The sequence below is a fragment of the Phyllobacterium bourgognense genome (assembly GCF_003337575.1).
Classification (GTDB): Bacteria; Pseudomonadota; Alphaproteobacteria; order Rhizobiales; family Rhizobiaceae; genus Phyllobacterium; species Phyllobacterium bourgognense.
The window spans coordinates 113,486-171,156 of the sequence record NZ_QPJM01000005.1; the positions used below are offsets into that span (position 1 = coordinate 113,486).

Annotated in this window: 54 protein-coding genes (2 of these 54 running past the window's edge); 37 read left to right on the plus strand and 17 right to left on the minus strand. The window is 56.4% G+C overall.

The features are described from left to right. Positions 1 to 2,158 carry the 3' portion of a GcvT family protein gene (locus C7476_RS11195; RefSeq protein WP_114430012.1) on the plus strand. 290 nt of this gene lie to the left of the window's left edge, so 2,158 of the gene's 2,448 nt are visible here — the last part of the coding sequence; its start codon lies beyond the left edge, outside the window; the stop codon is at positions 2,156 to 2,158. Further along, on the plus strand, positions 2,155 to 4,599 hold the full coding sequence (locus C7476_RS11200) for a GcvT family protein (protein WP_114430013.1): 2,445 nt from the start codon (positions 2,155 to 2,157) through the stop codon (positions 4,597 to 4,599). Before C7476_RS11195 ends, C7476_RS11200 begins: the two co-directional genes overlap by 4 nt. 31 nt (positions 4,600 to 4,630) lie before the next feature. On the opposite strand, the gene rocD is transcribed toward C7476_RS11200, so the two are convergent. Together rocD and rocF are read right to left on the minus strand one after the other, a co-directional pair. Then, positions 4,631 to 5,839, minus strand: a complete 1,209-nt coding sequence (gene rocD / locus C7476_RS11205) for an ornithine--oxo-acid transaminase (protein ID WP_114430191.1) — start codon at positions 5,837 to 5,839, stop codon at positions 4,631 to 4,633. Between the two features lie 20 nt (positions 5,840 to 5,859). Further along, entirely contained in the window at positions 5,860 to 6,849 is a 990-nt protein-coding gene (rocF, locus tag C7476_RS11210; protein ID WP_114430014.1) for an arginase, read from the minus strand. A gap of 169 nt (positions 6,850 to 7,018) precedes the next feature. On the opposite strand from rocF, the gene C7476_RS11215 reads away from it, so the two are divergent. The 6 genes from C7476_RS11215 to C7476_RS11240 all read left to right on the plus strand — a co-directional run bounded on the left by C7476_RS11215 (position 7,019) and on the right by C7476_RS11240 (position 13,403). After that, positions 7,019 to 7,441, plus strand: a complete 423-nt coding sequence (locus tag C7476_RS11215; RefSeq protein WP_112529348.1) for an Lrp/AsnC family transcriptional regulator — start codon at positions 7,019 to 7,021, stop codon at positions 7,439 to 7,441. Between the two features lie 167 nt (positions 7,442 to 7,608). After that, positions 7,609 to 9,012, plus strand: a complete 1,404-nt coding sequence (gene pabB / locus C7476_RS11220) for an aminodeoxychorismate synthase component I (RefSeq protein ID WP_114430015.1) — start codon at positions 7,609 to 7,611, stop codon at positions 9,010 to 9,012. Further along, positions 9,009 to 9,590 carry an anthranilate synthase component II gene (locus tag C7476_RS11225; RefSeq protein ID WP_114430016.1) on the plus strand — a complete coding sequence of 194 codons (582 nt, stop codon included), beginning with the start codon at positions 9,009 to 9,011 and terminating at the stop codon, positions 9,588 to 9,590. Before pabB ends, C7476_RS11225 begins: the two co-directional genes overlap by 4 nt. A gap of 261 nt (positions 9,591 to 9,851) precedes the next feature. Continuing rightward, the gene (locus C7476_RS11230; RefSeq protein WP_114430017.1) at positions 9,852 to 11,297 is read left to right on the plus strand and encodes an aldehyde dehydrogenase family protein; all 1,446 of its coding nucleotides are present in this window, start codon (positions 9,852 to 9,854) and stop codon (positions 11,295 to 11,297) included. Between the two features lie 194 nt (positions 11,298 to 11,491). Then, complete coding sequence (mgtE, locus tag C7476_RS11235) at positions 11,492 to 12,901, plus strand: magnesium transporter (protein ID WP_114430018.1); 1,410 nt, start codon at positions 11,492 to 11,494, stop codon at positions 12,899 to 12,901. A 115-nt stretch (positions 12,902 to 13,016) separates the two neighbouring features. Continuing rightward, complete coding sequence (locus C7476_RS11240) at positions 13,017 to 13,403, plus strand: MerR family transcriptional regulator (RefSeq protein ID WP_112529338.1); 387 nt, start codon at positions 13,017 to 13,019, stop codon at positions 13,401 to 13,403. A gap of 3 nt (positions 13,404 to 13,406) precedes the next feature. Here C7476_RS11240 and C7476_RS11245 read toward each other — a convergent pair whose 3' ends face one another. Further along, positions 13,407 to 14,378: a heparan-alpha-glucosaminide N-acetyltransferase gene (locus C7476_RS11245; RefSeq protein WP_114430019.1), complete on the minus strand. Its 972-nt coding sequence runs from the start codon at positions 14,376 to 14,378 to the stop codon at positions 13,407 to 13,409. Positions 14,379 to 14,592: 214 nt separating this feature from the next. On the opposite strand from C7476_RS11245, the gene C7476_RS11250 reads away from it, so the two are divergent. Next, positions 14,593 to 15,792: an MFS transporter gene (locus tag C7476_RS11250; RefSeq protein WP_114430020.1), complete on the plus strand. Its 1,200-nt coding sequence runs from the start codon at positions 14,593 to 14,595 to the stop codon at positions 15,790 to 15,792. Here the strand turns inward: C7476_RS11250 and C7476_RS11255 are convergent. Next, positions 15,787 to 16,506 (minus strand): DUF599 domain-containing protein, encoded by a 720-nt coding sequence (locus tag C7476_RS11255; RefSeq protein WP_114430021.1) that lies wholly within the window; start codon positions 16,504 to 16,506, stop codon positions 15,787 to 15,789. The genes C7476_RS11250 and C7476_RS11255 overlap by 6 nt on opposite strands. 217 nt (positions 16,507 to 16,723) lie before the next feature. Between C7476_RS11255 and C7476_RS11260 the strand changes: the two genes are divergently transcribed. Further along, positions 16,724 to 18,124, plus strand: coding sequence for an L-serine ammonia-lyase (locus C7476_RS11260; RefSeq protein ID WP_114430022.1), 1,401 nt, complete (start codon positions 16,724 to 16,726; stop codon positions 18,122 to 18,124). A gap of 207 nt (positions 18,125 to 18,331) precedes the next feature. Beyond that, positions 18,332 to 18,769 (plus strand): DUF1489 family protein, encoded by a 438-nt coding sequence (locus C7476_RS11265; protein WP_114430023.1) that lies wholly within the window; start codon positions 18,332 to 18,334, stop codon positions 18,767 to 18,769. Here C7476_RS11265 and C7476_RS11270 read toward each other — a convergent pair. Together C7476_RS11270 and C7476_RS11275 are read right to left on the minus strand one after the other, a co-directional pair. Next, positions 18,766 to 19,035 carry a hypothetical protein gene (locus tag C7476_RS11270; protein ID WP_114430024.1) on the minus strand — a complete coding sequence of 90 codons (270 nt, stop codon included), beginning with the start codon at positions 19,033 to 19,035 and terminating at the stop codon, positions 18,766 to 18,768. The two genes, C7476_RS11265 and C7476_RS11270, sit on opposite strands and share 4 nt — an antisense overlap. A gap of 50 nt (positions 19,036 to 19,085) precedes the next feature. Beyond that, positions 19,086 to 20,459 carry a D-alanyl-D-alanine carboxypeptidase gene (locus tag C7476_RS11275; protein WP_114430192.1) on the minus strand — a complete coding sequence of 458 codons (1,374 nt, stop codon included), beginning with the start codon at positions 20,457 to 20,459 and terminating at the stop codon, positions 19,086 to 19,088. A 246-nt stretch (positions 20,460 to 20,705) separates the two neighbouring features. Here C7476_RS11275 and C7476_RS11280 point away from each other — a divergent pair, with 246 nt between their 5' ends. From C7476_RS11280 to C7476_RS11300, 5 genes are all read left to right on the plus strand, one after another. Continuing rightward, the gene (locus C7476_RS11280) at positions 20,706 to 21,038 is read left to right on the plus strand and encodes a phasin family protein (protein ID WP_114430025.1); all 333 of its coding nucleotides are present in this window, start codon (positions 20,706 to 20,708) and stop codon (positions 21,036 to 21,038) included. A gap of 195 nt (positions 21,039 to 21,233) precedes the next feature. Then, positions 21,234 to 21,587 (plus strand): ATP-dependent Clp protease adapter ClpS, encoded by a 354-nt coding sequence (gene clpS / locus C7476_RS11285; protein WP_112529322.1) that lies wholly within the window; start codon positions 21,234 to 21,236, stop codon positions 21,585 to 21,587. A gap of 6 nt (positions 21,588 to 21,593) precedes the next feature. Further along, positions 21,594 to 24,062, plus strand: a complete 2,469-nt coding sequence (clpA, locus tag C7476_RS11290) for an ATP-dependent Clp protease ATP-binding subunit ClpA (protein WP_114430026.1) — start codon at positions 21,594 to 21,596, stop codon at positions 24,060 to 24,062. Positions 24,063 to 24,128: 66 nt separating this feature from the next. Beyond that, positions 24,129 to 24,884 carry an AzlC family ABC transporter permease gene (locus C7476_RS11295; RefSeq protein ID WP_114430027.1) on the plus strand — a complete coding sequence of 252 codons (756 nt, stop codon included), beginning with the start codon at positions 24,129 to 24,131 and terminating at the stop codon, positions 24,882 to 24,884. Next, positions 24,881 to 25,228, plus strand: a complete 348-nt coding sequence (locus C7476_RS11300; protein WP_114430028.1) for an AzlD domain-containing protein — start codon at positions 24,881 to 24,883, stop codon at positions 25,226 to 25,228. Before C7476_RS11295 ends, C7476_RS11300 begins: the two co-directional genes overlap by 4 nt. Here C7476_RS11300 and C7476_RS11305 read toward each other — a convergent pair. Genes C7476_RS11305 through C7476_RS11330 form a run of 6 tightly spaced genes read right to left on the minus strand, consistent with a single transcriptional unit; the run spans position 25,214 to position 28,596 of the window. After that, a complete protein-coding gene (locus C7476_RS11305) occupies positions 25,214 to 25,645 on the minus strand; it encodes an HIT family protein (RefSeq protein ID WP_114430029.1) in 432 nt (143 codons plus the stop codon). The genes C7476_RS11300 and C7476_RS11305 overlap by 15 nt on opposite strands. A gap of 11 nt (positions 25,646 to 25,656) precedes the next feature. Further along, positions 25,657 to 26,850 (minus strand): GNAT family N-acetyltransferase, encoded by a 1,194-nt coding sequence (locus tag C7476_RS11310; protein ID WP_425373971.1) that lies wholly within the window; start codon positions 26,848 to 26,850, stop codon positions 25,657 to 25,659. A gap of 24 nt (positions 26,851 to 26,874) precedes the next feature. Next, the gene (locus tag C7476_RS11315) at positions 26,875 to 27,144 is read right to left on the minus strand and encodes a type II toxin-antitoxin system RelE family toxin (RefSeq protein WP_114430031.1); all 270 of its coding nucleotides are present in this window, start codon (positions 27,142 to 27,144) and stop codon (positions 26,875 to 26,877) included. Continuing rightward, positions 27,128 to 27,355: a type II toxin-antitoxin system RelB family antitoxin gene (gene relB / locus C7476_RS11320; protein ID WP_114430032.1), complete on the minus strand. Its 228-nt coding sequence runs from the start codon at positions 27,353 to 27,355 to the stop codon at positions 27,128 to 27,130. Before relB ends, C7476_RS11315 begins: the two co-directional genes overlap by 17 nt. A 54-nt stretch (positions 27,356 to 27,409) precedes the next feature. Beyond that, entirely contained in the window at positions 27,410 to 28,129 is a 720-nt protein-coding gene (locus tag C7476_RS11325) for a glycerophosphodiester phosphodiesterase (protein WP_114430033.1), read from the minus strand. A gap of 2 nt (positions 28,130 to 28,131) precedes the next feature. Then, on the minus strand, positions 28,132 to 28,596 hold the full coding sequence (locus C7476_RS11330; RefSeq protein WP_114430034.1) for a RidA family protein: 465 nt from the start codon (positions 28,594 to 28,596) through the stop codon (positions 28,132 to 28,134). A 118-nt stretch (positions 28,597 to 28,714) separates the two neighbouring features. Here C7476_RS11330 and C7476_RS11335 point away from each other — a divergent pair, with 118 nt between their 5' ends. The 14 genes from C7476_RS11335 to lpxB all read left to right on the plus strand — a co-directional run bounded on the left by C7476_RS11335 (position 28,715) and on the right by lpxB (position 43,365). Continuing rightward, on the plus strand, positions 28,715 to 29,536 hold the full coding sequence (locus tag C7476_RS11335) for a cell envelope integrity EipB family protein (protein WP_114430035.1): 822 nt from the start codon (positions 28,715 to 28,717) through the stop codon (positions 29,534 to 29,536). A gap of 534 nt (positions 29,537 to 30,070) precedes the next feature. After that, positions 30,071 to 30,877, plus strand: a complete 807-nt coding sequence (rpsB, locus tag C7476_RS11340; RefSeq protein WP_114430036.1) for a 30S ribosomal protein S2 — start codon at positions 30,071 to 30,073, stop codon at positions 30,875 to 30,877. Between the two features lie 118 nt (positions 30,878 to 30,995). Beyond that, a complete protein-coding gene (gene tsf / locus C7476_RS11345) occupies positions 30,996 to 31,919 on the plus strand; it encodes a translation elongation factor Ts (RefSeq protein ID WP_114430037.1) in 924 nt (307 codons plus the stop codon). Between the two features lie 88 nt (positions 31,920 to 32,007). Continuing rightward, positions 32,008 to 32,730, plus strand: coding sequence for a UMP kinase (gene pyrH, locus C7476_RS11350; RefSeq protein WP_114430038.1), 723 nt, complete (start codon positions 32,008 to 32,010; stop codon positions 32,728 to 32,730). A gap of 43 nt (positions 32,731 to 32,773) precedes the next feature. Then, positions 32,774 to 33,334, plus strand: a complete 561-nt coding sequence (frr, locus tag C7476_RS11355) for a ribosome recycling factor (protein ID WP_114430039.1) — start codon at positions 32,774 to 32,776, stop codon at positions 33,332 to 33,334. A gap of 147 nt (positions 33,335 to 33,481) precedes the next feature. Beyond that, entirely contained in the window at positions 33,482 to 34,201 is a 720-nt protein-coding gene (locus tag C7476_RS11360; RefSeq protein ID WP_114430040.1) for an isoprenyl transferase, read from the plus strand. A gap of 67 nt (positions 34,202 to 34,268) precedes the next feature. After that, on the plus strand, positions 34,269 to 35,099 hold the full coding sequence (locus C7476_RS11365) for a phosphatidate cytidylyltransferase (RefSeq protein ID WP_114430041.1): 831 nt from the start codon (positions 34,269 to 34,271) through the stop codon (positions 35,097 to 35,099). 43 nt (positions 35,100 to 35,142) lie between these two features. Beyond that, the gene (gene rseP, locus C7476_RS11370) at positions 35,143 to 36,282 is read left to right on the plus strand and encodes an RIP metalloprotease RseP (RefSeq protein ID WP_114430042.1); all 1,140 of its coding nucleotides are present in this window, start codon (positions 35,143 to 35,145) and stop codon (positions 36,280 to 36,282) included. 229 nt (positions 36,283 to 36,511) lie between these two features. Further along, positions 36,512 to 38,887, plus strand: a complete 2,376-nt coding sequence (gene bamA / locus C7476_RS11375; protein WP_114430043.1) for an outer membrane protein assembly factor BamA — start codon at positions 36,512 to 36,514, stop codon at positions 38,885 to 38,887. Positions 38,888 to 38,940: 53 nt separating this feature from the next. Further along, complete coding sequence (gene lpxD, locus C7476_RS11380; protein WP_114430044.1) at positions 38,941 to 39,996, plus strand: UDP-3-O-(3-hydroxymyristoyl)glucosamine N-acyltransferase; 1,056 nt, start codon at positions 38,941 to 38,943, stop codon at positions 39,994 to 39,996. Further along, on the plus strand, positions 39,989 to 40,474 hold the full coding sequence (gene fabZ, locus C7476_RS11385; RefSeq protein WP_112529286.1) for a 3-hydroxyacyl-ACP dehydratase FabZ: 486 nt from the start codon (positions 39,989 to 39,991) through the stop codon (positions 40,472 to 40,474). Before lpxD ends, fabZ begins: the two co-directional genes overlap by 8 nt. Positions 40,475 to 40,482: 8 nt before the next feature. Then, positions 40,483 to 41,310 carry an acyl-ACP--UDP-N-acetylglucosamine O-acyltransferase gene (lpxA, locus tag C7476_RS11390; RefSeq protein WP_114430045.1) on the plus strand — a complete coding sequence of 276 codons (828 nt, stop codon included), beginning with the start codon at positions 40,483 to 40,485 and terminating at the stop codon, positions 41,308 to 41,310. After that, positions 41,294 to 42,187 (plus strand): LpxI family protein, encoded by an 894-nt coding sequence (locus tag C7476_RS11395; RefSeq protein ID WP_114430046.1) that lies wholly within the window; start codon positions 41,294 to 41,296, stop codon positions 42,185 to 42,187. Before lpxA ends, C7476_RS11395 begins: the two co-directional genes overlap by 17 nt. Beyond that, positions 42,187 to 43,365 (plus strand): lipid-A-disaccharide synthase, encoded by a 1,179-nt coding sequence (lpxB, locus tag C7476_RS11400; RefSeq protein WP_114430047.1) that lies wholly within the window; start codon positions 42,187 to 42,189, stop codon positions 43,363 to 43,365. Before C7476_RS11395 ends, lpxB begins: the two co-directional genes overlap by 1 nt. 57 nt (positions 43,366 to 43,422) lie before the next feature. Here the strand turns inward: lpxB and gltA are convergent, their stop codons facing one another. Beyond that, positions 43,423 to 44,715: a citrate synthase gene (gene gltA / locus C7476_RS11405; protein ID WP_112529278.1), complete on the minus strand. Its 1,293-nt coding sequence runs from the start codon at positions 44,713 to 44,715 to the stop codon at positions 43,423 to 43,425. A 144-nt stretch (positions 44,716 to 44,859) separates the two neighbouring features. Beyond that, entirely contained in the window at positions 44,860 to 46,287 is a 1,428-nt protein-coding gene (gltX, locus tag C7476_RS11410) for a glutamate--tRNA ligase (RefSeq protein ID WP_114430048.1), read from the minus strand. A 113-nt stretch (positions 46,288 to 46,400) separates the two neighbouring features. On the opposite strand from gltX, the gene C7476_RS11415 reads away from it, so the two are divergent. After that, complete coding sequence (locus C7476_RS11415; protein ID WP_114430049.1) at positions 46,401 to 48,878, plus strand: ComEC/Rec2 family competence protein; 2,478 nt, start codon at positions 46,401 to 46,403, stop codon at positions 48,876 to 48,878. Here C7476_RS11415 and lexA read toward each other — a convergent pair. Both lexA and C7476_RS11425 read right to left on the minus strand, forming a co-directional pair. Next, positions 48,875 to 49,594 carry a transcriptional repressor LexA gene (lexA, locus tag C7476_RS11420; RefSeq protein WP_114430193.1) on the minus strand — a complete coding sequence of 240 codons (720 nt, stop codon included), beginning with the start codon at positions 49,592 to 49,594 and terminating at the stop codon, positions 48,875 to 48,877. The genes C7476_RS11415 and lexA overlap by 4 nt on opposite strands. A gap of 117 nt (positions 49,595 to 49,711) precedes the next feature. Next, on the minus strand, positions 49,712 to 50,740 hold the full coding sequence (locus tag C7476_RS11425) for a substrate-binding domain-containing protein (RefSeq protein WP_114430050.1): 1,029 nt from the start codon (positions 50,738 to 50,740) through the stop codon (positions 49,712 to 49,714). 324 nt (positions 50,741 to 51,064) lie between these two features. Here C7476_RS11425 and C7476_RS11430 point away from each other — a divergent pair, with 324 nt between their 5' ends. From C7476_RS11430 to C7476_RS11455, 6 genes are all read left to right on the plus strand, one after another. Beyond that, positions 51,065 to 52,327, plus strand: coding sequence for an ABC transporter substrate-binding protein (locus C7476_RS11430; RefSeq protein ID WP_114430051.1), 1,263 nt, complete (start codon positions 51,065 to 51,067; stop codon positions 52,325 to 52,327). Positions 52,328 to 52,418: 91 nt separating this feature from the next. Continuing rightward, positions 52,419 to 53,369, plus strand: coding sequence for a carbohydrate ABC transporter permease (locus C7476_RS11435; protein ID WP_114430052.1), 951 nt, complete (start codon positions 52,419 to 52,421; stop codon positions 53,367 to 53,369). Continuing rightward, entirely contained in the window at positions 53,369 to 54,199 is an 831-nt protein-coding gene (locus tag C7476_RS11440; protein WP_114430053.1) for a carbohydrate ABC transporter permease, read from the plus strand. Before C7476_RS11435 ends, C7476_RS11440 begins: the two co-directional genes overlap by 1 nt. A gap of 12 nt (positions 54,200 to 54,211) precedes the next feature. Beyond that, complete coding sequence (locus tag C7476_RS11445; protein ID WP_114430054.1) at positions 54,212 to 55,219, plus strand: ABC transporter ATP-binding protein; 1,008 nt, start codon at positions 54,212 to 54,214, stop codon at positions 55,217 to 55,219. Between the two features lie 33 nt (positions 55,220 to 55,252). Continuing rightward, positions 55,253 to 56,035: a ThuA domain-containing protein gene (locus C7476_RS11450; RefSeq protein ID WP_114430055.1), complete on the plus strand. Its 783-nt coding sequence runs from the start codon at positions 55,253 to 55,255 to the stop codon at positions 56,033 to 56,035. Further along, positions 56,035 to 57,090, plus strand: a complete 1,056-nt coding sequence (locus C7476_RS11455) for a Gfo/Idh/MocA family protein (protein ID WP_114430056.1) — start codon at positions 56,035 to 56,037, stop codon at positions 57,088 to 57,090. The genes C7476_RS11450 and C7476_RS11455 overlap by 1 nt, the downstream gene beginning before the upstream one ends. Here C7476_RS11455 and C7476_RS11460 read toward each other — a convergent pair. Continuing rightward, on the minus strand, positions 57,082 to 57,671 hold the 3' end of the coding sequence (locus tag C7476_RS11460; protein ID WP_114430057.1) for a molybdopterin molybdotransferase MoeA. Its footprint extends 619 nt past the window's final position; only the last 590 of its 1,209 coding nucleotides appear in the window; its start codon lies off the right edge, out of view — the gene reads right to left on this strand; its stop codon occupies positions 57,082 to 57,084. The two genes, C7476_RS11455 and C7476_RS11460, sit on opposite strands and share 9 nt — an antisense overlap.

The following is a 57,671-nucleotide window of genomic DNA, read 5'->3' on the forward strand; positions in this document are numbered from 1 at the left end:
TACCAAGGAGCGGATGCGCGAATTCCAGCGTGTGAAGAGCATGGGCCGCTATCAGGGCATGGATATCGATGTGCTGGGGGTCGATGAGATCAATGGGCGCTATCCGTTTATTGCGACGCATGAGCTGGAAGGCGCGCTCTACGATCCCAATGATGGCGATATCGATCCGGCGCAGTTGACGCAGGCCCTGGCCAAGGGTGCGCGCGATCTGGGCGCCAAGATCATCCGGTTTTGCCCTGTGACCGGCGCGCGGCGTGACAATGACGAATGGGTCATCTCGACGCCGCAGGGCGATATTCGCTGCGAATACGTGGTCAATGCTGCAGGCTATCGCGCGCAGGAAATCGGCAAACTGTTCGGTCGCGACGTGCCGATGATGGTGATGAGCCATCAATATCTGCTGTTCGACGAAATCCCGGAGATTGCGGCCTGGTCGCGCGAACACAGCCAAAAGCTGCCGCTGCTGCGCGACGTGGATTCGTCCTATTATCTCCGGCAGGAAAAGAATGGCATGAATCTCGGGCCGTACGAGCGCAATTGCCGGGCGCATTGGGCGACTTCCGACGATCCGATGCCGGACGACTTCTCCTTCCAGCTTTTTCCAGACGATCTGGAACGGCTCGAATGGTATCTGAACGATGCCATCGCACGCGTTCCGATCCTTGGCACGGCGGGCCTGTCGAAGATCATCAACGGTCCGATCCCTTACGCACCGGACGGTAACCCGCTGATTGGCCCGATGCCCGGTGTTCCAAACGCATTTGAGGCCTGTGTTTTCACCTTTGGCATCGCGCAGGCAGGCGGTGCGGGCAAGGTCCTCGCCGAATGGGTGACGGAGGGCGCAACGGAGTGGGATATGTGGTCGTGCGATCCGCGCCGGTTCACCGCTTTCACCGATCCTGACTATTGTGTCGCCAAGGGCGTTGAAGTCTACGGGCACGAATACGCCATCCACTTTCCGCGCCACACATGGCCGGCGGGTCGCAACAAGAAGCTGTCGCCTATCCATGACCGCATCGCCAGGCTCGGTGCGCAGTTCGGTGCCTATAATGGCTGGGAGCGGGCCAACTGGTATGCGCAATCGGGCGATGACACATCCGAAGAATCCACACAGACATTTCTGCGCGACGGACCCTGGCAGCAGCGTATTCGCGAAGAATGCCATGCGGTGCGCGATGCGGTCGGAATTCTCGACTTGCCGGGTTTCTCACGCTTCAAGGTGAGCGGCGAGGGCGCGCGCGCATGGCTGGCGACGTTGATAACGGGTATCGTTCCCAAACCCGGACGTATCGGGCTTGGCTATTTCTCGGATGACAAGGGCCGCGTCGTCACTGAAATGTCGATTATGGCAATCGACGAGGATGTGTTCTTCCTGATCACCGCCGGCGTTGCAGAATGGCATGATCGCGACTGGCTGCTCAATCATTTGCCGAAAGGCAGTTCGATCAGCATCAGCAATGTAACTGAAGACTTCTCGTGCCAAATCGTGACCGGGCCGAAGGCGCGCGATCTTTTCCGCGATATCTGCGATGCCGACCTGGAAAAATCCTGGCTGTCGCACCAGACGACACAGATTGCCGGGCGCTATTGCCAATTGGTGCGGGTATCGTTTGCCGGCGAACTCGGCTGGGAAGTCCACACCAAGATAGCCGATACGGCCGCCATTTTCGATGCGGTGTGGGAGGCAGGGCAGAAATACGGGATCAAGCCGTTCGGCATGTTCGCCCTCGATTCGCTCCGTCTGGAGAAGGGTTACCGCGCGTGGAAGGGTGACCTGTCCACGGACTACACACCGCTGCAAAGCGGGCTCGAACGCTTCATCAAGTGGGAAAAGCCGGAATTTCTTGGCAAGGCAGCCCTTGAGAGTGAAAAGCAGCAGGGCGTGAAGAAACGCTTCGTGACGCTGACTGTCGATGCAGGCGATTGCGACGCGCCTTACATGTCGACGCTTTGGCACGACGGCAATATCGTCGGTGAGACGACGTCGGGCGGTTGGGGCCACCGCATCGACAAATCCATTGCGCTCGGCATGCTGAAGACAGAACTCACTGAACCCGGCACCGAAGTCGAGGTGGAAATCTTTGGCGAGCGCTTCAAGGCAACGGTCCATCCTGACCAACCGTTGTGGGATCCCAAGAACGAAAGAATTCGCGCATGAGCTCTCTACCGGCCAAGGCCCGGGCCGTCATTATTGGTGGCGGCATCTCCGGCTGTTCCGTTGCCTATCATCTGGCCAAGCTCGGCTGGACTGATATCGTTTTGCTTGAGCGCAAACAGCTCACATCTGGCACGACGTGGCATGCTGCGGGGTTGATCGGCCAATTGCGCGCCTCGCAGAACATGACGCGGCTCGCCAAATATTCCGCGGATCTCTATGTCAAGCTCGAGGCCGAAACCGAGGTCGCCACCGGCATGCGCCAGGTTGGGTCGATCACCGTCGCGCTGACCGAGGAACGCAAGCACGAGATCTACCGGCAGGCATCACTGGCAAGAGCGTTCGATGTCGATGTGCGCGAGATTTCTCCGCGCGAAGTCAAGGAGATGTATCCGCATCTTAACATCGAGGATGTGGTTGGCGCGGTGCATCTGCCCCTAGACGGGCAGTGCGACCCGGCAAATATCGCCATGGCTCTTGCCAAGGGTGCACGCCAGCGCGGTGCGAAGATCGTCGAAAACGTCAAGGTCACCGAAGTTCTCAAGAAAAATGGCCGTGTGACTGGAGTCACCTGGGCGCAGGGTGAAGAGCACGGCACGATCGAGTCCGATGTCGTGATCAATTGCGCCGGTATGTGGGCGCGCGATCTGGCGGGAACGTCGGGCGTGACTGTGCCGCTGCATGCTTGCGAGCACTTCTATCTGGTCACCGAGGCTATCGAGGGGCTCGGGCGTCTCCCGGTGCTGCGCGTTCCCGATGAATGCGCCTACTACAAGGAAGATGCCGGCAAGATGATGCTCGGCGCTTTCGAACCGATTGCCAAGCCCTGGGGCATGAACGGTATTTCCGAGGACTTCTGTTTCGATCAGTTGCAGGAAGATTTTGAGCATTTCGAGCCGATCCTTGAAATGGGCGTCAATCGTATGCCTATGCTCGGCACGGCCGGTATCCATACATTCTTCAATGGTCCCGAAAGCTTCACCCCCGACGACCGCTACTACCTCGGCGAAGCGCCGGAACTTGGCGGCTACTGGGTTGCGGCGGGGTATAATTCCATCGGTATTGTTTCCTCCGGCGGTGCCGGGATGGCGCTTGCGCAATGGATAAACGATGGCGAAGCGCCCTTCGATCTGTGGGAGGTGGATATTCGCCGGGCGCAGCCGTTCCAGAAGAACCGGCGCTACCTGAAGGAGCGGGTGTCGGAGACGCTCGGGCTGCTTTACGCCGATCATTTCCCGTACCGGCAAATGGCAACATCGCGCAATATTCGCCGCTCGCCTATCCACGAGCATCTGAGGGCCCGTGGCGCTGTCTTTGGCGAAGTTGCGGGATGGGAGCGCGCCAACTGGTTTGCCAAAGAGGGCCAGGAGCGCGAATACCGCTATTCGTGGAAGCGGCAGAACTGGTTCGACAATCAGCGCGACGAACACCTTGCCGTGCGCAACAATGTCGGTCTGTTCGATATGACCTCATTCGGCAAGATACGCATCGAGGGTCGTGATGCACTGGCGTTCCTGCAGCGGCTTTGTGCCAATCAGCTGAATGTTGAACCGGGCCGCATCGTCTATACGCAGATGCTCAACAATCGCGGCGGGATCGAGAGCGACCTGACGATCACGCGGCTGTCGGATACGGCGTTTTTCGCCGTGGTGCCCGGCGCGACGCTGCAGCGCGACCTTGCCTGGATGCGCAAGCACCTCAAGGACGAGTTCGTAGTCATCACCGATGTAACTGCCGCGGAGTCCGTGCTTTGCCTGATGGGGCCGAAATCGCGCGAACTGATCCAGAAGGTCAGCCCGAATGACTTCTCGAACGAGGCAAACCCGTTTGGTACTGCACGCGAGATCGAAATAGGCATGGGATTGGCGCGGGCGCACCGCGTGACCTATGTCGGCGAACTCGGCTGGGAGCTTTATGTCTCGACGGATCAGACAGCACATGTGTTCGAGGCAATCGAAGAAGCCGGCAGGGACGTTGGCTTGAAACTGAGCGGCCTGCACACACTGGACTCCTGCCGTATCGAAAAAGCCTTCCGGCATTTCGGCCATGACATCACCGACGAGGACCATGTGCTGGAGGCAGGGCTCGGCTTTGCGGTGAAGGTAGATAAGGGTGATTTCATCGGCCGCGATGCGGTGCTGAGGAAGAAGGACGCCGGGCTTGATCGCCGTCTGGTGCAATTCCGCCTGACCGATCCCGAGCCGCTGCTGTTTCACAACGAGGCGATTGTCCGCGACGGCAAGATCGTCGGCACAATCACATCCGGTAACTACGGGCATCATCTCGGCGGCGCGATCGGGCTTGGTTATGTGCCGAGCAAGGGCGAGAGCGCCGAACAGGTGCTGGCGTCCGACTATGAGATCGAGATAGCCGGTGTGCGGGTGAAAGCCGAGGCCTCACTGCGGCCGATGTACGATCCAAAGGCCGAGCGGGTCAGGATGTAGGACCAGCCGTGTTATCGGCCAGTTCTCAAACTCAATTCATGCTGGTGAGAACCGCATTGAACTGCTCCAGCGCCCAATCGACCTGATCGCGCTTGATAACGAGTGGCGGAGCGATGCGGATCGTATCGCCATGGGTGTCCTTGGCGAGAATGCCGCGCGCCTTGAGTTCGTAGCAGAAACGATTGGCGCCGCCGGCTTCCGGATGGAGTTCGACCGCCAGCATCAGCCCGCGCCCACGCACTTCCCGCACGATATTGCTACGAATGCCCTTGAGCTCCTGCAGGAAATAGTCGCCCTCGATGCGGGAATTCTCGATCATGTCTTCTTCGGTGAGCACCCGCAGCGCGGCACGGGCAATGGCGCAGGCAAGCGGGTTTCCGCCAAAGGTGCTGCCGTGCTGCCCGGGCTTGAGCACGCCGAGAACATCGCTGTTTGAAAGCACCGCCGAGACAGGGTAAAAACCGCCAGAGAGTGCCTTGCCGATCAGCGTTACGTCCGCTTCGATGCCCTCGTGCGCTTCGGCAAGCAAGGCGCCGGTGCGGCCAAGGCCAGTCTGGATTTCATCCAGGATAAGCGTGACGTTATTCTCGGTGCAGAGTTCGCGCACCCTGGTGAAATAGCCTTTCGGCGGAATGATCACGCCGGCTTCGCCCTGGATCGGCTCGACAAGAAAACCGACCGTGTTAGGGGTCAGTGCCGCCGCAAACGCGTCGATATCGCCGAATGGAACGACCTTGAAGCCCGGCGCGAACGGGCCGAAATTATCGCGGGCGGCAGGATCGGTGCTGAAGCCGACGATACCCATGGTGCGGCCATGGAAATTATCCGAACAGACGATGATCTCCGCGGCGTTTTCCGGAACACCCTTGACCTCGTAGCCCCATTTGCGCACGGCCTTGATGGCGGTTTCGACGGCTTCGGCGCCACTGTTCATCGGCAGGATCTTGTGCGAGCCGGTGAGGGCGGCGAGTTCTTCATAGAACAGGGCCAACTGGTCATTGCGGAAGGCGCGGGAGGTGAGCGTCAGTTTGCCTGCCTGTTCCGTCATTGCTTTCAGGATTTTGGGATGGCAATGGCCCTGGTTGACGGCCGAATAGGCTGAGAGACAGTCAAGATAGCGATTGCCGTCGATATCCCATACGTACACGCCTTCGCCGCGCTCCAGCACCACATCGAGCGGCTTGTAGTTGTGCGCCCCGAGGCGGGATTCCGTCGAAATCAGGTCAGCGGCTGTGTGCAGCAAAGTATCCTCCTATTATGTCATACGTTCAGAGCAGCAGCGCTCTGTTCAGATAATGTCGGTTTGTCGAAAATCTGCCGGCCGAACAGGCTGGCAACGAGATCGACGAGGAGCAAGGCACTCTTGCCGCGCTCATCCAGGAATGGGTTGAGCTCAACCACGTCAAGCGAACCGACGACGTCGGAATCGTGCAGCATCTCCATGACGAGATGCGCTTCGCGGTAGGTCGCGCCCCCAGGAACGGTGGTTCCGACACCCGGTGCAAAGGACGGATCAACGAAATCCACGTCAAAACTGACATGCAGGATGCCGTTGGCCTTCTGTACGCGCTCAATGATGCGGCGCAGCAGTTTGACAACGCCGAATTCATCGATCTGCCGCATGTCGATGACATCGATGCCGCGCTCACGCAGAAGCACGCGTTCGGTCTTGTCGATGGAACGAATGCCGAAGAGATGCAGGTTTTCCGGTTTGACGAAACCGTGCGGTTCATCGCCGAAGACACCTTCAAGGCCGGGCTCGCGGCAAAGAAGCGCCGCCGACATGCCGTGCATGTTGCCGGATGGCGAGGTGGCGGGCGTATTGAAGTCGGAATGCGCGTCGAGCCAAAGCACGAACAATTCGCGGTTGTGCTCTTCGCAATAGCGCGCGATGCCGCCAATCGATCCCATGGACAGGCTATGATCGCCGCCAAGAATGACCGGGAGCGTGCCGTTGGTCATTGCGTCATAGGTCTCGACGGCCAGCATGCGGGACCAGGCAGCGATTTTCTCGATGTAGTGCGCAAGACCCTGGACAGGCGGCACAACAGGCAATGTCTTCGGGAGTCGCAAGTCACCGCGATCCTCCACCGGGTGGCCAAGATCTTCGAGCATATGTATAAGGCCGGCAGTGCGCAGTGCAGCGGGACCCATCAATGCCCCAAGCCTGCCGGCGCCTTCTTCGATCGGCGCGCCGATGACGGTCAGCTTCTGCTTGTGCGTGTCCTCGAAATTGTTCTGCATGTTCATGAGCAGCTGTCACTCTCGCGTTTGAAGGGGTCCGGGATCCAACCAAGATTATCACGTTTTTCGGCGGTGATATTGGCACTTCGACGCGGTGACAAAAAGACAGCATCCTGATATGAATGCGCATATTAATGCGCATTTTGCTCAATCAAATTGGTCAGATTGATAGACGATGGATGATGTGGACCGCAAATTGCTGTCTTTGCTACGGGATGATTGCCGCATGCCGGTTTCATCCATGGCAACGATTCTCGGTATTTCGCGCGCAACGGTGCGCACCCGCATCGACAGGCTCACTACAAACGGTACGATCCAGAGTTTCACTGTCAATTTGAAGGCTGGAGCGGGCATTTATGGCGTGCGGGCGGTTGCCATGATCGAGGTAGCGGGGCAGGCCGCCGAAAAGGTTGTGCGGCGATTGCAGGGCTTTCCGGAAATCCGCGCGCTGCATACCACGAACGGACGCTGGGATATCGTTGCCGAAATCGAAGTCGAGACCCTCGAGGCTTTCGACCGGACATTGCGCGACATTCGCCATATTGACGGAATCACCTCGACGGAGACAAGTATCCTTCTGTCGACGCGCAAGAGCTAGGATATACTGATATTCACGCCAGGACGGCCTGCAAATGGCACTTTTCTGCGATACGGTGCTCATGAACCCAAAAGTTCACTGCGCTCCGGTTCTCGAAAATCACCATTTTCGGCTCGTCGTGACGCGAATCTCAATATATCCGTGCCTAACGGTTAAGGAGGAGTGGTTTGCACATTCGTGAGATTCCATGGCTGGAACCTGTCGAAGCCGCCGAGCGATTGCGGGCTCTCGGGGGACTGAGCTTTCTCGACAGTGCCATGCGCCACGACAGCCTTGGACGCTACTCCTATGTCGCGGCCGATCCGTTCGGCAAGCTCGTCGTGGAAAAGGGCGTGGCGAGCTGGAATGGCGCCGCCGTTGACCGGCATCCGCTCGAGGCGATTTCGCACTATCTCGATCTGTGTCGGCTCGATGATCAGCCCGGTCTTCCGCCGTTTCAAGGCGGCGCAATCGGCTATTTTTCCTATGAATTCGGGCGATTGCTGGAGCGCTTGCCGCAACCGGATGCGCCGGCGCAAGGCTCGATGCCAGATGCCGCATGGTATTTTTACGATGTGGTGCTGGCGTTCGATCATCTGGCCGGAAAAGCCTGGTTTTTGTCATCAGGATTGCCGGAAGTGGACGAGACTGCCCGGAAAAGGAAAAGTATCGAGCGTTCCGAATTGTTCCTGCGGCTTCTGCGAGAGGAGCCAAAACAGGAGACTTCGAAAGTCGAGCAGCAGCGGATTACGAGAGCGTCCTGGCGCTCGAATTTCGAGCGCGACGCCTATATGCAGTCCGTTGCCAGGGTGGTGGAATACATCCTCGACGGCGATATCTTCCAAGCCAACATCGCGCAGCGCTTTATCGCGGATCTGCCGGAAGGCTTTGCGAAGTGGCAGTTCTACAGAGCACTGCGCCAGCGAAATGCCGCGACTTTTGCCGCCTATCTGGATCATGGCGATATCGTTATCGCGTCAAGCTCACCGGAGCGGTTTGTCGCGGTGAAAGGCGATCAGGTCGAGACGCGGCCGATCAAGGGTACGATGCCGCGGTCGTCAGATCCCGACGAAGACAAGAATCTCGCCGACATACTTCTCAAATCAGAGAAGGACCGCGCGGAAAACCTGATGATCGTCGATTTGATGCGCAATGATCTCTCCCGCGTTTGCCGACCGCATTCCGTGCTGACACCCGTCCTTTGCGGGCTCGAGACCTATGCGAGCGTCCATCATCTGGTTTCCGCCGTCACGGGGCGGCTGATGGAAGGCAAATCCCTGATGGATCTGATCAGGGCGGCCTTCCCGGGCGGGTCAATCACAGGCGCGCCAAAGCTGCGGGCGATGGAGATCATCACTGAGATCGAGCGCGAGGCGCGGGGCGTCTATTGCGGCTCGATCGGTTTCATCGGTTTCAATGGCGATTTCGACGGTAATATCGGCATTCGCACTGTGCTGTTTCAGGGGGGACGGGCCGTGTTTCAAGCGGGAGGCGGTATTACAGCGCTATCCGATCCTGCTGCCGAATATCAGGAAACGCTGGACAAGGCGGCGCGCATCTTTGCCGTCTTCGATCAGGGTGATGCGCAATGATCCTGATCATCGACAACTACGACTCCTTCGTCTTCACCGTGGCGCGCTACTTTGCTGAACTTGGCGTCGAAACGCAGGTGGTGCGTAATGACGCAATTACGGCAGCGGAAGTCGAGCATCTCGCACCCGAAGCAATTGTCGTTTCGCCGGGGCCGTGCGGGCCGCGCGAAGCCGGGCAATCGATGGAGATTATAGAGACGTTGAGCGGACAGGTGCCGATTCTCGGCATCTGCCTCGGCCATCAATGCATCGGCGAAGTCTTTGGCGGCAAGGTCGTGCGAGCACAGGAGCCGATGCATGGGCGTGCCTCGGCGATCAATCATGGCGGGACAGGCATTTTCAAGGGGCTGCCGAGCCCGTTCCGCGCCGGCCGCTATCACTCGCTGATCGTGGAGTCTGTCAAGGACGGCAGCGATCTATCGGTGACCGCGCGATCCGATGCCGGCGAGATCATGGGGCTCACCCATATCAGCCACCCCACCTATGGCGTGCAGTTCCACCCTGAATCAGTACTGACGGAGTATGGTCACGCTATGCTGGGCAATTTCCTGCGGCTTTCGCGAGGATTTAGGCCATGACGGCCTGCAAATGGTGTTTTTCTGTGCGCCGGTGCTCATGAACCCAAAAGTTCACTGCGCTCCGGTGCTCGCAAACCACCATTTTCGGCGCGTCCTGATCTAAATCCCGACAAACTCCTCGTGCCGTATTTTTTGCCTCTTTGTTCGATATTCCTGTTGGTCGTAACGTCAATCATCCGCTACACACTCAACTGAACCACGCCGTCACTTATCCGGCGCAGTGTCAAAATAATCCATAGAGCCACAGGCAGGAGACAGATCATGCTTCGCAAGACCGATTTCTATATCGATGGAAAGTGGATAGCGCCGGTAGTGGCGAAAGAGCTTGAGGTGATCAATCCGGCCGACGAGCAGGCATTTGCCGTGATCTCGCTGGGTTCTGCAGCCGATGTCGACAAGGCGGTATCCGCTGCCCGCAAGGCTTTCACCACATGGAGCGTGACCAGCCGCGAAGAACGTCTCGCATGGCTTGAGCGACTGCTCGCCGTTTATAAATCCCGTATCGCCGATATGGCCAAGGCGATCTCGTCCGAAATGGGCGCGCCGATCACGATGGCACTGGATGAACAGGCAGCATCCGGAACCGGCCATATCAAGGCTTTCATCCGGTCACTCAAAGAGTTCGAGTTCGAGCGGCCGCTGAACGGTCACGACACGGTCCGGCTTGCCTATGAGCCGATCGGTGTCTGCGGCCTGATCACGCCGTGGAACTGGCCGATGAACCAGGTGGTTCTGAAAGTCGTTCCAGCGATTGCCGCAGGTTGCACCGTCATCCTCAAACCCTCGGAGATTGCCCCGATCTCGTCAGTGATCTTCGCAGAGATGGTCGATGCCTCGGGTCTTCCCGCCGGTGTGTTCAATTTGGTCAATGGTGATGGTCCATCGGTTGGTGCAGCCATGTCAGCTCATCCCGGCATCGACATGATGTCGTTCACGGGATCCACCCGCGCCGGTGTTGCCGTGACCAAGGCTGCGGCTGATACGGTCAAGCGTGTATCGCTGGAGCTCGGCGGCAAGTCGCCGAACATCGTGTTTGCAGATTCGGATGTAGAAGCTGCAGTCAAGCGCGGCGTCGAGCATGTGTTCAACAATACCGGCCAGTCCTGCAATGCGCCGACGCGCATGCTGGTGGAGCGCTCGGTCTATAGCAAGGCGACCGAAATCGCTGCTGAGACCGCCAAGGCTACAAAGGTCGGCGATCCATCGCAGGACGGTGACCACATGGGCCCGCTTGTATCTGAGATGCAGTTCAACAAGGTACAGGGACTGATCGAGCAGGGCATCAAGGAAGGCGCGCGGCTGATTGCTGGCGGTACCGGACGTCCCGAAGGCTTCAATCGCGGTTACTACGTCCGCCCGACGGTTTTCGCCGACGTCAACAATGACATGGTGATCGCCCGCGAAGAAATCTTCGGACCGGTGTTGGCGATGATCCCCTTCGACACGGAGGAAGAAGCGGTAGAGATCGCCAATGACACGCCATACGGTCTTGCCGCCTACATCCAGTCGGGTGATCGCGAGCGCATCAAGCGCGTGTCGAAGCAGTTGCGTGCTGGCATGGTGCGCATTAATGGTGCCGACCATGCGGCAGACGCTCCGTTTGGCGGCTACAAGCAGTCCGGCATCGGGCGGGAAGGCGGTCACTTCGGGATCGAGGATTTTCTTGAAGTAAAGGCAATCAGCGGTTGGGAAGACAACGCTGCCTGAATGTCGGTTTGAAATTCTACTGCGACGGTCATCTGACGCGATTTTCTGCGCTTCCGGTGCTCACGTACCTTAAAGTACGCTGCGCTCCGGTTCTCGAAAACCACGCCATCTGACTCACCGCAGCGACTTTCAAGACGGACACTGAGTTTTAACTGACGAGACGCCATATTTGTCAGGAAGGCAGGTGCGGATAGATGGAAACAGAAACTCACCCGGAGTCCGCACCTGAAGACGACGATGTCAACATCTATGGTGAGGACGGTGCTGTCCGCACCTCCTATCTAGCGCGTGTCGGCGCCGCCATCGCGGACCGGGATGTTCTGTTTCTAAGGTCGCATGTCGGCAAGCTGCACCAGTCCGAGCTTGGTCACGTCCTCGAGGCTCTGCAGCCAGATCAGCGCAGAGCCCTCGTCGAACTTCTGGGCGACGAATTCGATTTTGCCGCACTGACCGAGGTCGATGAGGCGGTTCGCCTTGAAATCGTCGATGCGATGCCGAACCGGCAGATCGCCGAAGGCGTTCAGGAACTCGATTCCGACGATGCTGTCTACATTCTCGAAGACCTCGAGCAGGAAGACCGCGACGAGATCCTGGCGCAGCTGCCGTTTACCGAACGGGTTCGACTGCGCCGGTCCCTTGGCTACCCGGAGGAAACCGCTGGCCGCCGCATGCAGACAGAGTTTGTCGCGGTACCGCCATTCTGGACTGTCGGCCAGACCATCGACTACATGCGCGACAATGACGATTTGCCCGAGTCGTTCTCGCAAATATTCGTTATCGACCCGATGTTCCGGCTTTTGGGCGCCATCGACCTTGATCGCATCCTGCGTACCCGGCGCGACGTCAAAATCGACGAGATCACACACGAGACGCGGCATGCGATCCCGGCGACGATGGATCAGGAAGAAGCCGCGCAAATCTTCGAGCAATACGATCTGTTGTCGGCCGCGGTGGTGGACGAAAACGACCGGCTTGTGGGTGTTCTGACCATCGAGAACATCGTGGACGTCATTCAGGAAGAGGCCGAGGAAGATATCTTGCGTCTTGGCGGCGTCGGCGATGAAGAACTGTCCGACTCCGTGCTATCCACGTCGCGCTCGCGCACGCCCTGGCTGGTGATCAACCTGTTCACCGCCTTTCTCTCGGCATCCGTAATCGGATTGTTCGATGGGACCATCCAGCAAATGGTGGCTCTGGCGGTGCTTATGCCCATCGTGGCATCCATGGGTGGCAACGCAGGCACGCAGACAATGACCGTGACTGTCCGGGCACTGGCGACACGGGACATGGATATCTACAACGCCGGCCGCATCATTCGCCGCGAGGCTTCGGTGGGGCTTATCAACGGCGTCATTTTCGCGATCATGATTGGTGTCATTGCCGGTCTCTGGTTCGCAAATGTCCATATTGGCGGTATTATTGCAGCAGCGATGATCATCAACATGCTTGCAGCCGCACTTGGTGGTATTCTGATTCCGTTGTTGCTGCATCGTTTCGGTGCTGACCCGGCCATAGCGTCGGCGGTATTCGTTACCACGGTTACCGATGTCGTCGGCTTTTCGTCGTTTCTCGGCCTGGCGACCTGGTGGTTTGGCTTCAAATAACATCCGTTTGGTGAATTATGGACTAAAGTTTACAACCGAATACAATCGTGCAATTGACTTTTACGTAATTGCGTGAGCAAAAGATTCAATCGATACAACTGGGGCTGTGTCTGCAATGCGCGAGTATTACACCATTACTGAACTGACACGGGAGTTTGGCGTGTCGACGCGTACATTGCGGTTCTACGAGGATGAGGATCTGATTCATCCGGTCAGACGTGGACGCACCAGACTGTTCCGGCCGTCCGACCGGCATTTGCTCAAGCAGATTCTTCGGGGCAAACGGCTCGGGTTCTCCATTGCCGAGATTCAAGAGATAATCCAGATGTACAAAGAGCCGCCTGGAGAAATGGGGCAGCTGCATCTGATGATGAAGCGCGTCGAGGAAAAGCGCGCAGAGCTGCGCCAGAAGCGCCGCGACATCGAGGAAACCCTGGCCGAACTCGATCAGGTCGAGGAAGGCTGTATCGAGCGCCTGGCGGAACTCGGCGTAAATACATAGCTTTTATTGCGGCATGTTCTCCTGTGTGCAGATGCCAGCGATTTCCTGCATCTGCGGATCGTTTTGATCGCGCTTTCCGGCAAACATGTCATCGAAGATGCCCTGCGCTTCGGTCTGCCCGATGACGCAATCGCAGAACTTCTCGCAAAATGCCTTGTCGTTGTCGTTCTGGCAGCTCTGCACACAGGCCTTGCCGAAGACCTCGCGTGGTGCCGGGACCGCCGGTGGGAACAGTTGCGAAAAAAGAAAAATAGAAGCGATGATCACTGGCTGGTGGATCAGGTAGAAGGCGAGGCTGTGCCTGCCGATGAAACGCAGGCCGCGATCGAGCCAGGATGGAGCGATGTTTCCGGCAAACAATTTGAGCGCATCGAAATGTTGCATCGTCTTGGCGAGCGCCATCCCTGCAAGAACGGCGCCGAACCATGGAAAGATCGGGACGTAATCATTTGATCTTATGATGATTTCCGAGAGGCCGAGCGGCCAGAATAGCGGTGCGTCGAATGCCGGCGAGACGAAATAATACGGAAGGGCGATGACCGCCGCTGCTGCCGCAGCAATAACCAGCGCAGGCAACCGCAAGAACAAAAGTCCCAGAACACTCGCCGCCGCTATTTCATGCAGGATCCCGAAAAACACGAAGCTCTGCGGGGTGACGTACATTGTGGCAAGCGTGATCGCCAGTGCGGCAGCGATGATCTGGGTGAGGCGAATGCCAAACGAGCGCCAGCGAATGCCGCGCCCATGCGCCAGCACAAGGCTGAAGCCAACAAGCGCGAGGAAAGTCGAGGCGATGACGCGGGCGTACAGTTTCCACGCGCCATGGCCGGTTGTTCCGGGTTCGAGATAGCCGAAAAATTCGAAATCCCAGCCTGTATGGTAGGTCGCCATGGCAATAAGGGCGATACCGCGCAACACGTCCAGCTTGCCGAGACGCGTCTTCGTGGGAGAGTTCAAGGTCTCGGCTTTATTCATGTGTCCAAAACTCAATAGTTGCAGCAATTGGCGCAAGCTAGGCGACATGGCTGGCAAAATCCATGGCCGTGGCGCGCGGGTACGGGAAGTTTTTCTTACCTATTCAAAGGTTTCTGTGAAACGGACATAATATGTCGCTTGATTGACTGCTATCGCTCGTCGTGGAGCCGAAACTCCCGGCGACGCTCGAATCAATGCCCCCAAAGTCATCCCAGTGATCAATCAGGTTCGCCATCCTATCTGGATTACCACGGCCAAGCGCCCAACGGCGCGGGTCTTCGCGATCCTCTTTGGCATCGAATCAATGGCACGGGCGATCATTACCAGTGTCGTGCCGATTCAGACCTACGATCTCATGCAGAGCGAGCGCGGGGTCAGCATCCTATACACCTGCATGTCATTGCTCGGGCTGATCTCGACGCTGTCGATCCCGCTGCTCATCGTTCGTATTCCCAGGCGCTGGGTCTACACGGCCGGAACCGTGTCGCTGATCCTCGGGTGCTGTGCCTTCGCGCTCGATACGCTGCCGGGGCAGGCAGCCGGGCTATTTCTGCGCACGTTCGGTTCGGGAACCTTGTCGATCACGCTCAGCCTCTACATCATGGATCACATCAAGAAGGGTGAACTGGTCCGCGCAGAGTCCGTGCGCATGGCAACGGCGACGCTTGCCTGGACCGCCGGTCCGTTTCTCGGCGTCTTCCTCTATACACAAGTCGGGATGATCGCGCCGTTCGTACTATCGATAGGTTTCTCGCTGCTGCTGCTGACGCTGTTCTGGTATTTCCGTCTGAGCGATAATCCGGCGCTGCAAAAAGGTCCGAGCCGCCCGGCCAATCCTATCGCCAATGTGCGCCGCTTCGTCGTGCAGCCGAGATTGCGGCTGGCCTGGCTGATCGCCTTTTCGCGCTCGTGCTACTGGAGCACGTTTTTCGTCTACGGGCCGATCCTCATGGTGGCGACGGGGCAGGGCAATCTTGCCGGCGGTCTTCTGGTTTCGCTCGGCAACCTGTTTCTCCTCGGCTCGATCCTCTGGGGCAAGGTTGGCATGGCCAAGGGGCTGATGCGGACGATTTCCGGTGTATTTGTATTGCTGGCCGTGGCACTCATAGGAGCGGGCCTTGCCGGCGAAAGATTTCCGATGGTGGCTGCGATCATGCTGCTTTTTGGAGCGTTTTTCTGCGTGGCTATCGACACGCTTGGCTCAACGACATTCATTCGCGCAGTCCATCCGCATGAACGGGCACAGATGACGGCGGTTTACCGGACCTATCTAGATTTTTCCGAGATCTTGCCTGCGTTTTTCTACTCGATCATCCTGACGTTTTTCCATCTCGGCTCGATCTTCATTGCGCTGGCAATGCTGATGATATTCACGGCCGTGTTCGTCTGGCGTTATCTGCCGCGCGGCCTATAGGTCAGCGCTGACGCTGTTCTGCATCAGCACGTCGCGTGCCCGGGAAAAGAACTGGCGTCTGAGCAGCACGATGGCAACCAGCGACGTGGTGATCATGAAAAGCACGGGATGCAAAAACCATCCGAGATATCCGATTGAAAAGAAGATACCGCGCAAGCCGCTGTTGAAATGCTGGCCTGCCTGAATGTTGATCCCTGCGGCGCGATTGATTCCCGCAAGCACAACCGGATCGTCTGGACCCTTGTCGCGCGCCATTGGAACGCTGCCGATCAAGATCGAACAATAGTTGAAAAGACGATATGACCAGGCGAATTTGAAGAATGCATAGGCGAAGAGAACGAGAAGCCCAAGGATTTTTGTTTCAAACAATTGCTGGGTGGTATTGCCGAGGAACGGCAGGTCGTGAAACAGCGTCAGAACGCGGCCGGAGGAGTTCAACAGACCGAAACATCCACCGATCGCCAGAATGGAGGTTGAGGCAAAAAAGCCGGTGCCCTGCTGCAGACCGATCATGATGCTCGTGTCGATCATGCGCAATTCGCGTGTCGCCATGGTCGCCATCCATTGCCGCCGCGCCTGGTTCATCTCGTAGGTCAGCGATTTTTTGCCAAGAAACCCATTTGCGGTGGTGTGGGAATACAGCGCCCAAACAATGAAGAAATAGACCAGGGCGACTATGTCGAGCCAATAGGATGTGTTCGGGGCAGCTTCCATTGGATCTCTCTTTGAGTAACAACTGACGATTCGAATGTACGTGAATTTGATAGCTTCGCAAATCTCGCGAACGAAGGGACTACAGGCTTTTTCTTTGACTTTTGCGCCGGCTGACTTATGTCGTAGAAACGCAAGGTGAAGTCGGTGTCGGGCTGCGGGAACCGGTGGCGAGCGACCATTATAGGCCGCGAATACTTCGCCCGGAAAAGGTGGTCAGATGTTTCTGTCGGTTTTCGATCTGTATAAAATCGGCATTGGTCCTTCGAGTTCCCATACGATGGGTCCGATGACCGCTGGGAGCCTGTTTCTTGAGGAACTCAAGAGCGGGCAATGGCCTCGGCCGACCGGCGTCAAGGTCGACCGGTTGCGCGTGCATCTGCATGGTTCGCTGGCTTTCACCGGCATCGGCCATGCAACCGATCGGGCTGTCATTCTCGGGTTGTGCGGCCTGTTGCCGGCCACCGTCGATCCAAACGAGATGGACGCACTGCTCGAGACCGTGAAGCAGACCAAACGCATTTCGCCCGAAGGCCATCCGTCCTATCGCTTCGATCCCGCGAGCGATCTCATCATGGATCGGCGCACACCGCTTCCCGGTCACGCCAACGGCATGGCATTTGAAGCCTATGACGTCGATGACCGGTTGCTCCTACGCCGGATTTTCTATTCGGTCGGCGGCGGTTTCGTCGTGACCGAAGAAGAGCTGGAGGCTGCGAAAACCCGCACCGCGCCGAAGCCGGAACATCCGGTGCCTTTCCCGTTCAAGAATGCCGCTCAGATGATGAGCATGGCGAAGGAAAGCGGTCTTTCCATTGCTGAAATGAAACGCAGCAACGAAGAAGTATTCATGAGCCGTGATGAGCTGAACGCGGGCCTCGACCGGATCTGGGCTGCGATGCGCTCCTGTATCGATCGCGGCCTGGAGCAGGAGGGCATCATGCCGGGTGGCCTCAAGGTCAAGCGGCGCGCACGTTACCTGCACGACCGCTTGCAGGAAGAGTGGCGGCAAAACCGCATCAATCCGTTGCTCGCCAATGACTGGCTCTCTGTCTATGCAATGGCAGTCAACGAGGAGAACGCAGCGGGCGGGCGAGTTGTGACGGCGCCAACCAATGGCGCTGCCGGCGTCGTTCCTGCGGTGCTGCGCTACTATCTGCATTTCCACGACGATGCCGATGACAACGGAATTCGCGACTTTCTGCTGACATCGGCGGCTATCGGCGGGGTGATCAAGACCAATGCGTCGATTTCCGGCGCGGAAGTCGGTTGTCAGGGCGAAGTAGGTTCCGCATCCGCCATGGCTGCCGCCGGACTTGCCGCAGTGCTTGGCGGTTCGCCAGAGCAGATCGAAAATGCCGCTGAAATCGCGCTGGAGCATCATCTCGGCATGACCTGCGATCCTGTTGCCGGTCTTGTGCAGGTGCCCTGCATCGAGCGCAATGCGCTTGGTGCGGTGAAGGCGGTTACAGCAGCTTCGCTGGCGGTGAAGGGCGACGGCACGCATTTCGTGCCGCTGGATGCCTGTATTGAAACGATGCGGCAGACCGGCGTCGATATGAACGAACGCTACAAGGAAACCAGTCTTGGCGGGTTGGCCGTTAACGTCGTCGAATGTTAAAAGACCTTTGCCAATCCACCCTGCTGGTCATCTGACGCGATTTTCTGTGCTTCCGGTGCTCACGGACCAACAAGTCCGCTGCGCTCCGATTCTCGAAAATCGCACCAGCTAACTCATCAGGCTGGATTCTCAACGGTCTTTTGCGGCGCTTGTGGAGAAGCTGCCATTATGGTTGACGCCACAACCTGAAAGCGTAAATGCTAGGGCATGGCCCTCAATCTTGTAAAACTCTGTGTCGGATGCAGTGCAATCGAAGAACTCGCCGCGTGGATCGATTTCAGGCTTGACGAGCGCAGGCGGGCAGGGTTGTCGGCCGAACAATTCCACACAACCCGCATGGTGCCAAAGCGCGTCGAGGAGCTGCTCGACGGCGGATCGCTCTATTGGGTGATCAAAGGAAATGTCCAATGCCGCCAGCAACTGACGGATATCCGGACCTTTACCGACGATGAAGGTATCTCACGCTGCCACCTCGTGCTCGACCCGCGCATCATTCCAACGGAATGGCAGCCGCGCCGGGCGTTTCAGGGCTGGCGTTATCTGACCAGCGAAGACGCGCCCTTCGATGAGGGGCACGGCAAGATCGGGCGGGCGAAACTGCCGCCAGAACTGCGTAACGAGCTTGCGGCTCTAGGCTTGCTCTAGGAGACCCGAAGTCTTACTGCCGACACACCGTTGCGGCTGTCAGCGTGCAAACGCAGTCGCACAGGCGGCATGGCGGCGCGGCGTGTGCGCGCAGCCTGACAAAGCAGCACATTCACCAGATCCATGGTCTTGAAGGCAGAATTACCCCTGCGCAGGTCAGCAATCTTCATTGCAGCCTGTTGCAGGGCCTGCATGCCGCCGAAAAATGGCTTGGTTTCTCTGGCTGTCAGATCAGCCGGGCTATGTATTTCTTTGGTACTGGACATTCGCAAAACCCTTTACGCTATACAAATCGGGGTCTTTCAGATCGCGTGCCTTACGATTGCGGAGCAATGGCGAAGCAGTTGAATTTCTGGCGTTTCAGTGCGGCACAAGCATTGTTGGCTTCCTTGGCGGAGGGGATGCCGGCAAAGCGAGCGCGGTGATAGGTTATCGAACCCTTCTGGAATTTTTCCGTATAGGGCGAGAGTGCTGCGATCGGACCGCGAACCTGCGCTGCGGCCTTGGATAGCATTGCCTTGGCTTCCTCAGAACTGCCGACAGAAGCGATCTGCACCATCCAGCCACCCGAAGGCGCAGAGGCGGTTGTCACCGGATCGACTTCGTCGACATCGCCTTCGCCGATTTCAACCTTCGGCGATGGAGCAGGGACATGCAAAATACGTTCGGCTGGCGATGGAGTTGGTGCTGGCTCTGCATAAGCCGTTACGACCTCTGCGGGCTGTTCGGCTATTGCCTGCTCACGTTGAACGGGGATTGGCGCCTCGTCGCTCGCGGGGAGTTCAACAGCCGCGACCTCGACCTTGCTGTTCTTGCGCGAAGCAATCAGATTGCCGCTGTCACGGCGCGATGCCGCCGGAAGATATTTGGCAATGAGACCAGCCATCTGGGCATCGCGTGCCGGCGTGCTGGAACCGCCCATGACGACCGCGACGAGCTTCTTCCCGTCAGTGCTGACCGACGAAACCAGGTTGAAACCGGAAGCGCGGGTATAGCCGGTCTTTATACCATCCACACCCTGGATCTTGCCGAGAAGGCGGTTGTGGCCGACGATACGACGACCACGGTAGCTGAAGCTTCGGGTGGAGAAGTAGCTGTAATATTGTGGGAAATGCTCACGAAGAGCGACGCCCAGCAATGCGAGATCGCGTGCGGACGAATGCTGGTTGGGGTCAGGCAGGCCGTTTGCATTGCGAAATTGCGTATTGCGCATGCCAAGTTGGCGGGCCTTGTTGGTCATCATCACGGCAAAGCGTGGTTCCGATCCGCCAAGGAACTCTGCGATAGCTGTGGCCGAGTCGTTTGCGGACTTGGTGATAAGCGAGAGAATCGCAGCTTCCGCACTTATCGTCTGTCCGGGCTGGAAGCCAACTTTCGTTGGTGGCTGCGCTGCTGCGTAGGCAGAGACGGGAATTGGTGTCGATTTGGAAACCTTGCCGGATGCCATAGCATCGAACAGCATATAAATCGTCATCATCTTCGTCAGGGAAGCCGGGTAGCGCTGCGCATCCGCATTGGATGAATACAGCGTCTTGCCCGTATTGGCATCGACGACGATAGCCGCTTCTTTCGAAGCTGCGACTGCCGAAGGCGACTCAGCAATGTTTATCCCGGCGCCTAACAGCAGAGCCAGAAATGCATAACCCAATTTTTGTACGTAGTTGGAACCTTGGTGGGCCTTATGATGCACAATCAACACCTGCTCGAATATGCGCGTAGAAACTTTCCTGATGACCCTGATACATCAGAACGAATTTGTGGACTTTAGTCGCACCAGCGTTACCAAACTGTTTATGGTAACCGGACCGTTCACCTTTTCCGCAATATTTGGGTTAAATTTTAGATTAATATTGCAGTGCGGTATAAATTTGACTTTTTGTGCACTGCACCCTACCTCTGGGTGGGTAGGAAATTTCAACTTTGAAAGGATCTACAAATGGCCACTCCGTTCGAAACTCTGAATGAATCGAGCAAGGAATTTGCCAATACCGCGATGAAGAGCGTTTCGGCTCTCACCCATGGGTTGCACACGATCGCCAACGAGGCGGCCGACTATTCCAAAAAATCATTCGAAGAGAGCAGCGTACTCATCGAAAAGCTGGCTACCATCAAGTCGCCTGAACAGATATTTGAAACCCACAGCGTCTTTTCGAAAAAGGCATATGAAGCCTTTGTTGCTCAGGCGACGAAATTCGGTGAGCTCTATGCCGATCTCGCCAAGGAAGCCTACAAGCCCTATGAGGCAGCCGTAGCGAAGGTGACGAAGTAAATATCATCTACTTTGCCACTACAAAAAGCCCGGCTGCCACGCGTAATCGGGCTTTTTTTATTTCTGCGGGGCAATTCGGCCTTTGCAACCGCAACTTGATATTGCAAGCTTCAGGAGAGGGCTTAAAATCAAGCCAGAGCGACCTACATAGAATGCATAAAGCGACACACTATGAGAATGCGGGTATCGGAAGAGATGAAGCGGTTTTCACCCATGATGCAGGATGAGGACAAGGGAAGCGGCAACGGCCCCGGCCGGGGAACGGCTGTCATAACCCGGACCAAACCCAAACTGAAAAAGCCGAGTCTTTATCGCGTGTTGCTTCTGAATGACGATTACACACCCATGGAATTCGTCATCCACGTCCTGGAGCGGTTTTTCCAGAAGAACAGAGAAGATGCTACACGCATCATGCTCCATGTGCATAATCATGGGGTCGGAGAATGTGGTGTCTTTACCTATGAGGTCGCGGAGTCCAAGATGACCCAAGTCATGGACTATGCGCGGCAAAACCAACATCCGCTGCAATGCGTGATGGAGAAAAAGTGAGGTTTCATGCCATCTTTCTCACCTAGTCTGGAGCGCGCCCTGCATCAGGCGCTGACAATTGCCAACGAGCATCATCACGAGTATGCGACGCTGGAGCATCTGCTTCTCGCGCTGATCGATGATCAGGATGCAAGCAGTGTCATGCGTGCGTGCAATGTCGACTTGGCTCAACTGACGCGAACTGTGACCGACTACGTCGACAACGAACTGGATAACCTTGTCACCGGTTACGATGAGGATTCGAAGCCGACTGCGGCTTTCCAGCGCGTCATCCAGCGTGCGGTCATCCACGTCCAATCCTCCAACCGCGAAGAAGTGACCGGAGCTAACGTTCTTGTCGCTATTTTTGCCGAACGCGAAAGCCATGCGGCTTTCTTCCTGCAGGAACAGCAGATGACCCGCTATGATGCGGTCAACTACATTTCCCATGGAATCTCCAAGCGCCCCGGCGCCTCGGAGCCGCGCACACCGCTCGGAGCCGAGAGCCCCAACGAAGACAGCCATGCCGCTGAGTCGGAAGAGGGCGTGACCAAGAAGAAGCAGGACGCCTTGTCGGCCTACTGCATCAACCTGAATGATCGCGCCAAAGCCGGCAAGATCGATCCGCTTATCGGCCGTGATCAGGAGATCAACCGGACGATCCAGATCCTTTGCCGCCGTTCGAAGAACAATCCGCTTTACGTCGGCGATCCCGGCGTTGGCAAGACCGCCATTGCCGAAGGTCTCGCCAAGCGCATCGTCGAAGGCAAGGTTCCAAGCGTCCTCAACGATGCGACCGTATTCTCATTGGATATGGGCACGTTGCTCGCGGGAACGCGCTATCGCGGTGATTTCGAAGAACGTCTGAAGCAGGTCATCAAGGAGCTCGAAGAGTTTCCGGGTGCGATCCTGTTCATCGACGAAATCCACACGATTATCGGTGCCGGGGCCACGTCAGGTGGTGCGATGGATGCATCCAACCTCCTGAAGCCAGCGCTTTCGACGGGTGCCATTCGTTGCATCGGTTCAACGACTTACAAGGAGTTTCGCCAGTTCTTCGAGAAGGACAGGGCACTTGTGCGCCGTTTCCAGAAGATCGATGTCAATGAACCCTCGATCCCCGATGCAATCGAGATCATGAAGGGTCTGCGGCCATATTTCGAAGACTTCCACAAGGTCAAGTACACTGTGGAAGCGATCAAGTCGGCGGTCGAACTTTCAGCGCGCTACATCAATGACCGCAAATTGCCGGACAAGGCGATCGATGTCATCGACGAGACCGGTGCCAGCCAGATGCTGTTGCCGGAGGCGAAACGCAAGAAGTCGATCGGCGTGAAGGAAATCGAAGCGACCATCGCCACGATGGCCCGCATCCCGCCGAAGACTGTTTCGAAAGACGACGAAGCCGTGCTCTCCAATCTCGAGGCGGAACTGAAGCGCGTCGTCTACGGTCAGGACCTGGCCATCGAAGCGCTGTCGTCGTCGATCAAGCTGGCACGTGCCGGCCTGCGCGAGCCGGAAAAGCCGATCGGATCCTACCTGTTCTCCGGTCCAACCGGCGTCGGCAAGACCGAAGTCGCCAAGCAATTGGCTGCCTCGCTTGGTGTGGAACTGCTGCGTTTCGACATGTCGGAATATATGGAGCGTCACACGGTATCGCGCTTGCTCGGTGCGCCTCCCGGTTACGTCGGGTTTGATCAGGGCGGCCTTCTGACCGACGGCGTCGATCAGCATCCGCATTGCGTGCTGCTGCTCGATGAAATCGAAAAGGCGCATCCGGACCTGTTCAATATCCTGTTGCAGGTCATGGATCACGGCAAGCTGACTGATCACAACGGCAAGCAGATCGATTTCCGCAATGTGATTCTGATCATGACGACCAATGCGGGCGCGTCCGATGCGGCGAGAGCGGCAATCGGCTTCGGTTCGTCGCGTCGTGAAGGCGATGACATGGAAGCGATCAACCGGCTGTTCACGCCGGAGTTCCGCAACCGTCTCGATGCGATCATTCCGTTCGGTGCGTTGCCGGTTCCGGTTATCCATCAGGTGGTGCAGAAATTCGTCATCCAGCTCGAGGCACAGCTTGCCGACCGCGGCGTGACGTTTGATCTGCAGCAGGAGGCCATCGCCTGGCTTGCCGAGAAGGGCTACGACGACCGCATGGGCGCTCGGCCGCTTGGCCGCGTCATTCAGGAGCACATCAAGAAGCCGCTGGCGGATGAGGTGCTGTTTGGCAGGCTGAAGAAGGGCGGTACCGTCCGCGTTTCGGTTGCCGAGAAGCCTGATGGTTCGAAAGGTCTGATTCTCGACTACATCGCCGACGAAGTCGTGGTGAAGCCGAAGAAGGAAATACCGGTCGAAAAGAAGCCTCTGGCAAAGAAGAAGCCGGCACCGAAGAAGCCGCTTGAAAAAGCGGGGGCCGATGTGTCGGCCACCAGGAACGTCGCTTCGCTGCCACCCAAGGCGTCTGTGCCAAAAGTGCCGCGGAAGAAATAATCAAAAAGGCCACCTTCGGGTGGCCTTTTTCTTGATGGCATCCGTTCTTCCGTTTATCGCTGAGGCATGGCTGATTCCGGATTGCCCTCCCACCATGCGGATGAGAACGTGAGAACCCGTTTTTCGTGGTTTCTGTCAGGTGCATCCCTGATCACAAGCATTCCTGCGTTGATCCTGATGACAGCGCATGTGGGCTTTGCCGGGTTTGCCAGTGAAAATGGCGTGACCTTGCTACAGGCGACGTTCATGGTCGCCATTATCTGGGCTCTTCCCGCCAATATCGTCCTGATCGGTGCAATTGCGGGCGGTTATTCACTATTCGGCGCGGCAATTGCTGTCGGCCTGTCGTCGATCCGCCTGATGCCAATGGTGGCGGCTTTCGTGCCGGAAATGCGCGGACCCAAGACGCGGAAGATTACCTTGCTGTTTCTGTCGCATTTCATTGCCGTCACCGCTTGGGTAGTCGGCATGGAGCGGCTCAAGCATGTTCCGCGCGATATGCGCACGAGTTATTTCGCCGGTCTGGGTATCACGTTGACGTTGACCAACACACTCGTGGTGGCTGTGGTCTATGTTCTCTCGACCGATTTCCCGCCCATGGTTTTCGCTGCGTTGTTCTTCTTGACGCCAATGTATTTTTTGACGTCGCTGTGGGGTTCAGCGCGCGATCGATCGGTGCATGTCGCCATGGTTTCAGGCCTACTGCTGTTCCCCGTCATGCATTCCATCGCGCCGGCCTATGATCTGCTGCTCACCGGTGTTGCCGGAGGGATTGTGACCATGGCCTATGTCCATCTGGCCAAGAGGAGCGCCGCCGGATGACCTGGCAGAGCCTGACTGATTGGTGGTGGCCCTATCTGTTCATCCTGCTCGCAGGGTGGTTACCCACAGATGTCTGGCGGTTCATTGGCGTGTTTATCGGTGGCCGGGTCCGTGAAGATTCCGAAGCTTTGATCGCAGTGCGAGCCGTCGCCACGGCGCTTGTCGCAGGAGTCATCGCCCAATTAATCCTCTATCCGAGCGGAGCGCTGGCGGAGACCTCTGTGTTTCTGCGGATAGGTGCAGCCGCAGCAGGCTTCGTTGCATATCTCGCTCTCGGAAGACGTGTAATCATCAGCGTGATCGCCGGCGAAGCCGTCCTGCTCTGCGGACTACTGTTGACCTAGAGCCTGCCTGATTTTCTCTGCGTTTTCGGCCAGGACGTTCTGATCCTCCATCTGCCCCGTATGCGGCCGCAGAGCGACGCCGTCAAAACGCGGAATGACGTGGAAATGCAGGTGGAAAACCGTCTGCCCGGCGGCTGGTTCGTTGAACTGGATGACAGTGACACCATCGGCGTCGAAAGCCGCTTTGACCGCGCGTGCGAGCTTCTGCGTGGTTTTGATGACGGCTGACAGACTGGCTTCGTCAACATCCAGGATATTGCGGAACGGCGCCTTGATTATCGCAAGGCAATGACCTTTGCCTTGCGGCATGACGTCCATGAAGGCATAGGTTTCCTCATCTTCGAAAAGCTTGTGTGACGGGATTTCCCCACGCAGGATCTTCGCGAATATGTTGTTTGCATCATAGGGTGGGGTCATGGCGTACCTCTTTATTGGTCGGACTTCTTGAAGGGCGTGTGCTCGTTGAGAACATGATTCATCAAGGCGACATCCTCGCGCTCACGCTCAAGAAAATCATCGATGGCGCGCCGCAATCCTGGATGAGCAAGATAATGCACGGAATGCGTTGTCACGGGTAGATATCCACGTGCAAGCTTGTGCTCACCCTGAGCGCCGGCCTCGACGACACGCAGTTTTCTTTCGATAACAAAGTCGATCGCCTGATGATAACAGACCTCGAAATGCAGAAAACGGTGATCTTCGATGCAGCCCCAATGCCTGCCAAAGAGCCGGTCCGATCCTATGAAATTGATGGCGCCAGCAATGTAGCGTCCGTCCCGCCGCGCCATCACCAGTACGATGTCATCCGGCATGCGCTCGCCGATCAATGTGTAGAACTTGCGATTGAGATAAGGGCGACCCCATTTGCGGCTGCCGGTATCCATATAGAATGCGAAAAAAGTATCCCAGATTTCCGGGGTGAGCTGGCCGCCGGTCAGTCGTTCGATGGTGATGCCGTCAGCGAGGGCCTCGCGGCGTTCCTTCTTCAGCGCTTTACGTTTGCGCGAGGCGAGCGTTGCCAGAAAATCATCATAGGTGGAATAGCCTTCATTGAAGAAATGAAACTGCTGGTCTATGCGGTGCAGGAAATCCGCGTCGGTGAAGGGAGGCAGTTCCGTTTCGGTGACGAAGGTGGAGTGGGCTGACGAAACGCCGAGTTGAAGGGTGAGCTGACGCAGGCCATTGGCGAGAGCAGCCCGAACCGCATCGCCATCCCGATCGCGCCGGACCAGCAGCCGCGGACCTGTAGCGGGGGTGAAAGGAATGCTCGCCTGCAATTTCGGATAATAGCGCCCGCCGGCCCGCTCGAACGCATCGGCCCAGCCGTGATCGAAGACATACTCGCCCTGGCTATGGCTCTTCAAATAGCAGGGGACGGCACCGATCAAAGTGCCACAACCATCCTCCAGACGTAGAAACTGCGGCAGCCAGCCGGCCTTGCGCGCGACGCAACCGGAATCTTCGAGCGCAGACAGGAAGGCATGCGACAGGAAAGGATTGTAATCAGGCGCCCCGCGCGATGTCCCGGAGAGCTCCGACCACTCCGTTTGCGTGAACGCGCCAACGCCATCGCAGACGCGCAAGGTGAAATTGCCATAGTCAGGCTGTGTTATTGTAGAAATGGCTTTCTAGCCTCGCAGAATATTTTAGTTATAGATTTCGCGGCGATGCCCGATCTCGACAACCAACACCACGAGGCGATGATCCTGCAGGTCGCACAGGACACGATAGTCGCCCACGCGATATCTCCATAGATTTCCAAGTTCGGAACCTTGCAGCGCTTTCCCGGTCTGGCGTGGATCAGCTAGATTGGCAATTCGATCATTTAGATATTTGTAGATACGAATACGGGTTTGCAAGTCCAGTTTTTCTATGGATTTACGTGCCAGGCGATCATACTCAATCGACCAAGCCACGCCAGAATTCCTCCGCGCTTATAATTTCAGATTCACCACGTTTCAGGCGTAGTAAAGCTTGCTCAGCAAGGTAGAGGTCTTCAAGGTCTTCCAAATGTTCTTCGATTGCCTGTTTGATGTAGAAGGTGGTCGTGCGCCCAGTCCTTGCGGATAATGCCTGCAGCCGCTCATAGGTTTCGTCCGGAAGCCTGATCGCTGTTTGTTTACTCATAGCTCAACCCTTGGTTTACGTGTATACCAATCTTAGAAGAAGGAGCTCTTGCTTTCAAGTCAAATGCGGATCAAATCCCTCGAAAGTGATTTGATCGACAAGGGCGTCGCTGATGGCCTTTTCGGCGATGCTCCTTACCGTCCATGAGATGACAGGCATGTCCATCGTTCCCCGGACAAGTTCGACAAAACGGTTTTCCAGATGGTGGACGTTGTAGGAGACAAAGTCGATACCGTAGGCCAGCATGGAAAAATGCGCTTCGAGATCCTCATCGCGAAGACCCTCGGCGGTCAGTCCGGCGGGAATGCCCGGCGCGTCTTTGCCGAAACGGCGGATCAGGTGGTGATCGAAGGACATGATGGCTGCCAGGCCGTCATATTCGGCTAGATCGTTGGCAACCGCCTTGACCAGGCCCTCATCGCGCCCGGGAATTCCCTTGAGTTCGATGACGATGGGCACGCGGCCGTCAATCAACTTGAGGGCCTGAGCCAGCGTCGGCACATGATCCTGTGTGCCGCCGACACGAAGTTTGCCGGCTTGCTCGGCTGTCAGCTCGTCGATATTGCCTTTGCTCCCTGTCACCCGGTCGAGCGTACCATCGTGGAAGACAATGGCTTTGCCGTCAGCAGAGAGATGGACGTCGCATTCGATGGCAAAGCCGGCGCCTGCGGCGGCGTCAAACGCCGACAGAGTATTCTCCCAGCGCTTGTTGTTCAGATCGTGCAAACCACGATGCGCGATCGGCACGCTTTTCAACCAATCAACAGAAGGCATGTTCAACGAACCTCGATAATGGCTTCAATTTCGACCGGTGCGTTCAGGGGCAGGGCGGCCGTGCCCACAGCCGAGCGTGCATGACGGCCTGCATCGCCCAAGACGGCAACGAGTAGATCCGAGGCACCGTTGGCGACGAGGTGCTGCTCGACGAAATCCGGCGTCGATGCAACGAACACCGTAATTTTCACTATCCGCATGATCCGTTCGAGATCGTCCAGCGCCGCTTTCGCCTGCGCCAGAACATTGATCGCGCAGGCTTTGGCTGCTTCCTGGCCCTGTGCGACGTTCAGCTCGGCACCCAAAAGCCCGGTGTGGATGAGCTTTCCGCCTGCCAGCGGCAATTGCCCTGACGTCAGAAGCAGGGAGCCGGTCCGGGCGAAAGGAACGTAATTGGCTGCCGGTGCCGCTGCTACAGGCAGCGTTATACCAAGCTCCTGCAAACGTTTTTCGATGGTGCTGGTCATGGGATTATTTCCTTATGTTTCCGGAATCGCGAGCGATTGTGAACGAAGTTGCGATTTTTGCCTCGCTTCCGCCAAGAGTTATTTTAATATGCACGTTCAAATATTGGAGAATCTTTCGATGCGCATTCTACCTGTTGTTGTTTTCAGTCTCGGTGCCTTGGGCCTGACCGGCTCCTCAATGGCTTTTGCAGCTGGAACCGCGACTCTCGTTCCGCATCGCGCCATTTACGATCTCAAACTGGACAGCGCGCAGGACAGTAGCGGCATAACGGGTTTGACAGGCCGCATGGTCTATGAATTCAACGGCTCGGATTGCGAGGGTTATACGACGAATTTTCGTTTCGTCACCCGCGTTGACATGGAAGAACAGCCGCAGCGGGTGACTGATCAGCAGACGACGACATTCGAGTCGGGCAACGGCGACAAATTCCGCTTCGTCAACAAGACATTCGTTGACCAGAGCTTGACCAAGGAGGTGCGCGGCGACGCCGCACTGCTCAAGGACAAGACGGAAATTTCGCTGACAAAGCCAGAGGCAAGCAAAGAAGATCTCGAGCTGTCACAGTTTCCAACGCGCCACATGCAGGATCTGATCTCCAAGGCGTTGGCCGGGGAAGTTTTCTACCAGACAAAACTGTTCGACGGATCGGAAGATGCCGACAAGGTAATGGCGACCACGGTGGTTATCGGCAAATCTGCGGTTTCCGATGACGACGAGTCAAAAAATATGGGCTCGCTAGCAAAAGAAACGACGTGGCCGGTTTCGATCGCTTATTTCGACGACAATGAGAAGACGGAGGGGCTGCCGAGCTACCGGATCAATTTCAAGATGTATCGCAATGGCGTGACGCGCGATCTCAAGATGGACTATGGCGATTTCTCGATGACAGGGAAGCTCGTTGATCTGCAGTTATTCGATGCCCCGAAGTGCACGAAGTAGGTGCTATGCCAGGCGATAAACAGCAATCCCAAGGAATAGCACTAATTGAGGCACTCGCAGAGATACGCCATCGCTTGGCTGCGATGCCTTGCTTGGACCGACGCACGGCCGAGGAAATTCTTGATTACGACGAAAATGGACTGCCTGCGAGTGGCAGTTTGTATAAAGCGTCGGAGCTGCATCGATAGTATTACTGGGCGGCAATTCCATTGTGCGTGGTTCGACAAGCTCACCATGAGGGCAGTTGTAGGCCGCATAACTAATTGCCGCCATTGCGGAACGTGACTCCGTGCAAGCGCCCCACCTCCCTCATGGTGAGCTTGCCGAAACACGCACTTGTTTTTGCGACATTAAAATGCACGACTCTGAGTTTTATCGTCCCCGCACTTGCTTATTGCGCAATTATCCATTAACAGCCGCTTCATTCCACACACGGGATTTGGGTTGATATCGGGAGAAATCCGATATGGCCTCCGGTGGCGGGTTTTCCCGCCTCTTCCCGTGGAGGTTCAACCGGAAAAGGAAATACAAGAGATGGCATTGCCTGATTTCAGCATGCGTCAGCTCCTTGAAGCTGGCGTTCACTTCGGCCACCAGACACATCGCTGGAACCCGAAAATGGCACCATATATTTATGGTTCCCGCAACAACATTCACATTCTCGACCTGGCCCAGACCTATCCGCTGCTCAATACAGCGCTGAAGAAGGTTTCGGACACCGTAGCCCGTGGTGGCCGCGTTCTGTTCGTTGGCACCAAGCGTCAGGCCTCGGACATCATTGCCGACGCCGCAACCCGTTCGGCCCAGTATTACGTCAATGCCCGCTGGCTCGGCGGCATGATGACCAACTGGAAGACGATTTCGAATTCCATTCAGCGTCTGCGCAAGCTGGACGAACTTCTTTCCGGCGAAGCTCAGGGCTTCACCAAGAAGGAGCGTCTGAACCTCGACCGTGAGCGCGAGAAGCTCAACCGTGCACTTGGCGGTATCAAGAACATGGGTTCGGTTCCGGACCTCATCTTCATCATCGATACCAACAAGGAAGCCATCGCCATCCAGGAAGCCAAGCGTCTGGGTATCCCGGTTGTCGCCGTGATCGACAGCAATTGTGATCCGGACCAGATCGATTTCCCGATTCCCGGCAATGATGACGCATCGCGCGCGATTTCGCTTTACTGCGATCTGATCGCCAAGGCGGCACTCGATGGCATTCTGCGTCAGCAGGGTTCGCTGGGCATGGATATCGGTGCACAGGAAGAAGCTCCTGTCGAGCCTGCGCTCGAAGCCCCGGCTGAGGTTTCAGCCGAAGCGCCTGCTCAGGAAGGTGAAGCCTCCGCTTGAGGTTTCATACACCCGTCGTATCGGGTGATTAACAATGATTCGATTGGCGCATAGCGCGCCGCAAAGTTGGCATGCTGGTTTCTCCAGTATGCCTTCGCTTTGAGAAGAGGCGACTAGAATGAGCATTACTGCTGCACAAGTAAAAGAACTTCGCGAGATCAGCGGCGCCGGCATGATGGACTGCAAAGCGGCCCTGACTGAAACCAATGGCGACATGGAAGCCGCTGTCGATTGGCTGCGTGCCAAGGGTATTTCGAAGGCAGACAAGAAGGCTGGCCGTACGGCTGCCGAAGGTCTCGTCGGCGTTGCATCGAACGGCAAAAAGGCTGTCGTTGTCGAGGTCAACTCCGAGACCGATTTCGTAGCTCGCAACGACGCATTCCAGGACATCGTCCGCAATGTTGCCAATGTGGCATTGACGACCGATGGTTCGACCGCTGCGGTTGCCGCTGCGACCTATCCTTCATCGGGCAAGTCGGTTGTCGATACGATCAAGGACGCCGTTGGTACAATTGGTGAGAACCTTTCGTTCCGCCGCTCGGCAGCATTGACGGTCAATGAAGGTGTTGTCGCAACCTATATTCACAACGCTGTTTCCGACGGCCTCGGCAAGCTCGGCGTTCTCGTAGCGATCGAAACTGCCGGCAACGCCGACGTCGCACAGGCTTTCGGCCGTCAGGTCGCAATGCATGTCGCGGCGACCAACCCGCTTGCCCTGACTGCCGCCGAGGTCGATCCAGCTGCTGTTGAGCGTGAAAAGGCAGTCTTTACCGAGTCGGCCCGTCAATCGGGCAAGCCTGAGAACATCATCGAGAAAATGGTGGAAGGCCGTCTACGCAAATTCTACGAGGAAGTTGTGCTTCTCTCGCAGGCTTTCGTCATCAATCCGGATCTGACCGTCGAGGCTGCTCTTAAAGAAGCGGAAAAGACGATCGGTGCACCGGCCAAGATCACGGCATTCGTCCGTTTTGCCCTTGGCGAAGGCATCGAGAAGGAAGAGACCGACTTTGCAGCTGAAGTTGCCGCAGCTGTGAAGAAGTAATCTTAGCCTGCTGAAATCAAAGGGCATCGCGTGACAACGCGGTGCCCTTCGTGTATCCGGAATTCGAAACGACGTTGAGGAAGGTTCCATGGCTGGTACGGCAGTTTACAAACGCGTTGTGCTCAAAGCCTCAGGGGAAGCTCTCATGGGCGATCAGGGCTTCGGCATTGATGTGGCCGTCGCCGATCGAATTGCCAGCGATATTGCGGAAGCTCGTGCATTGGGTGTGCAGGTTGGCGTGGTCATCGGCGGCGGCAATATTTTTCGCGGCGTAGCTGTAGCCTCCAAAGGCGGAGACCGGGTTACCGGCGACCACATGGGTATGCTGGCAACGGTGATCAACTCTTTGGCGCTGCGCACTTCACTGGTGAAGCTCGGCATCGACACGGTTGTCCTTTCGGCGGTAACCATGCCTGAATTCTGCGAGACGTTTTCGCAAAGGCTGGCGACCGAATATATGGACATGGGCAAAGTTGTGATCTTTGCCGGAGGCACTGGCAATCCCTTCTTTACGACCGACTCCGCAGCCGCGCTGCGTGCAGCAGAGATTGGTGCCGATGCCCTGTTCAAGGGCACCCAGGTTGACGGAATTTATTCGGCGGATCCTAAAAAAGACCCAAATGCTGTGCGGTTTGATCATTTGACCCACAAGGACGTGCTGGATCGCGGGCTCGCTGTAATGGATACGACGGCTGTAGCTCTTGCACGTGAAAATAATATCCCAATAATCGTCTATTCGATCCATGAAAAGGGTGGTTTTGCAGAAGTGCTACAGGGTAGAGGACGTGCAACGGTCGTATCGGACCATTGATAGTTCTGCCGGGCAGTTCCGCCAAGAATAAGGAGCATTGAGCATGAGTGACGCACTCGATCTGAACGACCTGAAGCGCCGCATGGACGGTGCCATACAGGCGCTGAAACACGATCTCGGCGGGCTACGCACCGGTCGCGCTTCGGCAAGCCTGCTGGAACCCATCACAGTCGAAGCCTATGGTTCGCAGATGCCTCTCAATCAGGTTGCCAATATCACTGTGCCAGAGTCGCGAATGCTCGCCGTGTCCGTCTGGGACAAGTCGATGGTTGGCAAGGTTGAGCGCGCGATCCGCGAGTCCGGTCTTGGCCTCAACCCGATTACCGACGGCAACAATTTGCGTATTCCGTTGCCTGAACTCAACGAGCAGCGCCGTAAGGAACTGGTCAAGATCGCCCATCAATATGTCGAGCATGCCAAGGTCGCAGCGCGTCACGTTCGCCGCGACGGCATGGACGAATTGAAGAGGTTGGAAAAGGACGGCGATATCAGTCAGGACGACAATCGTGTCCTGTCCGAAAAAGTCCAGAAACTGACAGATGACACCATTGCAGAAATGGATAAAGTCGTTGCTGTCAAAGAAGCGGAAATCATGCAGGTTTGAGAAACTTTTGATCGCCACTCGATGGATATGTGTTGCGTTTTCCAGTGCTCCGGTTCTCGAATACCAAGCCACATGTCTCATGAGGTGAATTCTCGAATATGTTCGAACCGATAATAGCGTAAGCAGTCCCACTGGAGGTCAAAGCCAATGTCCAATCCGCGCCACATTGCCATCATCATGGATGGAAATGGCCGTTGGGCAAAGGCGAGGGGACTGCCGCGGACGGCTGGCCACAAGGCTGGCGTCGATTCGCTGCGTGAGGTTATCCGCGCCGCGGGCAAGATGGATATACCTTTCCTGACGCTGTTTGCGTTCTCGTCCGAAAACTGGTCGCGGCCGCGCTCGGAAGTTACCGATCTCATGGGACTTCTGAAACTCTTCATCAGGCGCGATCTCGCTGATCTGCACAGAGAGAATGTCCGGGTGCGGATCATTGGAGAACGGCAGGATCTGGCCAAGGACATTCGCAGCCTCCTCGAGGAAGCGGAAACGCTGACGGTCAGAAATACCGGGCTCACGCTGGTTATTGCCTTCAATTATGGTTCACGCAATGAAATAACCCGCGCAGTTCAGCGCCTTGTTGCGGATGTTGCATCGGGTGTTATCGCCCTTGGCGACATTACGCCCGAAGCCATATCGGTGCGGCTGGATACAGCCGAGATCCCTGATCCAGATCTGATTATCCGCACCAGCGGTGAAATGCGCCTGTCGAACTTTCTTCTTTGGCAGGCGGCCTATTCGGAATTCATGTTCATGCCCTGCTATTGGCCCGACTTCCGTCCCTCGCATCTGGCTGAAGCCGTAGAGACATTCCAGATGCGTGAACGGCGCTTCGGCGGTGTGGCGGCGCAGGAAATCGCTCTGTGACCTTTAGAGCCAATTCCGGTCCTTCGCGTGGATTGTCTCCGCATCCGAGAAACAGAACTGGTGCAATATGATCGGAATTGGCTCTAGTGGTCTTTCCAATTTGCAAAAACGCGTTCTGAGCGCGATTGTCCTTATCGTCATTACGGTTGTTCTTACTTCCATCGGCGGCTTTGCCTTCGGCATTCTGGCCTGCGCCATTGGCTTGAGCGTGTTTTACGAATGGCAGCTCATCACATTCCAGCGGTCCACATCCGTCACTCGCGGTCTGGTGTGGGCTTGCCTGGTCTGTGTAATGGTGGTCCTCCTCTTCACCCAAGATGTCTTGACCATGATCAGCGTGTTGTTTGCAGGCGCGGCGCTTGTTGCCGCAATAGGCGGGCGGGCCAATGGCTATTGGCCGGCATTCGGCCTCATCTACGCCGGCTTTCCAGCCATCGCCCTGACATTGTTGCGCGGCGATACAGGCGATGGGTTTGCGGCAATCCTGTTCCTGTTCGCCGTCGTCTGGGCGACCGATATCTTTGCGTTTTTCAATGGACGGGCGCTTGGCGGGCCAAAGCTGGCGCCGCGCTTCTCGCCCAACAAGACCTGGTCGGGCGCAATTGGCGGCGCAGCAGCAGGGGTAGCGGCCGGCGTCGGTTTTGCCGCCTTTATCACGCCGACGGGCAGCGTTTCCGTTCCTCTGATCGCACTGTTATTATCGATCATCGCCCAGATCGGCGATCTCGGCGAATCATGGGTGAAACGTCGATTTGGCATCAAGGACTCCGGCCAGCTCATCCCCGGTCACGGTGGTGTGATGGACCGGGTCGACGGGCTTGTAGCTGCAGCAGCATTGCTATACGTCATCGGGGCAATTCTGGTGACACCGGAAACGCCATACGACATTCTTTTCTAGCCGAGCGAACCCACAGGGCCATCTGACTGGCCCGGAGGATATATTGACAGAAACACTGCATACTCTCTTCGGTACCCAGAGCGTTTTGATCGGAACGATTCTGCCATTCCTGATTGTTCTGACCGTCGTGGTTTTCGTCCACGAAATGGGTCACTACCTTGTAGGACGGTGGTGCGGAATTGGTGTCCAGGCATTCTCCGTCGGCTTCGGGCCAGAGTTGATCGGGTTCACCGATCGCAAGGGCACGCGCTGGAAACTTTCGGCAATTCCGCTCGGCGGGTACGTCAAATTTGCCGGCGACGAGGGCGTATCCAGCTCCGTAGGAACGCCGGCTGCAGCGATGACCCCGGAAGAGCGGGCGGTGGCCTTTCATACCCAGCCGGTCTGGAAGCGTGCCGCCACTGTCTTTGCCGGCCCCGCCTTCAATATATTGCTCACCGTTGCCATTTTTTCAGTGTTCTTCTCTCTTTATGGCAAGATGGTTGCGGACCCTATGGTAGCGGAAGTCCGCCCCGGTGGTCCTGCAGCAGTTGCCGGATTCCAGCCCGGTGACCGTTTCATCAGCGTAGATGGCGACAAAGTCGAGACCTTTTCGGACGTTCAGCGTCACGTGTCTTCGCGTGCCGGAGATGCCATAAATTTTGTAGTGGAGCGCAAGGGCCAGGAAGTTCAACTGACCGCGACACCTGAGCTACTGGAGCAAAAGGACCCGCTGGGGAACACTATCAAGATTGCAGTGATCGGTGTGGTCAACAATCAGGAGTTGGGGAACTTCCGGCGGATCGAATACGGCCCTGTCGAATCAGTTGTTCAGGCTGTGCGTGAAAGCGGGTTTATCATCGCTCGCACCGGTCAGTTTTTCAGCCGATTTTTCGCGGGGCGTGAAGACAAGTGCCAATTGGGAGGGCCTGTCAAGATCGCCACAATGGCAGGGCAAGCGGCTAGCCAGGGCATTGATTGGCTTATCCAGCTAACGGCAATGCTGTCCATTGGTATCGGCCTGCTCAATTTGTTTCCCTTGCCGCCTCTCGATGGCGGGCATCTGGTCTTCTACGCAGCTGAAGCCGTCATCGGCAGGCCCGTCAGGCCGGCGGTTCAAGAGATTTTCTTTCGCGCCGGATTCTTTTTAGTCTTAGGATTCATGGGGTTTGTTGTGTTTAACGATCTTTTTGCTTGCCAGTAGCAAACGTTAAACATTGATGAAAATTTGAGGCGCTGGCTGGTCAAGCGACATGATCTGTTTACTATAAGCTTCGATTGGCGTGGCATGGATGCCACGCTTTCTTGTGAAGTAAACAGATTTTAACCGTAAGCCTTGCGTGTATGTAAAAACCGGCTATGACGGTGTGCGAGTAAGTGCTTATTCCGGGGTCTCGCCCGGGGACAACGAGAAACGAAGGTTCATAAGGCCTATGGCGGCAAGTTCAAAATTTGTTGGTGCAGCGTCAGCGCTCGCCATATCAGCGGCTCTTGTGAGTTCGGGTGCAATCGTAACCACGGTAGCAGGCGTAACGGTAGCAGAGGCAGCAACCGTAAGCCGCATTGAAGTGCGTGGTAATACACGCGTGGATGCCCAGACGGTTCGCGACAATCTGGGGATTACGCCCGGCAAGCCTTTTTCCAATGCGGACATCGATGCGGCAACCAAGCGTCTGTTCGGTACTGGCCTGTTCAGCGATGTGCGCATCAGCCAGTCGGGTGGAACACTGATCGTTCAGGTCAATGAGCATCAGGTTGTCAACCAGGTCATTTTCCAGGGCAACAAGAAGATCAAGGATCCTGCGCTGCAAAATGCTGTGCAGTTGAAGCCGCGCGCCGCGTTCGACCAGGCGACGCTTGATGCCGATGTCGAGGCCGTGCGTGCCGCATACCGTAACGTCGGCCGCAGCGATGCCACGGTCTCCGGCCGGACGATGGATCTGGGCGAAGGGCGCGTCAACGTTGTATTCGAGATCAATGAAGGCGATCGCACCAAGATTGCCAAGATCAATTTCGTTGGCAATCAGGCCTTTGGCAATCGCCGCCTGAGCGACGTGATTTCGACCAAAAGGTCCACCCCGCTTTCCTGGCTGACACGAAACGACGTTTACAGCGAAGATCGCCTTCGCGCAGACGAGGAGGCGCTTCGCCGGTTCTACTACAATCGCGGTTACGCGGATTTCCGCGTGATTTCTTCAACAGCTGAACTCGATCCAGCCACCAACGACTACACGATCACCGTCACAGTTGAAGAAGGTGAGAAGTACAAGTTCGGCGGCGTTCAGATCGAAAGCTCGGTCGAGGGCGTCGATACCTCGCAGCTGAACGGACTTGTCGAGACCCGCGAAGGCGATACCTACAACGCCAAGGAAGTCGAAGACTCGATCATCAAGGTTTCCGAAAAGGTTGCCGGTCAGGGTTACGCCTTCGCCAAGGTTGAGCCGCGCGGCGATCGTAACTTCGAAAATCACACGATTTCCGTGACCTATGCCATCGATCAGGGGCCGCGCGCCTATGTCGAGCGCATTGAAATCCGCGGCAATGAAAAGACGCGTGACTTCGTCATCCGCCGCGAATTCGATGTCAGTGAAGGCGATGCCTTCAACCAGGTTCTGATCCAGCGCGCCAAGCGCCGCCTCGAGGCTCTGCAATTCTTCCAGACAGTCAACATCTCGACCGCGCCCGGTTCGCAGCCTGATCAGGTTGTTCTTGTCGTCGACGTCATCGAGAAATCGACTGGTGAATTCTCCATCGGCGGTGGCTATACGACCGGCGGTGAAAATCCAGGACCGACGGTTGAAGCCTCCATCACAGAGCGCAATTTCCTCGGCCGTGGCCAATACATCCGTATTGCAGCGGGTGGCGGTCTGGATAATAATCGCTCCTATTCGCTGTCGTTTACCGAGCCATACTTCCTCGGTCAGCGCATCGCAGCCGGCTTCGATATCTTCAAGCGCCAATCGGGTGTGAACAACAAGTACGAGACGGACTTGACCGGCGGTACCATTCGCTTCGGTCTGCCTATCACCGATGATTTGACGGCCGGCGTTGCCTACAATCTCACCGAAGAAAAGTATGAGATTGATAACGATGCCATGATACCGGGGACGGACATTCCGGATCCGACCGAAATTTCTCAGGCTTTCATCGATGCGGCAGAGGAAAGCCCATGGATCAAGTCCTCGGTTAGCTGGTCGCTGACCTATAATACGATCGACGATACAAAGAACCCGCGTGACGGCATCTACGCGAAATTCAATCAGGAATATGCGGGTATCGGCGGTGACGCCAACTTCCTGAAGACAACGTTCAAAGGTCAGTATTACAAGACGCTGTCCGACGAGATGGACATTGTTGGCTTGGTCGGCGTTGGTGCGGGTTACATTGCTGGCTTCGGCGACGAAGACCTTCGCGTGTTCGATCTGTTCAAGAACAACAGCGAAATGATCCGCGGTTTCAAATATGCCGGTATCGGTCCACGAGATTTGACGGTGGATGATGACGACGGCAGCTTCCTCGGCGGTACGACCTACTTCAGCGGATCAGTGGAAACGCAGTTCCCGATGCCTGTTGTTCCGGAAAGCATAGGCATCCGCGGTGCTTTTTTCGCCGATGCGGCCACCCTGTATGGCAACGATCTTTCAGAAGCTGCAGGCACAACCGAAATGGAATGGCGTGCATCGGTCGGTGCCAGTATCATGTGGGCGTCTCCATTCGGTCCGCTGCGCTTCGATTATGCTGTGCCGGTCAAAAAGGTTGAAGGCGATCAGGTCCAGAATTTCAACTTCGGCATGTCGAGCAAGTTCTGATAGATTGCTGACCTCCCGGGGGGAGCAAGTTTCCCCGGGGGAGAAAGTAGCCGATGGCCGATCCTATCTTTTATGAGCCACTGTTGAACGTGACCATTGGTCAGATCGCAGGTCTGACCAATGGCGTTCTTGTGGACAGTTCATTGGCAAGTCGGCCGGTCATGCGTCTGGCTTCGCTCTCGGATGCTGGACCCGATGCGCTAGTATTTATCGAAAGCAAGAAACACGCCCTGGATCTCGGTAACCTGAAGGCTGCCGGCATCTTGTGCACCGACGAAATAAAGGCAAGCGTTCCCAAGAATGTCGCCATCATCGTAACTCGTCATCCGCAGCAGGATTTTGCGGCCATTGGCCGCGCGCTCTATCCCAATGCCGTCAATGCGCATTTGTGGAGCGGACAGACCGGTATATCGACCCACGCGATCGTCCATCCATCCGCAGAGATCGAAACTGACGTTACGATCGAGCCAGGCGCCATCATCGGCAGCAATGTTTCCATCGGTTCCGGCACCGTGATCGCCGCCAATGTCGTCATCGGCAACGGCTGCAAGATTGGTCGGGATTGCTACATCGCTCCGAGTTGCTCGGTTCAGTACGCATTTTTGGGTAATCGCGTCCTGCTGCATCCGGGTGTAAGAATTGGCCAGGATGGCTTTGGGTATGTGCCTGGCAGGGCGGGGCTCGACAAGATGCCGCAACTCGGCCGCGTCATTATTCAGGACAATGTCGAAATCGGCGCCAACACAACGGTGGATCGCGGCGCTCTGGCTGACACGACTATCGGCGAAGGCACGAAAATCGATAATCTCGTGCAAATCGCCCACAATGTGCGTATAGGGCGGCATTGCGTTATTGCTGCTCAATGTGGCATTTCGGGCAGTGTGGTCCTTGGTGACATGACGATGCTCGGTGGAAGCGTCGGGATCAAGGATCACGTCAACATCGGTTCACGTGTCGAGATCGCCGCGGCGAGCGGCGTGATGAACGATATACCGGACGGCGAGAGGTGGGCTGGCGCGCCTGCTCAGCCGTTCAAGCAGTGGTTCCGTGAAATCGCGAGCGTGCGTGCGATGACGCGAACCAAGAAGGAGAGCAGTTCAGATGAGTGACAATGTGAAAGTGGAGAGCCTCGGAGTTGCGGATATCCAGAAACTTCTGGCGAATCTGCCACATCGTTATCCATTTCTGCTGATCGATCGCATCGTCGATATCGACCGTGACGTATCGGCCACCGGCATCAAGAATGTCAGCATCAACGAGCCGCATTTTGCCGGTCATTTTCCCGAGCTGCCGATCATGCCGGGTGTTTTGATCATCGAAGCCATGGCTCAGACTGCCGGCGCGATCGTGCTCTTTCACAATGGCAGCGGCAAGCCGGGCAAGGTCTTTTTCATGACCATCGACAATGCCAAGTTCCGCAAGCCCGTTGTTCCAGGCGACCAACTGAAGCTGCGGGTCACGAAGCTGAAGCAGCGTGGCAGTATCCACAAATATGCTTGTATAGCCGAAGTTGACGGCGTGAAGGTTGCCGAAGCGGAAGTTGCCGCCATGGTCGGCTTTCCCGATGAAGACGAGTCTGGAGTCTGAACCTTTTTATGTCTCGCATTCATCAGACGTCTATTATCGAGCAGGGCGCAAAAATCGGAGACAGGGTATCTGTCGGACCATTTTGCCACATCGGATCTGAAGCCGTCATTGGCGATGACGTCGAACTTATCAGCCACGTCGTCATCATGGGGTCGACGACGCTTGGGAATGGTTCCAAGGTCTATCCCAACGCCGTTCTTGGCGGCGACCCACAAAATACCAAGCACAAGGGCGGCTATACGACGCTCGTCATCGGCAAGAACTGCGTGATCCGCGAAGGCGTGACCATGCATCGCGGTACGGATGGCAGCCGTGGCATTACCACGATCGGCGACAATTGCATGTTCCTGGCTTATGCGCATGTGGCGCATGACTGCGTGATCGGCGACAACGTCACCTTCTCCAACAATGTGATGATCGGCGGCCACGTCACCATCGGCAATAATGTCATTATCGGCGGAGGCGCGGGCATTCACCAGTTCGTGCGGGTTGGGCATCATGCCTTCATTGGCGGTCTTGCTGCCTTGGCGAGCGATCTCGTTCCCTATGGCATGGCTATCGGCAACCACGCCTATCTCGGCGGGTTGAATATCATCGGGATGAAACGATCGGGGATGGCGCGTCCGGAAATCCACAATTTGCGGCATGCCGTCCGCATGCTGTTCGACCGCACCAAATCGATCAAGAGCCGTGCAGATGATGTGCGCGTGGCATTCCCGGATTCGCCCGCCGTAGCCGATCTGGTCGATTTCATCACCACTGATACCAAGCGCGCCTATTGTACGCCGCCACTCGATTCCGCAATCGAGATCAGTGACAGTGACGACAACAGCTAAAACACCGCCATCGACTGCTCTGCGCCCGCCCATAGCGGGACGGACCGCCATTGTCGCCGGCAATGGCCAGCTTCCTGTCGCCGTCGCCGAAAGTCTGCGGAAGCTTGGCGACAATCCCTTGATTGTTGCGATCAAGGGCGAGGCAGAACCTGAGCTCTACGCCGGTGAGCACGCAGAGATTTCGATTGTCGAACTCGGCGGCCTGGTCAAGATACTCAAGGCCGAAGGCATTTCCAATGTTGTCCTCGCGGGCGGCATTCGTCACAGGCCGGAGTTCCGCGCTGCGCTTCGACCGGGAAACGGTAATCTCGTTGCGCTCTATCGTTTCCTGCGGGCATTCCGGCTGGGCGATGACGGCCTGTTGCGCGCCGTCATCGCGACAATCGAATCCTATGGTTTTCGCGTTCTCGGCGCCCACGAAATTGTTCCAGACATCCTTGCGCCAGCTCCCGGCACGCTGACGCGCAAGCGAGCCGACCAAGAAAGCGTCGCTAATATGCATGCCGCCCGGCAGGCTGCAATTATGATCGGTTCGCTCGATATCGGCCAAGCCGCAATCGCCATCGGCCGGCGAGTCGTAGCGCTGGAAGGCGTCGAAGGCACCGATGCCATGCTGCAACGCGTGGCGGAGCTGCGGCATGCCAAGCGTATCAATCGCAAGGGTGGCGTTCTGGTCAAATGCGCCAAGCCGCAACAGGAAGTGCGCGCTGACCTGCCGGCCATCGGGGTCAGTACCGTAGAGAATGCTGTTAAGGCCGGGCTCAAGGGCATTGCCATCGAGGCACGCCGCACATTGATCCTCGGCTATGGCGAAACTGTTGCCGCTGCCGACAAAGCCGGACTATTCATCGAGACCTTTGAACAGGAACCCTCCTGATGACCGCCGCGACAAGACCCTTGCGCCTTGCCATCGTCACGGGGGAAGAGTCCGGGGATTTGCTGGGTGCCGATCTGGTTCAAGCGCTGCGTCGGCAATATGCGGGCGAGGTGATGCTTACCGGTGTCGGTGGGGAGCATCTTGCCGTACTCGGGCTCGACAGCTTGTTCGATCAGCATGAAATCGCGCTCGTCGGCCTGAGTGCCATTGTTAAAAAGCTGCCGCAGCTTCTGCGCCGGATCTCGCAGCTTTCGACAGCGATCGTCGCATCGAAGCCAGATTGTCTGGTGATCATCGATAGCCCTGATTTTACCCATCGCGTTGCGCGCAAGGTGAGGGCGGCTGATCCTTCGATCCCGATCATCAATTACATCAGTCCTTCCGTATGGGCCTGGAGGCCGGAACGCGCCAAGGCAATGCGCGCCTATATCGATCATGTGCTGGCGATCCTGCCGTTTGAGGTGCAGGCCCTGAAGGATCTGAATGGCCCGCCTGCGACCTATGTCGGGCACAGACTGGTATCGCATGCGCCATTGCTGGAAGCCGCAAAACAAAATCGCGCGCGCGACGCTAATCTGGGGGGTCGGGCTGAGAAGAACCTTGTTGTGCTGCCGGGTTCTCGGCGCTCCGAAATCATCAGTCTCGCCGAACCATTTGGCGAGACCATCGATCTTTTGGCAAACCGTGGCAATCGCATCAACGTTGTTCTGCCAACCCTGCCGAAGGTCGAGCCGCTTGTCCGGCAATTGACTGCAAGCTGGAAGGTTAAGCCTCGCATTGTTGTTGGTGAGGCGGAGAGATTGAAAGCATTTGCTGAGGCCGATGCAGCGCTTGCCGCCTCCGGAACCGTTTCGCTGGAACTGGCGCTGGCGCGTATTCCCACAGTCCTTTCCTACAAGCCGGACTGGCTGGCGCGGACATTTATTGCGCCAAGGATCAAGGTATGGAGTGCGGCGCTTCCAAATATCATCGCAGACGAGCCGGTTGTTCCGGAATATTTCAATATTTTTGTGCGCCCCGGCCCCATTGCCCGTCAAATCGAGCAATTGCTGGTCCCGGGTCACCGGCGCAGTGCGCAGCTTGAAAGTTTCGACAAGGTTGCGAGGCTGATGCAGACCGAGCGTCCTGCCGGAGAGATTGCCGCAGAAAAAGTGCTGGAATTTGCCACACACAAATGACCAATAAAAAAGGCGCCGGGTGGGCGCCTTTTTTGATTAAGTCAAGTCACACGGTGACTATTTGCGATCTTCGACGCTCACATAATCGCGTGGCGTCGCACCTGTGTAAAGCTGGCGCGGGCGGCCAATCTTCTGATGCGGGTCTTCGATCATCTCTTTCCACTGGGCAATCCAGCCGACGGTGCGCGCAACAGCAAACAACACCGTAAACATGGTGGTTGGGAAGCCAAGCGCCTTCAATGTGATACCCGAGTAGAAGTCTACGTTTGGATAAAGCTTCTTTTCGATGAAATATTCATCGGTTAACGCAATCCGTTCAAGTTCCATGGCAACGTCAAGCAGTGGGTCATCCTTGATGCCGAGTTCGGCGAGCACTTCGCGCGTCGTCTGCTGCATGATCTTCGCGCGGGGATCGTAATTCTTGTAGACGCGGTGACCAAAGCCCATCAGGCGGAACGGATCGTTCTTGTCCTTGGCGCGATTGATGAACTCGGGAATGCGATCCATGGTGCCGATTTCACCGAGCATTTGCAGCGCTGCTTCATTGGCGCCGCCATGAGCCGGACCCCAGAGGCAGGCGATGCCCGCAGCGATACAAGCGAAAGGGTTGGCGCCAGACGAACCGGCGAGGCGAACTGTGGACGTCGATGCATTCTGCTCGTGGTCGGCGTGCAGGATGAAAATGCGATCCATTGCGCGCGCAAGAACGGGATTTGGCACGTAGTCCTCACAGGGAACAGCGAAACACATGTGAAGGAAGTTCGTCGCGAAATCGAGATTGTTCTTCGGGTAAACGAAAGGCTGACCGATGTGATACTTATAGGCCATCGCGGCGAGGGTCGGGATTTTCGCGATCATACGGATCGAAGCGACCATGCGCTGATGCGGATCGGAAATGTCCGTCGAGTCGTGATAAAACGCGGACAGGGCGCCGACACAGCCGACCATGACGGCCATTGGATGCGCATCGCGGCGGAAACCACTGAAGAAGCGCGACATCTGCTCGTGCACCATGGTGTGCCGGGTCACGCGGAAGTCAAAGTCCGCCTTCTGGCTCTTCGTCGGCAATTCGCCGTACAGCAAGAGATAGCAGGCTTCAAGAAAATCGCCGTGTTCGGCCAGCTGTTCGATCGGGTAACCGCGATGCAGCAAGATGCCTTCGTCGCCATCGATATAGGTAATCTGCGACTCGCAAGCAGCGGTGGATGTGAACCCCGGATCATACGTGAAGGCGCCGGTATTCTTATATAATGTCCCAATGTCCACGACATCCGGTCCAATGGTCCCCTTTTTTATAGGTAAGGAGAATTCGTGACCATTCAGGTCGATGTTGACGCTGTTTTCAGACATTGCCGTTCCTTTCTTGCTTCGACTTGCGCTGATACAGCGCAAAAGCATCTACCTCGAATGAGGCCACAATCTTATCTTGTCAGGCACGACACCGTACTCGAAAGGCACGATGTTGCAATGCAAAAATGAGCTCAAATTTGCGTGCTATTGCCCTTTTGCCTGATCCTTTATGCGGCCAAGGGACTCTTCTCTTCCCAAGACTGCCAATACATCGAAAACACCCGGAGACGTTGCTCTTCCCGTCAAAGCTGCTCGCAAAGGTTGCGCGATTTTGCCCAGCTTCAGACCGGTTTTTTCCGCATAGCCCCGCACTGCAGCATCCAGCGGTTCAGCGCTCCATTCATCAACCGCGGCAAGGTCCGGAAGTACGCCGGAAAGAATGCTCCGGCCCTCCTCATTAAGCAAGCCGTACGCTTTTTCATCAAGTGCGAGCGGCCGTTTTGCGAAAAGATACTTCGCGCTATCTGCGAGCTCGACCAACGTCTTCGCACGCTCCTTCAGACCCGGCATCGCGGCGAGCAATTGCTTTTTCGTGTTGTCGTCCAATCGCGACAGCATCTCAGCGCCACCCTCGATTTCCGGCAATATATCGATCATGGCTTTGACCAGGTCTGCATCGTCGGAGATGCGCATGTAGTGGCCATTGATCGCCTCGAGCTTCTGGAAATCGAAGCGCGATGCGCCCCGGTTGATATCCGAGATTTCAAACCATTGGATCATCTGCTCATCGGACATAATCTCGTCGTCGCCATGGCTCCAGCCGAGACGAACAAGATAGTTGCGTAGCGCTGCCGGCAGGTAGCCCATGGCGCGATAAGCCTCCACCCCAAGCGCACCATGCCGCTTCGACAATTTTGCGCCATCGGCGCCATGAATGAGCGGAATGTGACCCATGACCGGCACGTCCCAGCCCATCGCATCGTAGATCACCGTCTGCCGAGCCGCATTGGTCAAATGATCGTCGCCACGGATGATGTGGGTGACACCCATGTCATGGTCGTCTACTACGACAGCGTGCATGTAGGTGGGATTGCCGTCAGAGCGCAGAATGATGAAATCGTCGAGATCCTTGTTGGGGAACCGGACATCGCCCTGAACCTGGTCGCGAACGAGTGTTTCACCCGTCTGAGGCGCCTTGATGCGGATGACCGGCTTGATACCTTCGGGTGCTTCCTTGGGATCGCGATTCCTCCAGCGCCCGTCATAACGTGGTGGACGGCCTTCGGCACGGGCTTTCTCGCGCATTTCTTCGAGCTCGGCCTGTGAAGCATAGCAATAATAGGCCTTACCCCTGGTAACGAGTTCCTCTGCAACTTCGCGGTGGCGAGGCGCGCGCTCATATTGCGACACGGCGTCGCCATCCCAATCGAGTCCCAGCCATTTCAAACCGTCGAGAATGGCCGTTACGGCTGCTTCCGAAGAGCGTTCCCGATCGGTGTCTTCAATGCGCAACAGCATCTTGCCACCCGTATGCTTGGCATAGAGCCAGTTGAACAGGGCAGTGCGGGCGCCGCCGATATGCAGATAACCGGTCGGAGAGGGTGCGAAACGGGTGACAACGGAAGGTGACATAAGTTCTCCAGCAGGTGCCCGGCGTATTAGCCGAACGTCCAATCGAATTGATCTGGCGTTCATGTAGCATAGCACCGCTGCTGTGCAAGGGCACTGGCAGAACCGGAAAGCAAATGGAAGGTCCCACTACCAGAACAAAGATCAGGGAACAGCAGTTTTTTCTCCGTCCCGACAGCGGCGGTTATGAAATCGCGACTCAAACGCGGACCAGTGATTTAGTCGTTGAAAAGGAAAACTGGCCGGCGAGGTTGCGTGGGCTCGGTAATTCTGCACGAACGCAACTTCAATCCGTGCCTCTTGCGATTCCCAAGGCATTCAACTGCGAAGTCGATCGCGGTACGCTGTTTCTGTTCTTACCCGTCTTTGCGGGTATCGGCGCGATTTTCTATTTTAACGCGGCTGTGGAACCGAGGCTCAGTGCCATCCTTTCCGGAATGACTTTTCTCGTCGGTTGTCATGCCCTGGCACAGGCGCGACCCATGATGCGGCTTGTTTGTTTATTCGCGATCGCGCTCGTCGCCGGCATGCTCTTTGGCAAAGTCGAAACGATCCGGGCCGGAACCCGGATGCTCGGCTCGGAAGTCACAACGCGGATGACGGGCCGTGTCAAAGCCATGTCGCGAGATGCCAAGGGTGGATGGCGTCTTACCATGGATGTGATTTCGACAGCACGACCGGCACTAGAATACGGTCCGGACCGCGTTGCTGTCTCGGCAAGGTCAGTGCCCCGCAACCTGAAGGTTGGCGATGGTCTCAAGGGTCTCGTTCATCTGCGACCGCAGTCAGGCCCGATGCGGCCGGGTAATTATGATTTCGCCTTCAATAATTACTACAAAGGTGTTGGTGCCAGTGGATTTGTGCTCGGAAAGCTTGAAACAGTGCCTGTGGCTTCGGACACAGGACCAGTTGCTACAATCTTGCTGGTGATCGCAAATATCAGACAGCAACTCACCCAGCGCATCTTGCATAACATCAGAGGCGAACCGGGTGACATCGCTGCGTCGTTGATCACCGGCCAGCGCGATGGCATCAGCGATGACACCAACAGCGCTTTTCGCTTGAGCGGACTTTCGCATATCCTGTCGATCTCCGGCTTCCACATGGCACTGGTGGCGGCAACGATCATCGGCTCACTACGCGCGATCATGGCGTTCTTCCCCGGATTTTCGGCGCGGTTCCCCGTGAAGAAATTCTCGGCGGTGATAGCCTTGGTGGGTTCCGCATTCTATTTGCTGCTGTCAGGCTCCGATGTCGCGGCCCAGCGCAGCTTCGTCATGCTTGCCGTGATGCTCCTGGCCATGACTGTTGACCGGGCGGCGATATCAATGCGCAATCTTGCTATTGCGGCGTTGATCACCACGGCGATCTCACCGCACGAAATCCTTGGGCCAAGCTTTCAGATGTCGTATTCGGCGACTGCCGCTCTGATTGCATTTTATAGCTGGTGGTCCCGGCGTCAGGGAAGACTGGCCTTCCGGAAACGCGCGTCCAGCCACTTGCTTTTGGCGCTGCCAATAAAGGCCGTGAACCATATCGGCGCGATTGCCATGACATCGGTGGTTGCCGGGACAGCGAGCTCAATCTTTGCGGCTTATCATTTCAACAATACGGCGCCATTCGGCCTTGTCGGTAACGCTCTCGCATTGCCGGTCATTTCAGTTGCTGTCATGCCATTTGCTGTGCTCGGCTTGCTGGCCATGCCATTCGATCTGGATTGGCTACCGTTTACGGTCATGGGACAGGGCATAGAGGTCGTCATCGCTCTTGCAAAAATGGTCGCTTCGCGCTCTCCCAGCGGCAATCTGGGCCTAATGCCGCAGGGTAGCTTGATCCTCATGAGCATTGGTCTTGTGATATTGCTGTTCCTGTCGACGCGTCTGCGGCTGTGCGGCATACCCTTATTGTTAGGTGCGGCCTTTCTGATGATGCGAGTGCAGGAGCCGCAGATCATTGTTTCAGAGGACGGAAAACTGGTCGCATTGCGCAATGATGACGGCAATCTGGCGGTCAATCGAGCATCCGGCAGCGCGTTCACTCTAAACAATTGGCAGCAGGGCTATGGCATAAACGAGGTGGTAAAGCCGTCCAGGGCCAGCGCAATTTCTAAAGAAATGCAGTTTGAATGTGTTGAAAACGTTTGTACCGCACGCGAGCCGGGCGGATTGATAATCGCCTATACGGACCAAGCTGCACAGAGGTCATCCGCCTGCCAGGAGGGAGATATCGTTGTTCTGGCATACTCGGCCGGACCCACGACGTGCGAGGATAAGAACATACTCGTACTCACCAAGCGCGATCTCGCGCTACATGGTACCGCAGAGATTACTTTGAAGTCGCGCGATCCTGTTCGCCCATCCAACACAAACAGCGAAAATGGTTCACCAGAGGTCATCCTTGCCGAGACAAACGCTTCTCGCGCTCGGCGCCTTCAGTCCGCCATCATCAATTACGCCGTAGGACCACCGGTCCGGCCATGGAACGCCTACCGAATGTATTCGCGTGCCGCGCGTAATATCGAAGACTACAAATCCCGTAAACGTGTAAATGCTGATAGCGGTAAAGCATCAGGCTGCGAAAAGCCGGACTGCTAGTATCGTCGTATAAGACCGACAAGCTTTCCTTGGACCTGAACGCGATCTGGTCCGAAAATCCGCGTCTCATAGGCCGGATTTGCCGCTTCGAGGGCGATCGACGCTCCTTTACGGCGGAAGCGCTTGAGCGTCGCCTCTTCGTCGTCGACCAGTGCGACAACGATCTCGCCCGGATTAGCGGTATCGCCGCGCTTGATGACGACCGTATCGCCATCGAAAATCCCGGCCTCGATCATCGAATCACCTTTGACTTCAAGTGCGTAGTGTTCGCCGCTGCCTATCATGTCCGGCGGCAGTCCGATCATATGTGTCTGATTCTGGATTGCGGAAATCGGCACACCAGCGGCGATGCGGCCCATGACCGGGATGCTGACAACCGTCGATGCGCCTATCTCGTCGGAGGAACGCGCCTGCGGCCGGGCAGGGGCGACATTTCGGCCAAGACTGCCTTCGATAACACTCGGCGAGAATTTCCGTTGGGCGTTGAGGCCGGGCGCGATGGAGTCCGGCAGGCGCAAAACTTCCAGCGCTCTCGCACGGTTTGCAAGCCGGCGAATGAAGCCGCGCTCTTCGAGGGCGGTGATCAACCGGTGTATGCCGGATTTCGACGCAAGATCCAATGCATCCTTCATCTCGTCGAACGAAGGTGGGATGCCTGTCTCCTTCAAACGCTCATGGATGAAGAGCAGAAGTTCATGTTGTTTGCGCGTGAGCATCGGCGATCCTTTGCGTGGAATCGGAAAAAACAAAACCAGAACAAACACTATCTGTTCCAGTTGTGTTCCACAAGGATTAATATGAGGTGTACGGAAGCCGAGAAACGCGGTCAGCTGTTACTTAGCCGGAATAACCGGCGGGCCGCTGGATTGGCGTAGAATAAGCTCAACCGGCCAAACTTCGTGGATGGTTTCCGGTGTTTCGCCATCAAGCAAGCGGACAAGCATTTCTGCAATCCGCGTACCTGCCGCTCTTATCGAAGAACGTGTCGTCGTCATCGCCGGAACCATGTTGCTGGCATTGAGGTAAGGAAAGACGTCATCGTGGGCGATGATCGAAACTTCCTTGCCAAGCTGGTAACCCTTGGCGCGGATCGCCCGGGAAACACCCAGTGCTGTCATCATCGATCCTGCGAGTATTGCGGTTGGATGAGGCCGCAATGACAGGAAACGCTGGGTTTCGCGAAAACCGATCTCGTCGGAGAAACAGTCATGCACGATAAAGTGCGGGTCGATCGAAATACTGCGTTCGTTAAGCGCATCACGATAACCCTCCTCGCGGTGCTCGGAGAAGGTGAATCCCTTGAGGCCATCGATCATGGCAATATGCTTGTGGCCAAGATCGAGCAGATGTGACGTTGCCTGATAGAAGGCACCCTTATTGTCGATATCCAGCCAGGCGTGCGGCGCGTCTATATTTGTCCGCCCATGAAGCACAAACGGAAATTGCGCTTCCGTAAGCACGGCAACGCGCTCATCGACAAGGGAAGGATGCGAGACAATCATCGCGTCCACACGCTTGCTGGAGATCAGACGTCTATAGGCGGAAATCTCGTCATTGTTTATCAGAGGGGTGATCAAAAAATCGATTTCGTCACGCGAGAGGCGCTCCGCCAGGCCTGACAAGAACTCGCTGGTATGCGGGCCGAAACGTTCGCTGCTGTGGATCGGCACGACAATTCCAATCGCACCGACACGCCCCATCGCCAGGCGGCGCGCATTGGCGTTGGCGCTATAACCAAACTTGAGAGCCGCCTTGTTGACCCGCTCCCGTGTCGCCTCGTTGACCTCCGGATACCCATTGAGCGCGCGGCTGACCGTCGTTTGCGAGAGCCCAAGTTGTTCGGCCAGTTCCTTGAGTTTCATATCAGACGATCCAAGCGTGCAAATTTCATTTAATCAGAGGGGCAGGCGCGTACCTTATCATAGCGCAATTTCGAAGCGCTTTGAAAGTGATTTCAACCCAAGATAGATACAGGTAGAAATAGAGCAGGCTTCATTCTCTGGATTTTTGCGGACATCTCATATTCCAACTTGACAGCAAGACCTGCCTTTGTCACCCTTTGTCCAAAGCGCTTTGGATTGGTATTTTGCATCAATGCTTCAAAGTGTTCGAGGAGGAGTTTTCATAAATTGGAACGGCGCACCACCAGTACGCGTTGTTCCATCTTGGATTTACGGGAGGAAATCATGAGAGCGAAATCAATTTTGGTTAGCCTTTTGGCTACCACGCTGATCTGTTCGGGCGCGTTCGCCGCCGACCTGTCGATCGCCTCGGGTGATACGGGCAACGGGCGCGAGTTCCTGCGCAAGCAGCTCGACCGCTTCGAGAAGGAAACGGGTAATAAAGTCAAAATTGTCGCGATGCCCGCAAACAGCTCCGACCAGTTTGGCCAGTACAGGCTGTGGCTTGCTGCGGGGAATACGGATATTGATGTCTACCGCACGGATGTGATCTGGGCGCCGCAATTGGCCGACCAGTTTCTTGATCTGACAGAGGCCATGAAGGATGTCGTCGATCAACACTTTCCATCAATGATCCAAAGCCAGACGGTTGATGGCAAACTCGTTGCCATGCCGATGTATACAGACGCGCCCGCCTTCTATTATCGCAAGGATCTGCTGGAGAAATACAAGAAGCCGGTTCCCAAAACCTGGGATGAGATGGCTGCGACTGCCAAGGAAATCCAGGAAGGCGAGCGCAAGGCTGGTAACAGGGCCATGTATGGCTATGTTTTCCAGGGTAACGCCTATGAGGGCCTGACTTGCAACGCGCTCGAATGGATCAAGTCTTCGGGTGGCGGCCAGATCATAGAGTCCGACGGCACGATCTCGATCAACAATCCCGAAGCGGTCACTGCAGTCGACCGGGCAAAGGGGTGGATCGATACGATCGCGCCAAAAGGCGTCCTGGCCTATACGGAAGAGGAGAGCCGTGGCGTCTGGCAGACGGGCAATGCCGTCTTCATGCGTAACTGGCCCTATGCCTATGCGCTGGGTAATGGCCCCGACAGCGCGATCAAGGGCAAGTTCGATGTGACGACCCTCCCGAGCTCGAAAGAGGGGCAAAGTTCCGCAGCGACATTGGGCGGCTGGAATCTCGCGATCTCGAAATATACAAAATCACCCGAGGAAGCGATCAAACTGGTCAGATTCCTTTCTGCGCCTGAACAACAGAAGGAACGGGCGATCGAAATCGCCAATTTGCCCACGCTGAAGGCTCTCTATGACGATAAGGATATCGCCGCGGCTCAACCGGTAATCACCAACTGGAAGCCGGTATTCGAGACGTCCGTGCCTCGTCCATCCGCACCCACGAAGGTCAAATACAACGAAGTGTCGTCTATGTTCTGGAGCGCGGTTCACGATACGTTGTCCGGTAACGGAACTGCTGCAGATAATCTCGAACTTCTGGAAGCCAAGCTGACGGAACTTCAGGGAGGTAGCTGGTAGCCTGCCAGTCAACGGCATGGTGCGACGGATTTAGTTCATTCGCACAGATAGGCTGATCAACCTGAATGTAACCATCCCGGGCGGAAATTTGATGACAGCGTCTCCCACTGTGCGTTCGGAACTCCTGCGTCAGCGCTCGCGCTCCGCACGATTGTTTCTTCTTCCCATGATTTTGGCTTTGGCGATTGTTGCGGGCTGGCCGCTGCTGCGAACGATCTATTTTTCCTTCACTGATGCCTCGCTGACCAACATCGATGCGGCCAAGTGGGTAGGCTTCAAGAACTATCTTTCGTGGATACAGCTCAAAAGCGGGCGGACGATTTATTCCGGTCTGCTAGTCGATCCGGCCTGGTGGAACGCTGTGTGGAACACGGTTCGCTTCAGCGTAATCTCGGTGTCAGTCGAGGCCATTTTCGGGATGATCATTGCACTCGTCCTCAATGCCGAATTCAAGGGGAGAGGCATCGTGCGTGCGGCAATCCTTATCCCTTGGGCGATCCCGACCATCGTATCGGCGCGCATGTGGGGATGGATGCTGAATGATCAGTTTGGCATTCTCAACGATCTTTTCATGCGCGTCGGCCTGATCGACCACCCGATTGCCTGGACAGCAAGTTCCGATACCGCAATGATCGCTGTGCTGATCGTCGATGTGTGGAAAACCACGCCGTTCATGGCGCTTTTGATCCTTGCGGGTCTGCAGATGATCCCGGGGGACATTTATGAAGCGGCGCGTATCGATGGCGTTCATCCCGTCAAGCAATTCTTTCGGATCACGTTGCCGCTGGTGAAGCCAGCGTTGATGGTGGCGATCATTTTCCGGCTGCTCGATGCAATGCGCATCTTCGATCTGATCTATGTGCTGACGCCAAACAGTGCCCAGACCAAGACCATGTCGGTTCTGGCGCGCGAGAATCTGATCGACTTCGATAAGTTCGCCTATGGCTCGGCACAGTCGACGCTGCTGTTTCTGATTATCGCGCTCATGACCATGCTGGCGATCTGGATCGGCCGTGTGAAGCTGGACGGAGGTGAGCGCTGATGCCAATGTCCATCATCAAGAACACGGCTTTTTATGCGCTTGTCGTTGTGATCGTTGTTTGCGCGGTCTTCCCGTTTTACTACGCAATCATCACGAGTTTTAGGACCGGCAGTGCGATTTTCACAATCGAATATTGGCCGACTTCGTTCTCCGTAGCGAACTATGTCAATGTAATCGCCGCGGGAAGTTTTGCCCGCAACCTGTTGAATTCCATCATTGTATCGGCATGCGTTGTGACCCTCTCTTTGCTGATGGCGGTTACGGCCGCCTTTGCTTTGTCCAGGGTTCGATTTCGCGGGCGGTCGTTGTTGCTTTTGACGATTCTGTCAGTTTCCATGTTCCCGCAGATAGCCGTTCTCGCAGGTCTGTTCGAAATCATCCGGCTTCTGGGTCTCTATAACACACTCGGCGGGCTGATCTTTTCCTACATGATCTTCACGCTGCCATTCACCGTATGGGTACTGACGACGTTCATGCGTGACCTGCCGGTCGAGATCGAAGAGGCGGCGATCGTGGACGGCGCAACCCCTTGGGTGATTGTCACCAGAGTGTTTTTGCCCCTGATGTGGCCGGCGCTAGCGACCACCGGCTTGCTTGCCTTCATCGCGGCCTGGAACGAGTTTCTTTTCGCGCTGACTTTCACGTCCTCGACGGAAACGCGCACGGTTCCGGTCACCATCGCCCTCTTTACAGGCTCAAGCGCGCACGAGGTACCGTGGGGGATCGTCATGGCAGCCTCGGTGATCGTCACGGTACCTTTGGTCGTCCTCGTCCTCATCTTTCAACGCAAGATTATTTCCGGCCTCACGGCTGGCGGTGTCAAAGGCTAAGGAGTGCTTCAAATGACCACTATTCGAATGCAAGATCTCCGAAAATCCTTTGGCACATTCGACGTCATCAAGGGTGTGGATCTCGAAATAGAACCCGGCGAGTTTATGGTTTTCGTTGGCCCGTCGGGTTGCGGAAAATCGACGTTGCTGCGACTTGTCGCCGGCCTTGAAGACATCACGTCCGGGACGCTCGCTTTCGATGAGAAGATCGTCAACAGTCTGACCCCGTCCCAGCGCGGTATCGCCATGGTGTTTCAATCCTACGCGCTGTATCCGCATATGACCGTCTATGACAACATGGCGTTCGGCCTGAAACTCGCCAAAGGCAGCGCGGACGATGTCAAGCGGCGAGTTCATAAGGCCGCGGAAATGCTGCAGATTACGGATTATCTCGACCGGCTTCCCAAGCAGCTTTCCGGCGGCCAACGGCAGAGGGTTGCCATTGGCCGGGCAATTGTTCGCGATCCGAAGGTCTTTCTCTTCGATGAACCGCTGTCCAACCTGGATGCCGCGCTACGTGTCGCGACCCGTCTTGAAATAGCCAAGCTCCACGCCAAGATGCATGAGACGACGATGATCTATGTAACGCACGATCAGGTGGAAGCGATGACGCTGGCAGACCGGATTTGTGTTCTACGGGATGGCAATGTCGAGCAAGTTGGCACGCCATTGGAGCTTTATGAAAAGCCGCAATCGATCTTTGTTGCCGGTTTCATAGGCTCACCCAAGATGAATTTCCTCACGGAGGAATTCGCGGATGCCTACAAGACCGACATTTTGGGGGTGCGGCCGGAGCATCTGGAAATCAAGGACAAGGACGGTCTCTGGAAAGGCAAGCTGCTTTTGGCGGAAAACCTTGGATCCGAGACCTTCCTCTACATCGATATCGGCGCCAAGGAACCCTTGGTGGTACGGCAGGACGGCTCGGCACACCAACAGCCGGGGGAACTGCTTTGCGTTGCGCCCGTTAACAACAACATCCACCGCTTCGACCAATCGGGCCGCCCGGCGGCAAATTGACAAAATCTCCGCATCAAAAACAAGGAAAGACCAATGGCAATTCGCACGCTTATCTGGGGCGAGAACGTCCATGAACAGATCAATAAAACAGTTGCCGAAATCTATCCGGAAGGCATGCACAACCAGATCGCCAAGCTTTTGCAGAGCGACACCAACCTCAGCGTCAAAACCACGACCTTGCAGGAGCCGGAGCATGGCCTGACGAACAAGGTGCTGGAAGAGACTGACGTCCTTGTCTGGTGGGGGCACCGCGCTCATGGCGACGTTGCCGACGAAATAGTCGAGCGTGTGGCCCAGCGGGTCTGGGAAGGAATGGGACTGATAGTTCTGCATTCGGGGCATTTTTCTAAGATTTTCAAGAGATTGATGGGCTCGCCCTGCGCATTGAACTGGCGCGAGGCGGGAGAGCGGGAGCGTCTCTGGGTCGTTAACCCCGGACATCCTATTGCCAGGGGATTGCCAGCATTCTTCGAACTGGAAAACGAGGAAATGTACGGCGAGCCATTCTCCGTACCGGAACCATTAGAAACTGTATTCGTATCCTGGTTCCAGGGAGGCGAAGTCTTTCGCTCGGGGCTTACCTATCGTAAAGGCGCAGGCAATGTTTTCTACTTCCGTCCGGGACATGAAACCTATCCGACGTATCATGACGAAACTGTGGGGCTCGTGCTGCGCAATGCGGTGAACTGGGCGTATAATCCGCTGCGTTTTCCGGATATTACAGAGGCGCCGAATGTGCCGGTTGAGAAAGCTTTGGAACCGATCACGGCACGCGGCGGCAGTTTGCACGAGTCTGGTGAGGAAGGCTTTCGTTAATGCGTCTAGTAATCCTGGGGACCGGCCACATGGCGAGCGCCCACGCCAGAAACTTCATCGATATCGAAGGCGTCGCGTTTGCCGGTGCGGTTGACGTCGACAAGGGCAGGGCGGAGGCGTTTCGTGACAAATACTCGTTCGAACGAGCGTTCACTTCACTTGAGGATGCGCTTGCCTGGGGCGAATTCGATGCCGTCGCCAATGTAACCCCCGACAGCGCGCATCACTCCACGACAATGAAATGTCTTGCCGCCGGCAAGCATGTCTTTTGCGAAAAGCCTCTGGCAACAAACTATCACGATGCCGTGGAGATGGCCGAAACCGCCGAAAACGCCAATCTGGTCGGCATGGTCAATCTGACTTACCGCAACGTAGCACAGTTACAAACGGCCCGCAGATTGGTGACGAGCGGCCAGATCGGCAAGGTCAGACATGTCGAGGCGTCCTACCTGCAAAGCTGGCTCGTATCAAAAGTCTGGGGCGATTGGCGTACGGAAAGCCAATGGCTGTGGCGTTTGTCGAAACAGCATGGGTCCAACGGTACCCTCGGTGATGTGGGCGTCCACATTCTCGATTTTGTCGTCCACGCCACCGACACGGAAATCGATGAGGTTTTTTGCCGTCTCAAAGCTTTCGACAAGGCAGATGGCAATCGGATCGGTGAATATCAACTCGATGCGAATGACAGTTTCACCATGACGGTGAGCTTCACCAATGGTGCCTTGGGCGTAGTGCATTCAAGTCGCTGGGCCACTGGACACGTCAATGAATTGCGTTTGCGTGTCTATGGCGACAAGGGTTCATTTGAAATCCAGCATCGTCATGACGGATCCAAACTCTTCGTTTGCCTTGGCGACGATATCGAGACGGCGACCTGGAAGGAAATCGATGTCGAGCCGGTACCGACCAATTACCAGCGCTTTGTCGAAGCCGTGGGACAAGGCAGGACGCTCGAGCCGTCATTTCGTCACGCGGCCAAATTGCAGAAGGCTATCGATCTCGCGACCGTCACCGAAGTCGACCGCAAGGAGCATCGGCTGGAAGGATCAGCGTAGCATCATCACACTGCATGCCGATCCTGCCTTGATCGCGGGTGCATGCGGTTCACGGACAATCAGGCCGTTGGCATCCGCCAGAAACTTCAGCATGGACGAATCCTGCATAACAAACGGTGTCGCAATCAGTTGTCCGCTGTCGTCTTTGGTAATGCGCGCGCGAACATAATCCTGACGCTGGTCATTGGTGCCCATATCGGTCCCAAGAACTGCCGAACGAAGGTCAGGCGTATGGGGCAAGTCGAGCATGGTGTGGATCAACGGGATCAGAAATATATGCGCGCAAATCAGGGACGATACCGGATTGCCGGGCAGGCCAAGAATTTTCATGTCCTGCAGGCGGCCATACATCAACGGCTTGCCTGGACGCAGCGCAATTTTCCAGAAATCGAGTTCCATGCCCTTGGCAGCGAGTGCCGGTTGAACGAGGTCATGGTCTCCAACCGAAGCACCGCCAAGCGTGACCAGAATATCTGCCTTGGCTGCTAAAGCCTGATCGAGCGCATCGCTCAAGGCTTCGAGCCGGTCCTCGGCTATACCAAGATCGATCGGCACCCCGCCAGCCTGGCGCACGATCTCTG

Coding starts and splice junctions, on each gene's coding strand:
- C7476_RS11200 (WP_114430013.1), top strand. CDS start 2,155: ATGAGCTCTCTACCGGCCAAGGCCCGGGCCGTCATTATTGGTGGCGGC.
- rocF (WP_114430014.1), bottom strand. CDS start 6,849: ATGAACATGCAGAACAATTTCGAGGACACGCACAAGCAGAAGCTGACC.
- C7476_RS11215 (WP_112529348.1), top strand. CDS start 7,019: ATGGATGATGTGGACCGCAAATTGCTGTCTTTGCTACGGGATGATTGC.
- C7476_RS11225 (WP_114430016.1), top strand. CDS start 9,009: ATGATCCTGATCATCGACAACTACGACTCCTTCGTCTTCACCGTGGCG.
- C7476_RS11230 (WP_114430017.1), top strand. CDS start 9,852: ATGCTTCGCAAGACCGATTTCTATATCGATGGAAAGTGGATAGCGCCG.
- mgtE (WP_114430018.1), top strand. CDS start 11,492: ATGGAAACAGAAACTCACCCGGAGTCCGCACCTGAAGACGACGATGTC.
- C7476_RS11240 (WP_112529338.1), top strand. CDS start 13,017: ATGCGCGAGTATTACACCATTACTGAACTGACACGGGAGTTTGGCGTG.
- C7476_RS11245 (WP_114430019.1), bottom strand. CDS start 14,378: ATGAATAAAGCCGAGACCTTGAACTCTCCCACGAAGACGCGTCTCGGC.
- C7476_RS11255 (WP_114430021.1), bottom strand. CDS start 16,506: ATGGAAGCTGCCCCGAACACATCCTATTGGCTCGACATAGTCGCCCTG.
- C7476_RS11260 (WP_114430022.1), top strand. CDS start 16,724: ATGTTTCTGTCGGTTTTCGATCTGTATAAAATCGGCATTGGTCCTTCG.
- C7476_RS11265 (WP_114430023.1), top strand. CDS start 18,332: ATGGCCCTCAATCTTGTAAAACTCTGTGTCGGATGCAGTGCAATCGAA.
- C7476_RS11270 (WP_114430024.1), bottom strand. CDS start 19,035: ATGTCCAGTACCAAAGAAATACATAGCCCGGCTGATCTGACAGCCAGA.
- C7476_RS11280 (WP_114430025.1), top strand. CDS start 20,706: ATGGCCACTCCGTTCGAAACTCTGAATGAATCGAGCAAGGAATTTGCC.
- clpS (WP_112529322.1), top strand. CDS start 21,234: ATGAAGCGGTTTTCACCCATGATGCAGGATGAGGACAAGGGAAGCGGC.
- clpA (WP_114430026.1), top strand. CDS start 21,594: ATGCCATCTTTCTCACCTAGTCTGGAGCGCGCCCTGCATCAGGCGCTG.
- C7476_RS11295 (WP_114430027.1), top strand. CDS start 24,129: ATGGCTGATTCCGGATTGCCCTCCCACCATGCGGATGAGAACGTGAGA.
- C7476_RS11300 (WP_114430028.1), top strand. CDS start 24,881: ATGACCTGGCAGAGCCTGACTGATTGGTGGTGGCCCTATCTGTTCATC.
- C7476_RS11305 (WP_114430029.1), bottom strand. CDS start 25,645: ATGACCCCACCCTATGATGCAAACAACATATTCGCGAAGATCCTGCGT.
- relB (WP_114430032.1), bottom strand. CDS start 27,355: ATGAGTAAACAAACAGCGATCAGGCTTCCGGACGAAACCTATGAGCGG.
- C7476_RS11325 (WP_114430033.1), bottom strand. CDS start 28,129: ATGCCTTCTGTTGATTGGTTGAAAAGCGTGCCGATCGCGCATCGTGGT.
- C7476_RS11330 (WP_114430034.1), bottom strand. CDS start 28,596: ATGACCAGCACCATCGAAAAACGTTTGCAGGAGCTTGGTATAACGCTG.
- C7476_RS11335 (WP_114430035.1), top strand. CDS start 28,715: ATGCGCATTCTACCTGTTGTTGTTTTCAGTCTCGGTGCCTTGGGCCTG.
- rpsB (WP_114430036.1), top strand. CDS start 30,071: ATGGCATTGCCTGATTTCAGCATGCGTCAGCTCCTTGAAGCTGGCGTT.
- tsf (WP_114430037.1), top strand. CDS start 30,996: ATGAGCATTACTGCTGCACAAGTAAAAGAACTTCGCGAGATCAGCGGC.
- pyrH (WP_114430038.1), top strand. CDS start 32,008: ATGGCTGGTACGGCAGTTTACAAACGCGTTGTGCTCAAAGCCTCAGGG.
- frr (WP_114430039.1), top strand. CDS start 32,774: ATGAGTGACGCACTCGATCTGAACGACCTGAAGCGCCGCATGGACGGT.
- C7476_RS11360 (WP_114430040.1), top strand. CDS start 33,482: ATGTCCAATCCGCGCCACATTGCCATCATCATGGATGGAAATGGCCGT.
- C7476_RS11365 (WP_114430041.1), top strand. CDS start 34,269: ATGATCGGAATTGGCTCTAGTGGTCTTTCCAATTTGCAAAAACGCGTT.
- bamA (WP_114430043.1), top strand. CDS start 36,512: ATGGCGGCAAGTTCAAAATTTGTTGGTGCAGCGTCAGCGCTCGCCATA.
- lpxD (WP_114430044.1), top strand. CDS start 38,941: ATGGCCGATCCTATCTTTTATGAGCCACTGTTGAACGTGACCATTGGT.
- fabZ (WP_112529286.1), top strand. CDS start 39,989: ATGAGTGACAATGTGAAAGTGGAGAGCCTCGGAGTTGCGGATATCCAG.
- lpxA (WP_114430045.1), top strand. CDS start 40,483: ATGTCTCGCATTCATCAGACGTCTATTATCGAGCAGGGCGCAAAAATC.
- lpxB (WP_114430047.1), top strand. CDS start 42,187: ATGACCGCCGCGACAAGACCCTTGCGCCTTGCCATCGTCACGGGGGAA.
- gltA (WP_112529278.1), bottom strand. CDS start 44,715: ATGTCTGAAAACAGCGTCAACATCGACCTGAATGGTCACGAATTCTCC.
- gltX (WP_114430048.1), bottom strand. CDS start 46,287: ATGTCACCTTCCGTTGTCACCCGTTTCGCACCCTCTCCGACCGGTTAT.
- C7476_RS11415 (WP_114430049.1), top strand. CDS start 46,401: ATGGAAGGTCCCACTACCAGAACAAAGATCAGGGAACAGCAGTTTTTT.
- lexA (WP_114430193.1), bottom strand. CDS start 49,594: ATGCTCACGCGCAAACAACATGAACTTCTGCTCTTCATCCATGAGCGT.
- C7476_RS11425 (WP_114430050.1), bottom strand. CDS start 50,740: ATGAAACTCAAGGAACTGGCCGAACAACTTGGGCTCTCGCAAACGACG.
- C7476_RS11430 (WP_114430051.1), top strand. CDS start 51,065: ATGAGAGCGAAATCAATTTTGGTTAGCCTTTTGGCTACCACGCTGATC.
- C7476_RS11435 (WP_114430052.1), top strand. CDS start 52,419: ATGACAGCGTCTCCCACTGTGCGTTCGGAACTCCTGCGTCAGCGCTCG.
- C7476_RS11440 (WP_114430053.1), top strand. CDS start 53,369: ATGCCAATGTCCATCATCAAGAACACGGCTTTTTATGCGCTTGTCGTT.
- C7476_RS11445 (WP_114430054.1), top strand. CDS start 54,212: ATGACCACTATTCGAATGCAAGATCTCCGAAAATCCTTTGGCACATTC.
- C7476_RS11450 (WP_114430055.1), top strand. CDS start 55,253: ATGGCAATTCGCACGCTTATCTGGGGCGAGAACGTCCATGAACAGATC.
- C7476_RS11455 (WP_114430056.1), top strand. CDS start 56,035: ATGCGTCTAGTAATCCTGGGGACCGGCCACATGGCGAGCGCCCACGCC.